Source organism: Candidatus Ichthyocystis hellenicum (assembly GCF_001460935.1).
Taxonomy (GTDB): Bacteria; Pseudomonadota; Gammaproteobacteria; order Burkholderiales; family 2013Ark19i; genus Ichthyocystis; species Ichthyocystis hellenicum.
Map to the genome: position 1 here is coordinate 1 of NZ_LN906597.1, position 57,671 is coordinate 57,671.

A 57,671-nucleotide genomic window follows, 5' to 3' on the forward strand; every position below is an offset into this window, starting at 1 on the left:
TATTAGTGATGAAGTTGCCCGATTACATTTACGGCACATTAACATACGCTGCTTGTTTAAAAACATACTCTCATTTGGAGAAAAAAATCTTATCTCAAGCGGAATTGATGTTAGATCCGGACTTGATAAAGTTGGAACTAACCCGGAAGAAGTGCTCTCAATGATACATGGCTTAGAAGAGTTCCATATCATTAAACGCATTAACCGCAGTAGTATCGATTATGTCACCGATAATGCAAATGCCGCGAGGATTGAAAGAAGATATACTGAGATCAAAGAAGTAGCACTAGGTATATGCGAAAAAATTAAGAACGCCAGCCCTTTTGACATCGAATACAGGAACAAACTTGGTAATTTCTCAGAACTTGTTAGAACTAATGATGCCGCCTATCACACCTGCCCAGATATGATCGGCAGCACTAACCACGACATTTATCATAATAGAAGCCTAAACTCGATGGCAGCAGATAAAACAGTTATAATTATAATAGTTTTAGCTTCTATTTGCGCTTTATTCTTTTTTCTCATACTAGGCACTAGAAGATTCAAAACATTTAGGAACCGCTCTAAAATTAGTAAACGTAAACTAGTAGGCAGACCCAAATTTAAGGCCTAATACAGACGGGTAGGAAAACAAAAAACAGCTTATATTTAAATAATGTTTTGATAGAACAGCACAGAAGACAAAGATGTACCAAACAACACCACATCAGTGCAAGTATTAGAATAAACCGTGGTCAACAAAATCTAATGATATGAAAAAATTACCATAAATATCATACATCAAGCACCGAAAAATTTAATTAATAATAAGTAACTATTATTAATTTTTGAAGATAAAATTCAGCATATCTTTTTAATTATGTAGAGTACTATCTCTGCAATAGTTACGATATTATATTGTTTGAATTCAATCATATAATAAAATTATTAGGGAGAAAATACCGTGTCAGACAGCATCACAACTTCTACGTACTGTAATAAAAACATCAACGACGATGAATCACAAAATGGCACGGGAGAAATGTCACAAGCAAACATAGTAACTACAAGTAGAACATCTTCATTGGTAAAAAGCAGCCGTTCTACCTTATCGTTATGCAGAAGCGCCCTAAAAACATCGTTAATTTTTTCTGTACTAAGCCAAGCAACTGCTTATATCATCAAACCAGCTGATATTATTAGTACCAGACTGACTAGATTATTAGTACGGTATATGAACATACAATGCTTGATAAGAAACATACTCTCACTTGGAGAAATAAATCTTATCTCAAGCGGAATTGATGTTAGATCTGGACTTGAGCAAGTTGGAACTACTCCAGAAGAAATTCTGTCAAAAATACACAACTTAGAAGAGTACCGAATCACTAAACGCATTAATCGCACTAGTATGGATGATATCGTCGATAATGCAAATATTGATAGAATTGAATACAGATATAATAGGATTAAAGAAGTAGCACTAGGTATATGTGACAGAATTAAAAATTCCAGCCCTTTTAATATCGAATCCAGAAATAGACTTAGTAATTTCTCGGAACTTGTTAGAGCCAATGAGGACAAATATTACACTTGCCCAAATATAATCGTCGATAGCATTAACCGCAACATTTATGCCCATAGTTATGACCATAGAAGTATGAATTCAATGGCAACAGAAAGAACGGTTATAGTCATTATAGTTTTAGGTTGTCTCTGCGCTTTATTCTATTTTTTCATACTAGGAACTAGAAGGTTCAAAGCATCTAGGAATAGATCTAAGATTAATCAACATAGGCTAAGGGGCAAACCCAAGTTTGAGTGTTAATAAGGTAATAGGCAGGCACGTAAAAAATTGAAACATAGTAAAAAATCACAATTACAGATCACTGAGCATCGTGGACTATATCCAAAACAAACGTTGTGGTATAGGTGATAAATGACTATGCACAACCTCTGTTCAAATTCTTATAACCAAAAACAACTACCGATAATTACCACCTATTGTATTACAGGTCCTTCTTTAAAGTCCTTACATAAATCACTATCCATGATCAAAACAGCAAGAGTGCAAAAATCAATGAACTAACAAATTTGGTGAATTAACAACGTAACTACAGTACAATTACAGCCCAAACAGGAGATAAAGATGTATTAAATAACACCACACCAGTACAAGTATTATAATAAACCACAGTAAATAAAATATAATTATCTACAAAAATTACCATAAATATCATTTATTAATCTAAATATAGCACCGGAAAATTTAATTAATAATAGAAGTAAATATTATTAATTTCTAAAGATAAAATTTCGCATATATTTCTAGTTATATAGAGTACTATCCACGCAATAGTTACGATATTATATTGTTTGAATTCAAGCATATAATAAAATTATTAAGGAGAAACTACCGTGTCTAACAGCATCACAACTGCTAAGCATTATAATAATAACAGCACCAATGATGGATGCCAAACTGAATCAGATGTAGAAGAAAAAGAAATGTCCACAGTAACTACAAGTAGAACATCCTCAACTTCATTGCTAAAAAGTAACAATTCTAGATTCTCATTATTCAAAAACACCCTGAAAGCATCAATAATTTTTTCTGTAATAGGTCAAACATCTAATTGTGTCATCAGGTCAGCTGATGCTATTACAACTAGATTGGCTAGATTATCTTTACGGTATATGAACCTACGCTGCTTGATGAGAAACATACTTGCATTTGGAGAAAAAAATCTTATTTCAGGAGGAATTAATGTTAGATCTGAGCTTGAGAAAATTGGAACTACTCCAGAAGGATTTATGTCAATAGAACACAGAGAACACAGATTAGAAAACTACGAAATAGTTAATCGCGTTAATCGCAGTTGTACAGATGATGCTCGTGATTTGCTTAATGTCGGAAGAATAGAACATAGATATAATACGATTAGAGAAGTAACACTAAATATATGTGAAAAAATTAAGAATACTAGCCCATTTGATGCCGAATCCAGACATAGACTTAGTAATTTCTCAGAACTTGTTAGAACCAATGATGCCTCCTATCACACCTGCCCAAATATGATCGGCGGCAATAACCGTGACATTTATTCCGATAGAAGCCTAAACTCAATGGAAACAGAAAGAACAGTTATAATCATAATAGTTTTGGGTTCTCTTTTCGCTTTATTATATTTTTTCATACTACTAGTAACCAGAAAATTAAAAACGTCCAGAAAGCGCTCTAGAGCAATAAATGCTAATGATGTGTAATCAAGTAACAAATAAAACTACAAGCATCAACACATAGAGTAAGTATAATTTGCCACATGGCAAAAAATAGCTTTTATGTATAACAGAAATGAATACGCGCACCCTTCTAATCAAATACCTAGCAATTAAACTAAGTTTAAGTCAAATCTATTATCCTTTTCAATTATTTTATCAATCTACTAAAAACAAGAGGGTACTGTTGTTAAATAATAGCATAACCGTATACTTGCTCTAATAACGAATCATAAATAATTCAATTTTATAAATATCTAAATGCAAAAAATTCCACTAGTATGAGATAATAATTTAAATAAACTACTTAAAAAACTAATCAATCATATAAAAATATTATCTATTTATAAAAGTAAATTTACGTATATATTTCTAATTATGTAGAGTAGCATCGGTGATGATGGTCGATCAGTTGTGCATTAATATTATTGATATTAAAACGTATAACAATACTTTCAGGAGATAATGTTGTGTCAAAACGGCATTGTAGAGTTTAAATGTTATAACAAGCTAGAAACCAGCAACAGTGACGAATTCCAGGATGAATCAGAAGAAGATATTGGTAATATATCAGCAGTCTAGATGACTACAAACGCGATATCGTCAATCTCAAGAAGAACAAGTTCCGGCTTAAGCTACTACCCCTGCCATGCAAGATCATCCTACAAAAACACCCTAAAAATATCCATCTTTTTATCTATACTAGGACAAGTTACTCCATATGTTTTAAAACCGATCGATACTATTAATATTGAACGGATTAAATTATTAGTAAAGACTGCAAACATACGATGCTTGCTAGAAAAAGCATTTAATTTTGGAGAAAATAATTTGATTTTAAACGGAGTTGACCTAAGATCCGAACTTAAACAGGTTAATATGACTCCAGAATATATTATGTCAATAACAAACGGCTGGGGTAAACACTACATCGATAATTACCATAACCGCACCAACATGGACAACAACAGCCTTATCAGAAAATATATATCAGTGATTAGTCTTGATTACTCCAAGATAGAAAAATTAATATTAGATGCAAGTGAAAGAATTGCAAATATCACCTCCTTCGATACACAATCTAGACAACAGATTGGTAGACTTACAGAACTTGTTAGACTCAATAACACCGCCTACCAACCTTGCCATAGTATTGTTATCAAAGGTTACCACGAAGAACAAATCTATTCACTGGATACGGAATGGTATATTAAAGTCGTCATTATTTTAATGTCTTTCTTTGCTTTGTTGTACTTTTTTGCAATGATATTTAGGAGAACAAAAGGATGTAGGGGAATGCGCCGCTTATTCAATAACATGCGTAGCCGCGCAACCAGGTCAACTCTGACACTACTGGGAACGGCAAGAGAACATTTATGCAAACGAGGCAACACCCACTACGTACCCTTAAATGAAATCAATACGGATCCGGAAAACTCATTTGATGAAGAACCTTTCTTTCAAGATCTTCCATAATTTTCGCTTCATGGTCTTCCTCATGATCAAAACCGTAAGCGTGCAAAAACCCATGTACCAACAAATGAGCATAGTGATGGTGAAGTACCTTGCCTTGTAAAATAGACTCCTTCCAAACAACAGGAACACACAAAATAATGTCGGCATTATAATGACCACTCTCCTGATACCCAAACGTCAAGACATTTGTAGGATAATCCTTCCCGCGAAACGACAAATTTAACTCTCGTCCCTCATCTTCATCAACAAACCGTGCCACAACAACATTCAAAACATAACCTACTCGGTCATAAACAAACATCGAAGTATTACGTAAAAAAGTCCTAACTTGGCCATAACTAATATGCGGCGGATAAAAATTACTGCACCACTGATAAGTCAAGACCGTATTCTTCATACCACCGAGACAATTTCACCACGGAAGCTATGCGACAATGCCTCCAGTAAACGCACAACAACAAACTTACCCCTAACATCTGGTGGTGCGGAAAAATTTACAATCCTGTTGTTAGAAGTTCTACCGGTCAAAACTTCTGGATCCTTCTTCGATTCCCCACTAACCAGAACAACCTGCTCCGTACCAAGCATAGCCTGACTTATAAAACAAGCCTTCTCATTCAAAAGGGACTGAAGACGATGCAATCTATCTAATTTTTCCTTTTGCGTCACAGAGTCTGGAAGAGAAGCTGCTGGTGTACCAGGTCTACGACTGTACACAAAAGAAAACGACGAATCAAAATTCAACTGATCAACCAAGTTCATAGTTCCCAAAAAGTCCTCCTCAGTTTCACCAGGAAAACCCACTATGAAGTCAGATGAAATTGATATGTCCGGACGAACATTCCTGACACGCCGAATTATAGATTTGTACTCCAAAACAGTGTAGCCCCTCTTCATAGCTGCCAACACACGGTCCGACCCTGACTGCACTGGCAAGTGCAAATGAGAAACCAACTTTGGCAAGCAAGCATAACTGTCAATAAGACGAGTAGTCATTTCACGTGGATGAGAAGTTGTATATCTAACACGTCCCAACTCTGGAATTGCGTGAATGTACGAGAGAAGCATAGCAAAGTCCACGTCTTCCCCATCATCAGTAACAGTACGATAAGCATTCACATTCTGCCCCAACAGAGTCACTTCACGAACTCCATCTTCCACCAACTGAGCCACCTCAGCCAAAACATCATCAAAAGGACGAGATAACTCTTCACCACGCGTATACGGTACAATGCAAAAACTACAATACTTTGAACATCCCTCCATAATGGATACGAAGGAGGAAACACCATCAGCCCTCGGTTTAGGAAGAGCATCAAATTTCTCAATCTGCGGAAAAGAAATATCAACCTGAGGAACACCTGAGCGTTTCCTCTCTTCGATCAACTGAGGAACACGATGCAAAGTCTGGGGACCAAATACCAAATCTACAAAACGTGCACGATCAAGTATAGAAGCACCTTCCTGGGAAGCAACACAACCACCAACGCCAATCATAACATCGGGATTATTCTCCTTAAGACTACGAACTCGACCAAGGTCATTAAAAACTTTTTCCTGAGCCTTTTCTCTAACAGAGCAAGTATTAAACAAGATCAAATCCGCATCCTCAGGAACATCGGTCTTGACGTAACCTGACTCACTGAGAACATCAAACATCTTATCGGCATCATAGGTATTCATTTGGCACCCAAAGCTCTTAATGAACACCTTTTTTTGCTTCATATAGTCACCCACTAAGTAGCTGAAGAACCCCTACGACGCATCAACCAACGCCTACAATGAACTGGAGATCGCCCAGATTTCTTCCTATCAAAGTAATAATTCAAGCGCTTCTCTAGCTTTGTCAAAAACCCACAAACATCAGAACGAGACATTTCCAAAGACTGTCCTCGCCTAAGATCAGTAGGTAACCACAAATCACCGTATCTAACACGAATAAGACGAGTTACTACAATATTAAGCGATTCGAAAATACGACGTACCTCTCGGTTACGACCTTCGGAAAGAATAACACGGTACCAATGATTACAAGATACATGAGCATCGCTATCATCAGAATCAGTTCCTTCTTGCTGAGGATGGGCATCAATAACTGTACGAAAACGAGCCAAACCGTCACCCAACTCAACACCCTTCAACAAACATTGAACCTGGTCCTCTGTTAGTACACAATTAATCCTAACTGCGTACTCACGCTCTATCTCATAACGAGGATGCATCAAGTGATTAGCTAGATCACCGGAAGTAGTAAACATCAACAAACCACTGGTATTAAAATCCAATCTACCAACTGGAACCCACGAGCCCTCTTCCAATTCTGGCAAATTGTCAAATACAGAAGGACGGGAATCAGGATCATCACGACTAACTATCTGCCCCTCTGGTTTGTAGTACAACAATATTCTCGGAATAGCAACGGCATGATCAACCTTAACCACCTTACCATTAATTGACACCACATCGGTAGTAAAAACCTTCTGTCCGATCTCAGCCAAAGAACCATTAACAGTCACAGCACCATCAATTATGAGCTGCTCCATATCCCTACGAGAACCAACACCGGCATTAGCTAGAATTTTATGAAGACGCTGCGGAGTATCTGCAGAAGGTAATAAAGAAACCCTATTTTTATTAAACTCTCCAGAACCAGAACGCGGATACCTCCTGGGTGCAGTACGAGCCCTAGAAAAATTTCTTCTATCTTGATCACCAACCTCAACCTCAGAAACATTACCAACATCAAAAAACTCATCAGTTTCTGAATGATCAGGCGTTCGTTGATAAAAATTCTTCTTGTCACGACGAATATAATTGCGTCGAAAAGCGTGACCAGCTCTACCAGTCTCATGCCTACGGTACTCACCACCGCGGTTTCCATTCTGAGAGTTGCGATCACCGGAAAAATCATCACAAGAATTACCGCCCCTCGGCAAAACGGACTCTTTAGCAGCAACCCGAGAAGGATGAAATCCATGATTAGTACGTCGATTATCGTCTACAGGTCTAGAATTGTACCAATTACCAGATTGATTACGACGATTGTCATGACGAGAATGAGATACATTCTGTGAATCGGAGAAAGCGTCCTTGGTTTGCGGAGTCCTACCCTGAAAATTTCTACCTTGGTAATTATCTCTGCCGCCATGGTGATTATCAGTAGTAGAAGAACGACGGCTATGCCCGTAATTTCCTGGCCTGAAATTACCATCCCTGGAACTACCGCCTCTGAAATTACCGTCCCTTACGCCGCTGCCTCTAAAATTGCCGTCCCTAGAGCTGCTGCCGCCTCTGAAATTACCATCCCTGACGTTACCATCCCTAAAATTACTATCCCTGACGTTACCATCCCTAAAATTACCATCCCTGACATTGCCGTCCCTAAAATTACTATCCCTGACGTTGCCATCCCTAAAATTACCATCCCTGACGTTACCGTCCCTAAAATTACCAGCTCTGAAATTACCGTCCCTGAAATTTTGATTTTGCAAACGACCAGAACGAGCAGCTACATCAGAACGGAAACGCGGATCGTATCCTCCTCTACCAGAATTGGAGGTGGAATTCGCAGAAACTCCCAAAGTATGCAAAGTCATCACATCAGGACGATAGTTATCGTGATAGTTTCCAGAATCCTGGGGCCCAGGAACACGATCAACATTATTAGCTCTCTGTGTTCTCGAGGAGTGGCTAAATTTTCTCTTTTGTCGGTAAATCATCAATTGATTCCAATACAGGTCCAAATGTCTGCAATGCTGGCAAATCAGCCAAGCACCGCAATCCAAAATCATCTAAAAATTGAACAGTAGTCGTATACAGCGCCGGTCGCCCAATAGAATCACGACGACCCTTTATCACAATCCATCCACGATCCTCCAAGGTTCTAATGATATGAAGAGAAACCGAAACCCCCCTAATTTCCTCAATATCACCTCTAGTTACCGGTTGCTTGTAAGCAACAATAGCAAGAGTCTCCATAACTGCCCTCGAATATCGAGGAGGCTTAACCTGCCTCAAACGATCCAAATGATGCTGAACCCTCGTAGAAGTTAGGAAACGCCAACCCCCAGCCGTCTCCACCAGCTCAACACCTCGACCGCTGTAGCGAGTGCTAATAGCGTTTAAAACAGATCTCAATTCATCTTTTGCTATGTTTTCATCAAACAAAAACGATATAGAATCAATTGACAAAGGCTCTGGAGAGGAAAAAAGCGCCGCTTCAACAATCATATCCACATACTGAGCATCATAATTACAAATCTCAGCAGAAGAACTCAAATCAGCACTACGGCTACCAATCCCCTTGGTACAGACTATATCTGGCATTTCGCAATCTTGTGAAGGGGAATCGTTATCACTTTGATTATTTTTATTCATCGATGGCCTCTACCATATGCATATCATGTCATCTTTCTCCTAACATAGAGAGGCGCCAAAGGCTCCTGCTGAATTATATCCACCTCCTTTAGCTTCGCTAATTCCAGAATTGCCAAAAAATAAACTATTCGGTAACAAACAGGCATACTTTGACTACACAGATCTTGAAAAACGAAAAACTGGGAAAATTTCACGTTATCTCTCAAAACATCCATGAATTCTGCCACAACCAAGACTTCCCGAACAACACAGTGCGGTTGCACAAACGATTTAAACTGAATCAACCTTCGCCAACAATCAATTAAATAAGAAATATCAGGAACTGGGAAGACAGTTGGAGTTGCAAAACGGATCTCAACGACCACCGCGTGACAATCACGCCCCACTACGGTTCTTTCTGATAAATACGTCGACGCCCCAACAATTTGCTCATACGCGATTAATCTCCTAACCAACTCATTCCTAGGATCTTCCTCCGCATATTCAGCTTCATCATCATTATCTGCACCTTTTTTACTTGGTAATAGGGAACGAGACTTAATATCAATCAGCAAGGCAGCCATAAGTAGGTACTCAGCAGCCAAATATAAACTTCGCTGTTTAATTTCATCCACGTAGGATAAATACTGCTCTGTAAGAAGAGACATGGGAATATCGAGGATATTTATCCTTGACTGGTTAATCAAATGCCATAATAAATCCAACGGCCCAGAAAAATTATCCAGATGCACTTCCAAAGCTTCTGGAGGAATGTACAATGCCTCTGGAACAGCCAATTTTTCACCATACACCCAAACCTCTTGATCTGAACCCCTAGCATTCAAGAAGCAAACCTTCCAAAGTAAACCAATTAAGAAAATGTTTTAGTCGACAGACCTATAGAGCTGCGCACGTCACGCATAGTCTCTTGAGCCATATGGCGGGCCCTATCACATCCGTCTGACAGGATACCACGCACCAACCCTGGGTCCTTAAGAAAAGGTTCGGCCCTCTCCCTAATAGACTCCTGTTCTTTAACCATTTTATCTACCAGAGCCTTCTTGCAGTCAACACACCCTATTTTGGCAGACCTACATCCACTCTCAACCCAAGACTGTACTTCCGACACGGAATAAATCTTATGAAACTTATATACCGCACACCGATCTGGATCTCCGGGGTCACTGCGACGCACACGATTAGGATCCGTAGGCATTTTCTGTATTTTGCTGGACAAAACAGCAGCGTCCTCACGAAAAGAGATAGTATTACTATAAGACTTAGACATCTTCTGTCCGTCTGTGCCTACCAGACGAGAATTTTCGGTTAAAATTTCCTCAGGCTCATGAAGAACTTCACGCGAATAACCGTCCAAATACCCATACAACCGTTCTCGGTCAGACGCAGTAAGGTTCTGCTGCTCCATAACCAGAGCACGAGCACGCTCCAAAGCCTCTCTGTCGCCTTTCTCTTGATATCTATCCCTTAGACTCATGTACAAAGAGTATGGTTTCCTACCCATTTTTTTAGCTGCTTCGCAGGAGTTTTCCACGAAATCAACTTCGGAACCATATAAACGATTGAAACGCCTAACAACCTCACGAGCAAACTCAACGTGGGGAACCTGATCATCCCCAACCGGAACATAGTGGCAACGGTACAACAAAATATCAGCAGCCATCAGCAGAGGATACCCCAAAAAACCGTAAGTAGCCAAATCAAAATGTGATAGTTTCTCCTGTTGCTCGCGATAGGTAGGAACACGTTCCAACCAACCTAAGGGGGTAATCATAGCCAACAATAGGTAAAGCTCTGCATGCTCCGGAACATGAGATTGAACAAACAAAATTGAGCGTTGGGGATCAATACCCGCAGCTAACCAATCTATGACCATATTATACGTGTTTTGGTCAATATCGCCAGTACGGTTATAATGCGTAGTGAGTCCGTGATAATCTGCAACAAAAAACAGGCATTCATAGCGTTGCTGGAGCTTGATCCAATTTTTCAATACACCGTGGTAGTGTCCAATATGAAGACGACCAGTGGGCCTCATTCCAGATATAACTCTATCAAAATGCATACTCATCCAGATCTTCCCAAAAAAATTACGTGAAAAACCCACAAAAGAGCCTCATAGAACGGAGCAATCCAAAAATAAATCACATTTACACCAACCAAATACCCTATAATTATGATAAATAAAACGGCAAAAGCTCCCCAAGATTCAGTCTTGCTGTACACAGTTGCCCAACGAGGAGGTAAAAGTGCATGAACGAATCTACCACCGTCAAATGGAAGAATAGGTATAAGATTAAACGCTAAAAACACTGCATTTACCTGTATGCCCGCAATAGATACTTGAACCCAAAAATTTCTTCCATCCACAACAGAAGAAATTAGGTGCATAACAATTGACCAGATAAATGCCATTAGAAGATTAGCCAATGGTCCAGCAAGAGCAACCAAAGCTAGAGCGTAACGACCGCCCTTAAGCTTAGAACGATTCACGGGAATAGGTTTTGCCCAACCAAACCAAAGAGGAAAGTTAGCCATAGAATTAAGAAGAATATAAAAAACGATAGGAAAAATAACGGTACCGAGAGGATCAATATGATGCAGCGGATTAAAACTCAGCCTACCTTGACGCCGAGCAGTATCATCACCAAACTTGCAAGCCGCATAGGCATGAGCAATTTCATGCCCCGTCAAGGCTAAAACAACCGGCAAAAAAATAACAGAAATGGCACCCAAGGCCTCAGAAATAGATGCCCGCACTACCCACCACCAGATTCATGAACATTCCTTATTTGTAAAAATGACCACCCTAACTTCAACCAAATAGTACCAAATTATAATCTGATCCTGAAAACACTATATCTATAAAGTAAAAAAATAACAGTGCATAGTCAATAATTGGACAAACATAAGTAGAAATAAAAACTACAGTTAATCCCCAACAAACCATCTGTAAACACCAAAATGCATGAATCACATGAATATGGTAGTAGAAATTAGCATCAGCATCGATCACATCAACAACAAACTCTACATGATAAAAATCTTTTGTCTTTTGTTATAAATTCATCTACAAAAACCTTAACTAAAAGAAACAAAACTTTTAATGTCAAACACTATGATTTTCTTTTATAATGCTACCGATTATAGGTAAACCAGCATCATCAGCTGGATGCCGGTTAGTTAGAAAAGTTTGCTAATATTGATCTTGGGAGCGCAGTTGGATAAAACAGCACTGAAAAGAACTATTCTTTTCTCCAGTCATCAGGCTATCAATGCTCGCTTTGCTCCGTTTTCTGGCTGGGACATGCCTCTTAACTATGGATCTCAGATAGAAGAGCACCATGCGGTTCGTAATCGAGTTGGCATATTCGATGTTTCACACATGTGTTGCATCGATGTTAAGGGACGCGATGCTGAAATTTTCACTCGTCATGTTTTTTCCAACGATATCAGCACTATTAATGGCTATGGAAAAGCCATGTATGGGTGCCTCCTTAACGATAGCGGCGGAATCATAGATGATCTGATTGTATACAAATTGAGCCCAAATTGGATGCGAATGGTTGTAAATGCCGCCGGAAGAAAAACTGACATAGAGTGGCTCACAAAACAGAAGGAATGTTCTGGTTACGAATTTGAACTAATTCCGGCAGATGATCTTGCTATATTGTCTCTCCAGGGGCCGGAAAGTTTGTCGATTATCCCCAGAATGAGAAACAAATTTCTACGAGACAATGGATCCTCACTTGCTCCTTTTTCGTGCGCACTGGATGAAGATGAACAATTGTTTATAGCAAGAACTGGATATACAGGTGAAGATGGCTTCGAGATTATAGTTCCTAACCACCTCGCTGTTTCTCTTTGGGACGAATTACTCAGTCAAGGTGCCTCACCTTGTGGATTAGGCGCACGAGATACTCTGCGTATGGAATCTGGACTAAATCTTTACGGAAATGAAATGGACACAACGATTACACCTGGGGAGTGTGGGATTGGATGGACAGTTAATCTCAAAGATCAGAAACGCAATTTTGTAGGAAAAGATGCACTTGAAAAGCACAAACCTCGATTCAAGAGACTAGGAGTGGTTTTGCTCAGCCCTGGGGTACTGCGTCAAGGACAGGAATTTGCTGTAAAAAACGGGGCAAATAGCAAAGGAGACGGGATTCTTACCTCTGGTGGTTTTTCACCGACTATTAACAGAGGGATAGGCATTGCCCGTGTTTCAAAAAACCTTAAACCTGACCAATTGGCTGAAATAGTTATCCGAAACAAACCGGTTGAAGCTAAGCTCTGTTCGTTGCCATTTGTCCGCCAAGGTAAAATTTTAGTAGCAGTTTAGAGTACACTTATGGGAAGTTACTATGACTTACGATGAAATCAAAAAGTTGAGGTTTACCAAAACCCACGAGTGGGTAAGGCTAGGCGAAGAAAACAGAGCTTTTGTCGGAATATCCGAACACGCTCAGTCCGTTCTTGGGGACATTGTTTTTTTGTCTTTACCAGAGATGGGATCATCTGTATCCAAAGGCGAAGATTGTGCGGTAATTGAGTCGGTAAAATCAGCGTCAGATGTTTATACCCCCATTTCGGGAAAAATAACAGCCATAAACTCTCAGTTACTATCAGATCCTCAATCTGTAAATCGCAATGCTTATGACAGCTGGATTTTTGAGATTGAGTTATCAGATAAAAGTGAAATGGACGAATTACTTTCAATCGATGAATACGAAAAATTTATCGAAAGCACTGAACATTAGCCACCGACACTAGAACTCACTACCTGGGAAATATACATGCCGTTTATACCCCACAGCATCGATGACTTGGAAGAAATGATGCGAGTCATAAACATATCAGATACTGATGATCTGTTTGATGAAATACCTGAATCTATACCTAAGGCAAGATTAGAAGGGATTCCGGTTGGGATGACAGAACAGGAGCTTCTGTCTCATATGACAAATTGCTCGAATCAGCAAAAAAATGGTGTCTGCTTCCTAGGGGCTGGAGCGTATGACCACTACATACCTGCTAGCATTTGGTCCATAGTTAGCCGTGGTGAATTTTACTCTCCATACACACCATACCAGCCGGAGGCAAGCCAAGGAACTCTACAAATGTTGTTTGAGTTCCAATCAATGATATCTGAATTAACTGGGATGCCAGTATCAAACTCGAGCTTGTACGACGCCCCAACTGCCCTAGCTGAAGCCATATTAATGTCATGCCGTATAAATACCCAAAAAAACAAAAAAGTAATCGTTCCTAGAAACATTCATCCCCACTGTTTTGAAACCATAAAAACAATAACAGAGCCTCAGGGAATATCCTTTTCGATTCTAGAATACGACAGCACAACCGGAAGGGCAATAATAGACGATGACGCACCTTATGCACAAACACTAATCATTTCACAGCCTAATTTTCTGGGTTGCTTAGAAGACGTTGATGAACTAACTGACTGGGCTCATCAAAGAAACATGATTGTAATAGCATTGACGAATCCAATTTCCTTGGGATTGCTTAAAAACCCAGGACAATGGGGCAAAAGAGGAGCGGACATTGTAGTTGGGGAAGCACAACCTCTTGGCGTTCCTTTGTCATTTGGTGGTCCTTACATAGGATTTATTGCGTCTCGTGACGAATTCGTACGCCAACTGCCTGGACGCATCGTGGGATACACCATGGATTCTGAACAGAATCCATGTTATGTATTAACTCTTCAAGCACGTGAACAACATATACGACGAGGGAAGGCTACATCTAATATCTGCACTAACCAAGGGTTATTAGTAACTGCGGTAGTGCAGTACCTCAGCCTTCTTGGAGAAAAAGGAATACACCAAGTTGCCCTGTCCTGTCACCAGAGGAGCATTATGCTGCTCAATAAGATTTTGAGTATAAAAGATGTGGTCGCACCTTTCTCTGCGCCCTTTTTCAACGAATTCGTAATTTCTCTTCCTATAAGTGTAGAAGTTGTTTTAAAAATTATGAGCAAACACGGTATATTAGCTGGATACGACCTAAGCAAGTACTACCCAGAGATAAAAAATCCTTTACTAGTATGCGTTACAGAAAAAAGAACTATTGACGAGATCGATGATTATGCTACGACACTCCAAAGAATTATTGCAGGTGACATATGTTAATTTTTCAAAAAAGTAAGCAGCAATCCAACAGCAATCTGATGCCTCGCCTTTTTGAGCAGAAAACGCTTATACCAGATAATCTTCTTCGAAAAAATGCCATAGAGTTGCCAAAAGCTTCTGAGTTGGAAGTCGTAAGGCACTACACTCGCCTGTCGCGCAATAACTTTTGTATAGACACCCATTTCTATCCTTTGGGATCGTGCTCAATGAAGTACAACCCTAAAATTTGCCACACAACAGCAATGTTACCGGGGTTTATCGATAAGCATCCGTTAGACAGTAGCGATACCAACCAGGGCCTTTTGTCCTGCATGTGGTCACTTCAGGAGATGCTAGTTGATATAACAGGTATGAAATCGTCATGTCTTTCGCCTATGGCTGGAGCACAAGGTGAATTGGCGGGATTGCTTCTAATAAGGGCCTATCATAGAGATCGGGGGGAAGATAATCGATGTGAAATTATTGTCCCAGATGCTGCCCACGGAACTAATCCGGCGACAGCTAGTTTCTGTGGTTACAAAACGAAAGAGATCCCTACCTTAAAAAATGGTGACATAGATCTGGATGCGCTAAAAAAATGTCTGGGCCCGCAAACAGCTGGTCTGATGTTAACAAATCCGTCTACACTTGGGGTTTTTGAGCGCAAAATAGAAGAGATAAATCGCCTCGTACATGAGGTTGGAGCCTTGACATACTATGATGGTGCAAATTTAAATGCTATCCTTGGTCGCGCTCGTCCTGGTGACATGGGATTTGATGTAATGCATATGAATCTCCACAAAACCTTTGCTACACCTCATGGGGGAGGCGGTCCTGGATCAGGAGCCATAGCAGTGAATTCTAAGTTGCAGCCGTTTATCCCTATCCCAGTTGTCATGAAAGATGACAATGGTATGTTTTTTATGTCTGACTACAATCATACACCGAAAACCATAGGTCGATTGAACGGGTTTTCGGGAAATACAGGTGTGTTGTTACGCGCCTACTCATACATCAGACTGCTTGGACGGGATGGTCTTAGACGAGTTTCTGCCATAGCAACACTAAATGCCAACTATCTGATGGTCAAATTGGAAAAAGCTGGGTTCGTAATTCCTTTTCCTCATAGACGTGCTAGCCATGAATTCATTATTTCGTGTGCAGATCTGAAAAAAAATTATGGAGTAACTGCAATGGATGTTGCAAAGCGATTGCTGGATTACGATATTCATGCTCCAACAACTTACTTCCCGTTAATTGTACCTGAATGTTTGCTTATAGAACCAACTGAAACTGAATCTAAGGAAACCCTGGATAGATTTGTTGACGCAATGATTTCTATACGTCGTGAAGCCAAGGAAAAAACTGAGATGGTTAAATCTGCACCCCATAATCAGGTAATTAAAAGACCGGATGAGGTTGGTGCGGCGCAAAAGTTACTATTAACTTGGAGGAAACTCAAATTATACTTAGATAATTGACGTGTGTTTGCTGATGAAACATGATCACTGGTAGGATAATAGAGTTTTTAGGAGAAGTGGCCGAGTGGCCGAAGGCGCTCCCCTGCTAAGGGAGTATGCGAATAAAAATCGCATCGAGGGTTCGAATCCCTCCTTCTCCGCCAATATTTTGCTACATAAATCAACGCTTAAAGAGATGAGGTTTGTTCCAGGCATTTTCCACCAGGTATGAAAGAAAAAGTAAAACCGTACCGCACACCTAATGGAGGACCAAAAACAATAAGTAAGTAAATAAATTAAGAATGTCTTCATCCTAATTAATTAATGTTATGTAAATGACAAATGTCAGTTAAATATTTATTTGGCCACAAGTATCACATCAATTAGGCGTTTCAGAAAAACATTAACGGTTAAGTACTAGGAAACACAAAGCAATCAAACTAAATTACGTACCATTGTGACTGTTTCTTGTCCTCCATGAACTACAGAATCGCTAATAATACTGGGAAACAACGCAATACTTCTAAAAAATGATAAAAGCATAGATTGTCAAACAGTTACTTACTAATAAATTTAATGGTAAGTCGTACTCGACCCATTTCTCATCTTCATGAAGAACAATAATAATCACTGCAATAAATATTTAAAATCATATATATAAGTTTAAATTTGTGATTAATTACAAATTCTGATATTAAATGATACAATGATTTATGTGTAAGTCATTACGGCATTACGACAAAATAGTGCTCATATTCTTCGTAGTTGAGAACAGTGATGATTTCATTCCCATATCCTGCCATGGCAGGTGTTTTTAACATGTTTTTTATCAGGAATAATTTATCTATGGATAGAATCTTATTATCAAAAGCACCTTTTGAGGTAACAGCTAAGAGAGGAAATTCTGTTAATTCCAAGCGGCGGTGCTCCACTCTCTGCCGTATCATGAGTAGTATCATAGCATCATACCTGCTAATAAATACAGCTTATGCTATGGACACTAATAAATCTAACAATGCCGATGAACCTAACAAAGATGAAGAAAAACTTGAAGTAGTCTTCGATAGGACTGACAATCTACCAGGATATGGATATACGTTGGATGTAAGAGAAAATTCAGGAATAGAATACCCTCATAGGTGGAATCCTTTTTCTAAGGGCATGTGTAGTGGTAAGTCTCTGTCAAGATTAGCAAGCCTCACTGTATTAGGATCTGGAAACAGGCTCCCTGTATCTTATTCATATGAGATTTTCAACAGAGAATATGCTTACCTCACATCGTCATCTTCTTATGTTATGTATTTGCAAGCAGGATGTAATGGACTGCTATGGGGTGCAACTCCGGATAATAGAGCTGCATGTGTAAGCGTTGAAAGTCAAAGTTATGCCTTAGTTAAATTCACTACGCTCGATTCATTGACGGATCCAAGCCCCAAAGACTGCAACAAGTTTAGATACATCCCCATAAGAGAACGTTCATGCTCCGGAGTCCTAGAATCAGAAATGACACACTTTTCTTATTTTGAAACTAACGTGTGGAATATGCGTATATTTAAGCCTTCTTCAAGATTGAGACATGTATTGCACAGACGAAGAGTTTCTTCTCCTATGTTTAATCTTGTTCTAGATGGAGATGTGTTTGATTTTTCATCAAAAAATAAATCTATTGTTCAGCAAATTAGAAATCCACATACAGGACTTTTCTTAACTTCACTTGATACACCGGAGGAGTACGAGAAATCAATGAACAGGGAAGAAGGATTCCGCTGTTACGAATCACCGATGGTCTATTACGGAAGTTCAACCTTGGGTTACATGGGTGAAGTTTCCCATAAACCTTGCGACAAACAGAATGGTTGTAAGTGGTTCTCTTTATCATCTGATGCGTTCTCTCCAATGAAAGGTGAGATCTTGCCAGAGGATGTACTGTACTTACTTGTGAAAGATCAACCAAATGTTTTCTCAAAATTAGCAGGACAACCAATTACAGCTGAGGTAAGGAATGACGGACCAGTAGTTCTAGGCGATTCTGGTGATCCAAATTGGCATCTAGAACGTGGATCACGTATTCGCATTGGAGATTACTGTCTAACATCAACAAGCACACTAGAAGAAGTGCTGTTCGAACAGTGCGACCACGTTTCTCACCACCGGTACTATGTTCCTGTAGCCGTTTTATTCCCAGACCATGATAGAATTAACGAGAAGACATCGGCCTATAGATCATATGTATCTCCTTGTGTAAATATTGACAGTGAAGGAAAAATAAGTGCAATCAGCTCCACAAAAGGTGAGATATGCGCAATACCTTACGGAATATACCAAAAGGCTCAGTACAAGCCAAACGACAAGGCTAACTTTGATAAAAATAAATAGTACCTACTAGTCCGTAGCCCAGCTATAAAGCTGGGCTAGCTTTATGATTCTTCAACTAATAACCGCTCTATTACTTCAATAACTCTAGCTGAGTTTAGATGGGTAAGAGGACAAAAGTAGTCCACCAACCCTCCTCTGCGGTTTATTATGTACTTATGAAAATTCCACCATGGAGATGCAGCAAAACCCAGAACATCTCCTGCCCACCGATAAAATGGATGGGCATGATCTCCTACTACAACCTCCCTTACCACGGTTATGAATGAGTCACTACTTTCTTTAACACATGAAATTGATATTTCCTCATCTGAACGTGGTTCCTGTCTAAAAAAGCTATTACTAGGAACATTAACCATAACCAACCCTCTGTTATGATAAAGATCATGCACCTCTACCATATCCTTGTACTGATTGCTCAAAGCACACTGAGATGCAGTGTTAACTATTATAATTACCTTCCCAGCAAGATCTGACAAAAAAAAAGTAACCTTCTCACCCCCCGTTAAGACCTGAAAACCGAAATCATAAGCTGAGTGAATAAACATTTTCCTCCCACGAACAGACTCAAAGCAATTATTCTTTCGACATACCACAGGTTTATATCTTTGTCCGAACATTGTAGACCTTATTATAGTTAACCATTCTATAGGGGTAAATAAACTAAAAACAGTAAAAATCTGGCAAGTGATGAAACAATCGGCAGCTTATCCCAACGGGATTGCGGTTAATATTTAATATTTATGCCGTAAAGATATAAATATCACTACCGTTAATAAAACAATATAACAATAATATGTTTTTTAAGGCTATTTACTTATTTTCCTGATTACTTATTTTCCTGCTAAATATTATATGTACGTATACTGTATATAATGAAATAATGGGCAACACTACCATTGCCCCAATAAAAATAATGTTTAACGACTGATGGGCAGCTGCAGCCTGCCAAATAGTAATTTTATCAATAACCAGATACGGAAACATACTGTAAGCCAATCCCATAAATGCAAGAAAAAATATAAGCACGGTACCAAGAAATGGCATGATTGGATGCGTATTCTGATCATCGTGAGATAAACGCCTCAATTGAATATATATGAACAAAAATACGGAAACAGTAATAAATGGAATGGGAGCCAACAAAATAATGTTTGGAAAACTAAACCATTTACGAAACAAAGTAATACTAGCAGCTGGAGTAGCCAATGAAATCGCAAAAACACCTAAAGCAGTACCCCAAAGAGCATTCTTCGCCCAAAAAATAGCTCTTTTCTGGACATTTCCAGATGACTTTACGATTAGCCATGAAGCCCCAAGAAGAACATGCCCAGCAATCAAGCAAAAACCGGTTAAAAAAGAAAAAATAGTTGCAATAACGGAAGGATGGAGCCCAGTAACATACTGTCCCAACATAACACCTTGAGAGAATGAAACAACCACACTAGCTATATGAAAGCAATTATTCCAAATAGGTCTATACTTCTCCGCCGCCTTAATTCTAAATTCAAACGCAACTCCGCGTAGAATCAATCCTATTATCATTATAAATATGGGAACATATAAACTGCCTAGTATAATTCCTTGTGCCCAGGGAAAACAAACAGTGAGCAACGAAACTCCCAACACTAACCAAGTCTGATTAGCATCCCAATAGGGAGCAACTGTATCAATCAAAACACCTTTATCTTCATCTGCAACGTAGCGAGTCAATATTCCTATGCCTAAAACATATCCATCCAAAATAACGTACGCAAGAAGAGAAATACCCATCAATCCCATAGAAAAAACAGGCAATAAGTTATTCCATGACCACTGGCTAGAGATATCCATGTGCACAATCTCCTTTGGCTTTATTTTTTTTCTCTTCAGTAGCCGCAATATAAAAAATAGTAGATATATATGTCAGCAAAAGAACACCATATGTAACCAAATACAAAATAAAACTGAGCTTTATCTCTCCATGAGTTGGCAATTTAGCAACCGCATCAGCGGTCTTAAGCACCCCACTAACCAAAAACGGCTGTCTTCCAATCTCAGTTGTATACCAGCCAGACTCTACAGCAATCCATCCTGAAAAAGTAAATATCACCATAATATTTGCCAAACAATTACTGAAATATTTCCAGCCCTTTCTAGTTTTAAAAAGTGCCACCCACGATAAAATCAGCATTAATATAGAAATTCCAACCATAATTCTGAAAGAAAAGAATATGGGCAAAACTGGTGGATGATCTGGAAACTCAGACAGACCCCTCACCTCTCCATCCCAATGGTGAGTAAGATAAAGAGAGGCCAATTTAGGAATGGAGACCTCGTAATTTATAGTCTTCTCGTCTTCACTTGGAATTCCTAACAAAATAGCAGGAGCTCCTCTCTGAGTATGAAATATTCCTTCTATAGCAGCTATTTTTTGCGGCTGATACTTTAGAGTATTCAACCCATGTAGATCACCTACAACCATCTGTAAAGGAACACAAACAGCAGCCACTACTACAGATGAACGCAGCGCTAAGAATACAGAATGACACTCATCGCCTCTCAATTTCCTATACGCAGAGATACCCATAATAAAAAATGCAGTAGTTATAAAAGAAGCAATAAAAACATGAGAGAATCGGTATGGTAAAGAGGGGCTAAAAATAATTTTGTACCAATCTGTTGGCAATACCACATTGTTAACTATAGAAAAACCATCAGGAGTATGCATCCACGAGCTCAATGAAACTATCCAAAAAGCCGACAAAGTTGTACCCATAGCCACCAAAAAAGTAGCAAACGTATGCACGCGCTGCGATACTCGGTCTATACCAAAAATCATTACTCCCAAAAAAGTTGCTTCCAGGAAAAAAGCGGTCATAACCTCATAACTAAGCAACGGTCCCGCAACATTACCAACCTTTTCCATAAAACCGGGCCAATTGGTCCCAAACTGGAAGCTCATAGTAATACCGCTAACAACCCCCATACCAAAAGTTATAGCAAATACCTTCACCCAAAAACGATAGGCAGCATCCCATGCTCGCTCTTTAGTACAATTAAATCTGACCTTAAAAAACAACGTAAACCACGCCAAAGCAATAGTTATGGAAGGGAAAAGTATATGAAAAGTTATATTTGCAGCAAACTGGGCACGGCTAATAGCGGTTACATCCACATCACCTCCCTATAAACAATCTCGACTAACCCCGATCGAATATACACCCCTGTGCCCAATGCCACATAGTAAGAAATAACAACTGTTGAACGTGAATCACACAAAACACATCATTACCATGTCAATCACCAAAAACTAAACTGATTTAAATTACTTACCAGACATCTTAATTCCATATTTTTTAATAAGATAGCGAGTACAATCACTAGAATGATTATTGCTTAAGGATTTATCTTTTCCGCTCAAGGCAACCCAACCGGGAAAATCTCCTGGACTGTAACTAAGAGCAACTGAAACCTCTTTACCATCATCGGAAGTCCAATTGGGAACAATATAAAGCTTAGATTCTCTAAGGACTAAATACACACGTGACATAATTGAGTTAGCAGACTCAAAATCTATACGAGCACCAGAAACTGCATAGTAACCAAGCTGCGCCGGATATAAAACCAAAGACCTATTTACACGTTGGGATTCAACCGAGTAGTACAAAAATAAATTACGAAATTTTCTACCTTGGGAAGCAGAACTACTTTCATCAGGAAGCAGGAAAATATTTATCCATGCCGGCTGCCGAGGATCTTTATCAGTAGGAACAGGATAGGTTTGACGTATTTCCCAGAGCAAACTATCAGTTAATGGCATAGGATTATTGACAAAATCCCTCCTGAGAAAAACCCGAAGATCAGTTGACGAAGCAGTAAGATAGTAATTACGATCACGAAGATCCTTATTGTTACGAGGGTCAATAACAGAGAAAACAACTTTGCTACAATAATCACTAGGAGCACAAATTGCGGTCATTGAGCCCATAATGGAAGCTGCAAAAACAAAACCTCTTGCCATTTTAAAAAAAGCACTTTCACTCACGCCAACACCCATCTTTCTTTAAAAAATATTCACAAAAAACCGCCCTATAACAAACTAGGAGCACAAAAATCAAAGTATTATTGTTGTGAACCAAGACAATGCCCCAAAAAATATCTCCTCAATCTTTCGGGGCAAAATCGGCAATAATTTAAAGGTTACTAGAATTTTCTTTAAGGTAGGAAGAAACACCATCGCTGGTTGGAGACATTCCTTTCTGACCTTTAGCCCATCCAGCTGGACAAACCTCACCATGCTGTTCATGAAACTGAATTGCCTCGAATAATCTTATCACCTCATCAAAATTTCTTCCTAAAGGCAAATTATTGATGATTTGAGACTGAACAACACCTGATTTATCAATTAAAAAAGCACCTCTATAGGAAACACCAGACGGAGACTCAACCCCGTACGCACGGGAAATATCATGTCTAAGATCAGAAACTAAGGTAAATTTAACATGACCTATCCCCCCATCTTCCCTATCTCTGTTCCTCCATGCAGCATGAGCGAACTTAGAATCAATAGAAACACCTACCACCTCAACACCTAATTCCCTAAACTTGTCCATACGATTATCTACAGCAATTAATTCCGACGGACAAACAAAAGTAAAATCAAGTGGATAAAAGAACAACAAGGCATACCGCCCAGAAACTTCTTTATAAAAATTGTAACTCTCGACTATTTCCCCATTACCCAAGACGGCATCACTAGTAAAATCTGGAGCATAACAACCAACCAAAACAGACATGAATCCTCCCCTCACTCGTATGGACCAACATTACTACAAAATTACCAATTCAACAAAAAATCAAACTTAAACTATCAAAACTAACTAAAATTTTGAACCAAAAAACACACCATTGATGTCAATTTTTCAAAATTTCAAAACCAGAGCAATATTTTTCAACAAACAATCTCAAATAGTTATTTACATTTTTATCACTATGGCATACAGTATTATCGCTGGCCCGGGCGAAGTTGGTCGGTGCTTATCTGCCTTAAACGCAGTGGGGGGGTTTAATGCAAAGAAACAGCATCAACTGGCTTTGTCGGGTCGGTTTCCCCAGCCACTTCAATAATACCCATTTTTTCCGCAATTTGCACAGCATTCAGGGCTCCTCCCTTTAGGAGCTGGTCCCCTGCCACAAAAAAATCCAAACCGTTGGATTGAAAAGCGGCGGACTGACGTACACGGCCGACGTGTATGCGTGAATCTTGGGAGACTATGAGCGGAGTAGGATAGTCACTCACCCTATCGTACAGAACTATACTGGGAGCATTTCTCCATAACTTATACGCTTCAGCAACACTTATCTCCTCTTCAAACCAAACACTTACCGACAGGGCATGAACACGAAGAGTTGGAACCCGAACAGAAGTGCAAGATACCAAAAGATCAGGAACTTCAAAAATCTTTCTAAGCTCATCACGCATCTTCAGCTCTTCTCTAGAGTTACCATCTTCATCGAGCTCACCTATGCACGGAATAACATTCAACGGTAGGGGATGATCAAAAACACGATTACGCACAGACCTACCGGAAACATAGTCACCCATACCCATAAGCAACTCATCCATACCAGATAAACCGGCACCAGAAGCAGACTGATAGGTAGAAACAACAACTCTGAGAGCACGAAAAGAAACATGAAGAGGATACAGGGCCACGCCGAGTATGGTGCTGGAGCAGTTTGGACTAGAAATTATCCCTTTATAGTCCCTCAGCGATGTTGCATTAACCTCTGGAATAACCAATGGCACATCATCGTGATTACGCCAAGCATCGGAACAGTCGATTATGACCGAGCTAGATCGCCCCGGCAACGTTGCCAAAAATTCCCTGGCCAACAAAGAACCAGCCGCCCAAAAAACAACATCATGCCTCTTATGGCACATAGAGTCTAAAGAATTAACGGTTAGAAATGAACAGCCATATGGAACAGACAAACCAACAGACTGCCAGCTAGCATAGACATCAAGACACGACTTATCAACACCCCTCTGGTGCAAGAGATTAAGAATCTCTCTACCAATAACACCTGTCACACCAACAACGGCAACACTCGCGCTAGACATAAACCGCCCTAGGAAACAACAAGAAACTCCAAACTACAAAGATAATCTAAATTGAAGCTAATTTCTTGTTATTAGAAACAATTTTTTCCCGTATACGAGCAGAACGACCAGACAATGCCCTTAAGTAATAAAGCTTAGACTTCCTAACATCTCCACGACGAACAACCTTAATCGATGATATAGCAGGAGAATAAGTTTGAAACGTCCTTTCGACACCGAACCCAGACGAAATTTTGCGTACAACAAAAGAAGAATTAATTCCCCTGTTACGCTTAGCAATAACAACTCCTTCGTAATTCTGCACCCGCTTACGACCACCCTCAACAACGTAAACACTAACAGCAACACTGTCACCAGCTGAAAACTCAGGAATTGTCCTATTTAGTTTCAACAACTGTTCTTTTTCCAGAGACTCAATGATGTTCATCACTTTTCCTCGACAACTCTCATCAAAAAAATACAAACAACGGGAACTTAGACCTGACGGGAACTCTCAAACAAAAACTCACCTAGAAGTTTTTCTTCATACTCAGACAGACCTCGGCAACGAATCAAGTCTGGACGCTTCAGCCACGTCCTACCTAAAGACTGCTTTAGCCTCCAACGAGCAATACTTGAATGGTTTCCAGACAAAAGCACCTCAGGGACAGAAACCCCATCAAAAGCCACCGGCCTTGTGTACTGAGGCCAGTCTAGTAACCCCCCAGAGAACGATTCATGCCTAACGGAATCAGGATCACCAACAGATCCAGGCAATAAACGTATAACTGCGTCCAAGACTACCATAGCTGCTAAATCTCCACCAGTGAGAATATAGTCTCCTATAGAAACTTCGTCAGTCACATAATTATCAATAATTCTCTGATCAACACCCTCATAGCGTCCACAAACAAACACAATAGAAGACATACCACTGAGATGCAAACACAAATCTTGATCTAACACTTTTCCCTGAGGAGACATATACACAACAGGAACATCACAAGAACCTGCATCAGAGCAAGCTGCTCGCAGCGCCAACGACAACGGCTCTGGCATCAGTACCATGCCAGCCCCACCCCCGAAAGGACGATCATCAACACGCCTTCTGGGTTCTTTACCATAATCACGCAGATTATACAAAGAAACTTGGCAAATTCCGGATTTGCAAGCGCGGCCGGTAACACCATACTCAGAGAGCGCAGAAAACATCTCTGGAAAAACTGTCACGATACGATAGTGAGGAACAAAATCATCACTACCCATCAGGGTGCCAATCAACGACTATTACTGAACGAGAAAAATCTACGCTAGAAAAAAACGGATGCCGAGTCGGAATCAAAAATTGCCCCGAAGAGGAATTAACTTCTAAAAAATCATCTACAACACCACGAACAATACGTCCAACCGTACCCAGAACACAGCCCTGACGATTTTCAACAGACATATTTAATAAATCGACCCAGTAGTACTCTCCAGAAGATATAGGTGAAAAATCACACCTACGAATCATAAAATCAGCACCAACCCAATACTCAGCGGACGTGCGATCAGAAACTCCCTCCAGTAAAACACGCAAACGAGAGGAACAGGAGAAACAACTCAGAAAAGAAGCTTGAAAAAAATCAAGACCTTTCTCAAGCCTACAAGATAAACCAGGACGAAGGTGACTAATTACCTCACCGTAATCATAGAGCCAAAACCACCCACCTATGGAAAATGGACGAGCCACCCTGCCAACTGGAATCCAAGACGAATCAAGCTGATTTCTCTTTTCCACAACTCGATCTCTGATACTCACGACAAAGCCTAGCAACAGTAGACGAAGGCTGAGCACCATTGCCCTTCCAGTAACAGAGACGCTCCATGTTTATCCTTAGAGATCTGCCAGAACCATCACCCAAAGGATCATAAAAACCTATCTTTTCAACAAAGCGCCCATCTCGCTTGAAACGAGAATCAGCCACAACAACCCTGTAGAAGGGACGATTTTTAGAGCCCCCTCTGGCTAAACGAATCACAACCATACAAAACATCCCAGGTACGTAGTCAATCTGCCATTCTAATCCTACGCCAGAGTATCAGCAAGAAAAATTAATTGGTACAAATTAATTATTTCTCTACTGATTGACATCACCTTCATCTATCCAATGAACATCACTGTTGCAATCTATGACCTTTTTAATGGTTTTTATCATGGCATCTATGGCTTCCTTGCGCCTAAACCTCTTACGCCACATTAAAATCAACCTACGTGCAACAACATCATCTCCCTTTCGCAGCTGACACACTGATATCATATGATCGTCTCCAACATTCTGACAACGCACTGCCAAAGCAGGGAAAACACTGACACCAACCCCGGAAACTATCATGCAATACAAACTTCTCAAGGAATTTCCATCAATCAGACGATTCATCATCATTCCCGGCCAAAAAATACGATGAATAGCTGGACAAAGCTGCAAAATATGATCCCTTAGGCAACAAGAGTTGCCAGTTAACAACACTTTCTCCGATTCCAGCTCTTCGACATCTACAGATTCTCTACCAGAAAAGCGATGATCTTTGGGCATAACAAACATTAAAGGCTCATCATAAAGTGGTCTGAGTTCGACAAACCCCCTGCTATTAGCTGGTTGAGAACAAATTACCGCATCAATCTCGCCTTGGCGAAGCATATCAACAAGACGAGAAGAACTATTCTCTACTATTACCAAAGGCATCGTCGGCAATAACTGCCTCAACAATAGGGTCAAATTTAATAACAAATATGGAATAGCAGTATGAACAATACCCAATCTAAGTGGCCCCTTAAGCGGATCGCGCCCCTCTTTTACCAGATGCTTGATAGTCTCCACTTCTTCTAAGACCCTGCTAGCTTGCTCGATCACACACTCACCTATAGCAGTCAATGTAACCTCATTTGATCCTCTCTCGAATAGCTTAACGCCAAGCTCTTCCTCCATTTTCTTGATAGCAATAGATAGAGTAGGTTGGCTGACAAAACAAGTTTGAGCTGCATTACCGAAGTGCCTTTCACGTGCTAAAGCAACAACATACCGCAGTTCTGTCAGGGTCATAGGCATCACCATTCTTTTTATTTTGTGCTGCAAATCAATCTTCCGCATAATTCTATAGCAAAAGAACCAGCAATTTATTTCACATTACAACCAAAGCAACTTTCTTATATAAATAACCCGAATCTTTTCGATGACTTTCAATGGTAAACAATATCATCTACAATACTCGCATTCTATTGTATTGCGCAGATTAGGCATCAAAAATGAATGACATACTCGTTCTGTTTCATTCCAATTACGGCAATACAAGGTCTCTGGCAGAACTAATTGCACAGGGGATAAATTCCGTAACCCCAATGACGGCAAGAATTAGGACAGTACCTGAGAATGATGGTAAAAACTTAAATGACAAGTACCCCTTGGTCTCCATGGAAGATTTTGCCGAATGCTTGGGACTTGCTCTAGGCAGTCCAACAAGATTTGGAAATATGTCCGCTCCCATGAAAAGCTGTATAGATCAAACATCGCCTTTATGGATCAAAGGAACGCTAGTAGGAAAGCCTGTGATAGTCTTCACATCAACATCCTCCCTTCACGGAGGGCAAGAGAGCACCTTATTGTCAATGATGTTACCGCTACTTCACCATGGCATGATTATTCTCGGTATTCCATCGACAGAGGATGAACTTTCAAGTACATCCTCTGGTGGAACACCATACGGAGTAAGTCACTATGCTGGAGCCACTAGCAGAAACCCAATAACCACGGAGGAAAGAAATCTGTGCTTGTCGCAAGGAAAAAGATTGGCGAAGATAACCAAAAAACTCTTTTTGGATTAACAAAACCTAGCAGCTACTCTTTTTGCTTGGTCAGTGCAACCTTATTGGCTGTTCATTGTATACTGTGGGAATCTGTGATAGCACCTATACGCCCGCACCATTTTTGGCTCTCTCTGAAGAGCGTGCCGGTAATTTTGGCTCTGTTTTTTTTAAGAAAACGGTCAGTTCGCTCCTTCCAAGCAACAACACTACTAGTATGGCTATACGTATTCGAAGGGTTAAGTCGGTTATTTTCCGACGTATCACCCATTAGCAAGATGTGCGCAATAGCAGAAATTTTCCTATCTTTATCCATTTTCGTGTTTTGTATAGCCGTCATCAGGCTCCCGGAGTAATTTTTGGTCAATATCTGTCGATACTCCTAATAATGAATCACGAACCTTGTTTATCTTATCTCTCCATTCGGCAGCTTTTTCAAACTCTAATCTCTTAGCACAAGCCGTCATTTCCTTCTCATACTTTTTTATTACTTGCGCAGCATCAGCTGCTAGAAAAACAGGAGTTTCCTTTGTATCTTCGTTAGAAAATCTATTAATAAAGCTAACAATATCCTTTTTAATTCCGACAGGAATAATTCCATTCTCAACATTGAATCTCTCTTGCATAAATCTGCGACGTGAGGTTTCTTCAAGGGTTTTGTTGATAGAGTCCGTTAAACGATCAGCATATAAAATAGCTCGACCATTGATATTACGAGCCGCCCTGCCAATAGTTTGGATCAACGATCTAGTTGAACGCAAAAAACCCTCTTTATCGGCATCTAAAATTGCTACTAATGAAACTTCTGGAACATCCAGTCCCTCTCGCAACAGATTAATCCCTACCAATACATCAAATTTGCCTAAACGCAAATTGCGAATAATCTCTGCCCTCTCAACAGTATTAATATCGGAGTGTAAGTATTGAACACTGATATCACGCTCACTTAAATACTGACTGAAGTGTTCAGCCATTCTCTTGGTAAGAGTAGTAACAAAAACTCGCTCCTTTTTCGTAACTCTGTCTTGTATCTCATTATACAGATCATCAACCTGGGTCAAAGCAGGACGAACCTCAACGATGGGATCAAGTAACCCCGTAGGACGAACAAGCTGCTCTACGAATCGTTGATGCTTAGTTAATTCGTATTCAGCTGGCGTCGCAGACACAAAAATAATAGACTGCTCAAATTCTTCGAATTCAGAAAATTTGAGCGGACGATTATCTCGTGCAGAAGGTAGTCTAAAACCGAACTCAATTAGATTATCTTTACGTGCACGATCCCCGAGATACATCCCCCTCAGCTGTGGAACAGTAATGTGCGACTCATCAATAACTATAAGAGCATCTTCGGGCAAGTAATCAATTAAGGTTGGAGGAGGCTCTCCAGGCTTTCGTCCTGAAAGATGACGAGAGTAATTCTCTATCCCCTTACAAAAACCAACTTCATTGAGCATTTCTAAATCAAAACGGGTACGCTTTTCAATACGATCAGCCTCTACCAGACGTTGAGCATCCTGAAAATACTGTATTCGCTCACCAAGCTCACTATTAATTGAACGTATAGCACTTAAAACTGTATCCCGAGGAGTAACGTAGTGATTTGCCGGATACACAGAAAAAAATGTCACCCTCTTTTTAACCTCTCCAGTAAGACCATCGAATATGGTCAAACGCTCCACTTGTTGATCAAAAAACTCTATTCTCAAAGCATGCTCTTCATGTTCGGCTGGAAAAACCTCTATAACATCTCCACGAACACGAAAGTGCCCTCGGAAAAAATCATAATCACTGCGGACGTACTGCATAGAAACTAATTTTTCGATAACATACTTGGATGAAATATTTTGATTGACACGTAACGTCATAATCATCCGATGATATTCTTTAGGATCACCAATGCCATATATAGCAGAAACTGTGGCAACGATAATAACATCACGCCGTTCCAGTAAACTCTTAGTAGCCGACAGCCTCATTTGATCAATGTGACGATTGATGGATGAATCTTTTTCTATATATAAATCACTCGACGGAACATAAGCCTCAGGCTGGTAGTAATCGTAATAGGAAACAAAATACTCGACGGCATTATCAGGAAAAAACGAAGCCATTTCTGAGTAAAACTGAGACGCCAAAGTCTTGTTTGGAGTCAAAACAAGCGTTGGGCGCTGCGACTCAGCTATCACATGAGCAATAGTATAGGTCTTACCAGAACCAGTTACACCAATTAAAGTCTGATATCTAAACCCTTGACGCAGGCCATCCGTCAACCCTTCAATAGCAAACGGTTGGTCCCCAGCAGGTGGAAATGGTGCCGCCAACTTGAAGTTAGACACAGAAAAACCCCATATACTACCCCTACTCTCAGCAGAAGTGGTACACCTAAGTAAAGAAAATAAAACCTACACTTGCTAAAGTACCGTTATACATCTGTCTTTATCAAAAACAACACCAATATTTTCTTCTTACACGCTAGAAACTCGTCCTATTTTAATTTAAATCATCATCAACTGCGCTATCAATTTTACCCTCCGCAATACCATCAACACTACCAGAAACACTATCTTTTTCAATATCATTATAGTCAGATTTACTGGAAACATAACCACCACCGTGATCAACCATTCTGGGAGGTGTAGAACCACTTACATTAGATTCATCATGCAACGTATCCGCCATATTTGTCGCAGCAAAAACACCACAAGAAAGCGACAACAACAAAATCAACATGGACCTCTTCATAATCTCTCCTTCTGCGTACTAAAAAACTTCGCATACCCTATGAATAAAACACACACACCATCATCTCAACTAGTACTAGCTTAAGAAATAATACATTACCCCAAACACTCAAACTGATATAGTATAACCCTTTGGACTTTGGCTAAAATAGATGTTAGGAACCTTATGGACGACATCAATCTTTCCCCTGTTGCTAGACGAACGAAAGGTTCTTCTACATTTGCGATGACTTTACGTGCAAACAAGTTACGGGAAGAAGGTAAGGAAATAATTGCACTCAACGTAGGTGAGCCGGACTTTGATACCCCTGATCATATCAGAGAGGCAGCTTGCTTAGCCTTGAAAACAAAAAAGTCTGCAACCAGATATGCTCCTGTTAAAGGAATGCCATCACTAAGATCATCTGTTGCTGAAAAATTAAAGCGTGACAATAACCTGTCCTTTTCCACTGACCAAATCATAATTTCATCGGGAGCAAAACAAGCCATTTTCAATGGCATAGGTACTATTGTAGCGGAAGGAGATGAAGTAATAATTCCGGCACCCTATTGGGTATCCTATGCTGACATGGTAGTAATGTCCGGCGCAGTCCCTGTACCAGTAGTTGCAGGACAGGACCAAGGTTTCAAGATTACACCATCTCAACTTGAGCAATCAATTTCTCCTCGTTCAAAATTAATGCTTATAAATTCTCCCTCTAACCCTACTGGAGCCATGTACAGTGAGAGGGAACTTTTCGATCTCATGCAAGTTGTACTAAAGCATCCAAACATAGTAGTAATTTCTGACGAGATTTACGAACACATAACTATTGGAGACCAAAAGCATTTTTCCCCCCTCCAAGTAGCACCGGATTTAGCCAACAGATTTATACTCATAAACGGCGTATCAAAAGCATATGCTATGACTGGGTGGCGCATTGGATTTGCTGCCGGACCTAGAAAAATTATCGATGCCATGGCCAACATACAGTCTCAACAATCTGGGAGCGTGTGTTCTGTTAGCCAATTGGCAGCCGAAACTGCCCTGAACGGACCACAAGACTGTGTTCATAGAATGCGTGATGCATTTGCTAAAAGGCATCAACTAGTTTTGTCAAGGTTTGCAAATATTGAAGGTTTTCGCTGCTCTCCGGCTCAAGGTGGTTTTTATCTGTTCATAGATGTAACCGATGCCGTTAATAATCTTTATAAAAGAGAAAAAATCTCTTCCCCGAACGACGTAGCTTTCTGCGATTACCTTCTCGAAGAGGCTGGAGTCGCATTGATGCCAGGCACTTTCTCTGGATTCGGAGGTCACATAAGATTGTCTTTTGCGGCATCCACCGAAGTTCTTAACGAAGCTGCTGATCGAATTGCGCTGGCCGTTGCTAAAGATTAAATAGGAAAGACACTTATGTGTTGGCATAAAGCCTACCGTCTCTCAAGACCTTTAATTAAATTTATTGATCCTGAGACAGCTCATGATCTGTCCTTAAAGGTCTTATCAACATTCTGCAAGGATTCGGCAACACCTCCTGAGATCTATCCTCTAAAAAGGAACCGCATTGTTTTCAGAAATCGCATCGGTTTGGCTGCTGGCTTTGACAAAAACGGTAAGCACATAGATTCCTTGTCCTCGTTGGGATTTGGTTTTATAGAAGTAGGAACCGTAACACCTAAACCAGAACCTGGAAACACCAGACCTCGGCTTTTCAGGTCTTTTTCTGAGCGAGCCATAATCAATCGCATGGGATTTAACAATGATGGAATCGATGTCCTGTCACGCCGACTTAAGAATAGTAATTACAGAAAGTCTGGCGGTGTTTTAGGTGTTAACATAGGCAAAAACGTGTTAACTACGCAAGAAAACTCCCATGAAGATTACCTGACCTGCATTGAGAAAGTGTACTCTCTATGTGATTATATAGCCATAAATATTTCATCCCCAAATACGGCAGGTCTTCGTGAACTACAACAACACCAATTACTCAAAAAATTGATATCCAAAATAAAAATTAAGCAACAAGAAATGAGAGAAAAAACCGGGCAACACACTCCAATTTTTGTAAAATTCTCTCCGGATTTATCCCAATTAAATATTTCTAAAGTATGTGAAGTACTATCTGAGGAAGAAGTAGAAGGAATTATCCTCACCAACACAACTACGGAACGACCTATCAACGATGAGCATCTACAAAAAGAAAAAGGAGGATTAAGTGGATCACCTTTGATGAGTCAATCCACGAAAGTACTGAAAGAGTTTTCTAGCAGACTAAGCGGCAGCGATATAACCATAATTGGGGTTGGCGGAATATGCTCTGCAAAGGACGCACAAGAAAAGTTTGATAACGGCGCCCACCTAATACAACTCTACTCTGGGTTGATTTTTGAGGGTCCAAACTTGATTAACCGTTGCATATCAGATACGTTACCGCAATCAGGGAGCTAACCTCTCCACAACCCAAGAGTTACCCACTCCGTCTCTGGTATACAAAATACGGTCGTTCAGCCTGAAAGGCTGCCCCTGCCAAAACTCGATCCTTTGTGCAAACAACTGGTACCCACCCCAAAATTTTGGTCTACTCAAAGGTTCACCTGCGTCAGCTTTTTCTTTCAGTAACTGCCAACAATCAGTCAACCACTGCCGACTGGGAATAGTCTTGCTTTGTGGAGAAACAATAGCACTAATTTTGCTATCAATTGACCTTGAAGAAAAGTATAAATCAGAGAGATAAGCGGAGATCTTTGAAACCTCGCCTTCAACCCGAACCTGCCTACAAAGTACCGGCCAATAAAAAACCAATGCAGCACGGGGACATTGTTCAAGCTGCTGGCCCTTACTACTATTGTAATTTGAAAAAAATACGAAATTTCCCTCAGAACACCCCTTAAGCAGCACAATACGAGCCTGCGGATAGCCTTCATCACTAACTGTTGCTAAAGTCATAGCACAAGCATTCAGCGGGTCCTCTTTCTGAGCCAAATCAAACCACCGATGAAAAAAATCCACAGGATCACCCGGAGCATCAGAGCAATCTGGCAAAATATCACCATGATACTCCTTATAATGAGCCTTAAAATCGTCTGCCATTACCACAAAACCCCAGAAAAATGTTGCGATCTCATCGAACAAAACCTTTTATGCCAAGATTACATGGATTACCTTCAAAAAAACATACTAAAATAACATCCTAATGTATCTAGCCCCAATAACTGGAGAGAATCTATGATTGATTCGCTTTGCAATGCGTTACTTCAAAATGACTCTGACCCTGATGAATTGAGAGAGTGGATAGATGCTTTGCGTGCGGTCGTAGTACATATGGGACCAGAACGGGCTCAAAACATCCTGACAAAGCTAACGGAATACGCGCAACAACGTAATATTCATCTAATTAACACACAAACACCGTACAAAAATACCATCACAACAGACGAATCTGTACCCTATCCTGGTGACTTAGAACTTGAAGTCACCATAACTCAAGCAATAAGATGGAATGCCGCGATGATAGTTGCTCGAGCCAATCACATGGATAGCACTATAGGTGGGCATATATCAACATTTGCATCCTCGTGCTTACTTTACGAAGTAGGATTTCACCATTTCTGGAGGGCACCTCACAACGGTTCACGTGGTGATGCTGTGTATATTCAGGGTCACTCTAGCCCCGGAATTTACGCTCGCGCCTTCCTGGAAGGAAGAATATCAGAATCTCAAATTAAACTGTTCCGGCAAGATACGGCGGGCGGTATACCATCTTATCCTCACCCCTACTTAATGCCTAATTTTTGGCAATACCCTACCGTTTCCATGGGATTAGGACCCCTATGCGCAATTCACCACGCACGATTTAACCGCTATTTATCATCTAGAGACTTACTCTTGGAAGACAATAGCCACATTTGGGCGTTTTTGGGTGACGGAGAAATGGATGAACCTGAATCCACAGCCGCACTAGCCATGGCAGCGCGGAACCAACTTGACAACATCACATTCGTTATTAACTGTAACCTGCAACGATTAGATGGACCTGTACGTGGCAATAGTAAAATTATTCAAGAACTTGAATCAATATTTCACGGTGCCGGATGGAACGTAATTAAGGTCATCTGGGGATCAGAATGGGATGAACTCTTTGATAAACCGTCTATAGAAACAGAATTAACCCAGATCATGATGGAATGCGTGGATGGTGATTATCAAACCTTTAACTCCAAGGATGCTGCATACTTTAAGGAAAATTTTTTCGGTCGCCACCCCAAACTTAAAGAGTTCGTGGAAAATTGGCCTCTGGACAAGATATCTAAACTAGGACTAGGAGGTCACGACCATTCTAAAATATACAATGCATACCGTCGTGCTCTTAACACACGCGGAAAGCCCTCGGTAATACTAGCCAAAACAATCAAAGGATATGACCTCGGCGTAGCTGGAGAGGCACAAAATACAGCACACAATCAGAAGAAAATCTCAGTAGAACATCTTAAAATGTTGCGTGACAAATGGAACGTTCCATTATCTGACGCTGAGGTTGAAGAACATGCTTTCTATAAATTAGATCCAAAATCAGAACCTCACAGATACTTAGTACAAAAGAGGAAAGATCTTCACGGATTTCTTCCACAACGAATTACCGAAGTACCTTCCATCAAAGCACCTGACTTATCTGTGTTCAAATCTTTATGCCAAAGCTCGGGGGAAAGAGTTTTATCTACTACCATGGTGTTTGTGCGTATGTTAGGAATCTTGCTAAGACAAAAGGAAATAGCAAAATTTTTGGTACCGATCGTACCAGACGAAGCAAGAACATTTGGCATGGAAGGACTGTACCGACAAATCGGCATATGGTCTCACAAAGAACAAAATTATACCCCTCCAGATGCGGAACAACTTATGTGGTACCGAGAAGATAAAAAAGGACAACTCATAGAGGAAGGAATCAACGAGGCTGGGGCTATTGCAACATGGATAGCAGCTGGAAATAGCTATGCCCAACACGGAATACCAATGATACCGATGTACATATTCTACTCCATGTTCGGCATGCAACGCACAGGAGATCTCTTGTGGATGGCTGGCGACATACTGGTGAGAGGATTTCTCCTAGGAGCCACATCCGGGAGAACAACGCTCAATGGAGAAGGATTACAACACGAAGACGGCCATAGCCACGTTATAGCAACTACTCTTCCAAATTGCAAAAGCTACGACCCTACGTTCTCATACGAATTATGCACAATAATTCAACATGGAATCAAAGAAATGTACGAAGAGCAAAATAACGTTCACTACTACATAACGCTTATGAACGAAAACTACTCTCATCCAGAAATGCCAGAAGGCAGCGCACAAGACATAATAAAGGGAATGTACTTATTTTCACCTCCGGAGAAGATAAGTACGGATCTTTGCGTTCAATTAATTGGCTGCGGATCAATATTTACTGAGATTATAGCAGCTAAAGAGATTATGAAAAATGATTGGGGTATAGATGCAGTTCTTTGGAGTGCTCCATCTCTAACAGAATTAGCTCGTGATGGTCAGGAGTGCCTAAGATGGAATTTCCTGCACCCAGATAAGCCAAACAGAGTACCATTTGTCACAGAAAAGTTATCTCAATATTCTGCTCCAGTTCTAACTGCAACAGACTATATGCGTTCTTATGCTGAGCAAATAAGAGCGTTCGTACCTAACAAGTACATAACTCTTGGAACGGACGGATATGGGAGATCAGGCACTCGTGCACAACTTCGTAATTTTTTTGAAGTAAGTCGCTATTGGATTACTATATACTCGTTATCGTTGTTGCACCTGGAGAATAAAATTGATGCTAGTACAATATCTGATGCTTGTGAAAAATATGGTCTTTTCATTGATGATATTGCTCCTTGGCTCCGCTAGAAGATCACAGAAAGGGTTAAACCATGTCACAAACAAAGGACATTATAATTCCTCCAGTTGGGGATCAAAAAGATCTTCCAGTGATAGAGTTACTAGTAACAGCTGGAGACTACATAGTTGAAAATCAGTCCATTATGGTATTGGAATCTGATAAAGCTACAATAGAAGTTCCTTCACCCGTAAGCGGTATCATAGAAAACATCAGTATATCGGTGGGAGATAAAGTCTCTGCTGGTAGTTGCATTGGCAGTGTAAGAAGCTCTACGGACGACAAAAAATCTAGTGACACACCAAACAAAAATCACTCAAGCGCTACCACCAATAACACACCTCCAACTACTATAATGACACCTACACACACCAGCTCTGTTAACCTACCCCACTTACCGTACGCTTCCCCTGCGGTAAGAAAGTTTGCCAGGGAACACAATGTCGATCTGATTAAGGTTAATGGAACAGGAAAACATGGGCGCATAGTCAAAGAAGATGTAAAAAGTCACATTGGCTTGGCGTCAAGCGACGAAAAAACAACATCATCATCACAAGAATGTCCTGGAGACATACGCATAGAAAGATCAAGAATACAACAGCTGTCTGCTGATTTTTTATCAAAAAATTGGACTACAATCCCGCATGTGACAACCTGCGAAGATGCAGATATCACAGAACTAGAAGAATTTCGTAAACATCTAAATCAAAAAAACAAAAACGAAAACATTAAACTTACTTTGATGTCTTTTCTGGTAAAAATATGCGCTGCAGGATTGAAAAAGTTTCCAAAGATGAATTCATCTTTGGATGGAAATGATCTAATAATTAAGAAGGATTACAACATAGGATTCGTGGTAGATACCCCCCACGGGCTGATAGTGCCTGTAATAAAAAACGCAGATCGATACGGTATAATAGAAATAAGCAAAGAGATTGTGCGCCTCTCAGAAAAAGCACGAGACGGGAGAATGGCAACATCTGACATGGAGGGGGGAACTTTTTCCATTTCTTCATTGGGTGGAATTGGAGGGACCTACTTCACCCCCATAATTCGTGCACCTGAAGTTGCAATGCTAGGTGTGTGCAGATCAAGCATAAAAGCAGTTTGGAATGGCCATGAATTCCAACCGAGACTTATTTTGCCCCTTTCGCTATCATGGGATCATAGAGTTGTTGACGGAGTACTGGCAGCTAAGTTCAACCTATTCATTAAGGAAGTTCTAGAGGACCTTAGAATACTAAATGTATGAAGCATCTTTTTGTACATAAACAACAAATCCTAACAAAAACTTGATAAAAAAGAACATTCGTAGCATCATTGCAACGATGCCTGGCGCAACTACGTAGGTTGTAACACGCAGCATTTGATTATTGATTTTTAGTGGGTATACTCCTCATTATTAACTCGGAGGTAACGGTATGAAATTTTCTCGTAAAGCGCTTCTGATTTGCTTAGGTGCTTTCGCTGCAGCTCAAGCGCAGGCAATGACGCAAAGCAGTGCCGGTGGAGACACCAATTCTTTTTACGTTGGTGGTAGCTATGTTAGGGCTATGTACAACGTAGACGAGCAAGAACAGAACAAGTTTGCAATGGCAAATCTTCCTACCGGCGCAACTGCTACGGCTAGTTTCCAGAATGAAGATAATGGCTATGAAATTCACGCTGGCTACATGTTTATTCCTAACTTCGGTGTTGAGCTTGGGTATGCTGATTTTGGTAAGTTTGTCCAAACCCTTGACGTTACCGACGACACCACCAATACGCCTGTCAAGTCTAAGACTACTTACAGCTTTGCTACTACTGCCTTTACGGCTAGCTTGGTTGGCGCTTACCAGCTCGAGGGTGGTTTATCGGTTTTCGGTCGCTTGTCTGGAATGTACACCACTACCAAGCCTTCATTTGAGACTAATGGGATGAAAGGTAAGGGTATTGACTCTTCTGTTTACACCAAGAGTGAATACAACAAGTTTGTTCCTGGCGCTGGAATCGGAGCTGCGTTTAATATTAATGATCAATTCCGCATCCGTGCTGAAGGTGATTACTGGTATCAACCTGCGGACAATACCATGATAGCTGTTAAAGATCTTAAAAATATTGTTGTTGGTGCTGACGTCTCTTTCTATTAAGAGCGCGAGTGTGAGCACTACGTTGAAAATGGGCCCAAATGGGTCCATTTTTGTTCATTATAAATAACTAAACTTTATATATATAGATTATATGTTATGATCCGCCTTGTACAACTTCGCACCAATACTAATGTCTCTTCTTGATAACAATCAGCCTGAGCTTACTAATTTCATACAAAAAATTATTGATAGCGACATAAAAGATGGATTAAGTAAAGTATTAACTCGCTTCCCACCGGAACCAAACGGTTACCTACACATAGGTCACGCAAAGTCCATACATCTTAACTTTTCACTAGCAAAATTATATGGGGGGATTTGCAACCTGCGATTCGATGACACTAACCCTAGCAAAGAAAGCGAGGAATTCATTGAATCCATAAAGGAAACTATCAAATGGCTAGGATATGATTGCACTGACTACACATTCTACGCCTCTAGTTATTTCGAAAAAATGTATGAGTACGCTGAGTACTTCATAGAAAAAGAATTAGCCTACGTAGACGCACAATCCCACGAAAACATTAGAAGTCAAAGAGGAACTTTAACTCAACCGGGTAAAGAAAGCCCGTCTCGCTACCAATCTGCTGATATTAACTTATCTCAATTCCGAGAAATGAGAGCAGGAAAATTTCCAGATGGATCACGTGTACTTCGTCTAAAAATTGACATGTCATCAACAAATATGAACATGAGAGATCCAGTAATATACCGAATCAAGCATAAATCACATCACCAGGTTGGTGATAGTTGGTGCATTTACCCACTATATGATTATGCTCACTGCATATCTGATGCTATCGAAGGAATCACCCACTCTCTGTGCACTCTGGAGTTTCAAGATCATCGCCCCCTGTATGATTGGATTCTTACAAAGCTTAAAAATGCAGGATACTTCCGTAAGCTACCACGACAAATAGAATTTTCACGACTCAATGTAACTCACACAGTAACGTCAAAAAGAAAATTACAAAGTTTAGTTGAACAAAAAATAGTAGATGGCTGGGACGACCCCAGAATGCCAACACTATCAGGACTAAGGAGACGAGGATTCACACCTGAGTCCATAAATAACTTTTGCCGGAAAATCGGAGTAACTAAAGTCGATAGTTGGGTAGAATACACATACCTAGAGGAGTGCTTACGGGAACACTTAAACATAACAGCACAAAGAAGGATGGCGGTTATTAACCCGATCAAGGTAGTTATAACAAACTATCCGAAAAATACCGAGGATGAGATATGCTATGCAGATAATCACCCTTTGGATAAATCACTAGGACAACGTAAAATTTTTTTCGGACGTGAACTTTATATCGATAACTCCGATTTTATGATTGATCCGCCACCAAAATTTTTCCGGCTTAGCGTGGGAAAAATGGTGCGACTTAGGTATTCTTATATTATCATATGTGACGAAGTAGTATGTAATGAAGATGGTCAGCCAAGTACCCTACTGTGCCGTTATTTGGAGGATACAAAATCTGGTAACAGTGAACCTAATACGGGTGCAATAAAAGTCAAAGGAAACATTCACTGGCTCAACGTAAGTAATTCCCTTGCAGCTGAGGTACGTATTTATGATCATATATTTTCCGAAGAAAGACTGGTTGATGATTTGGAAAATTTACTAATTAACAAAGATTCTGCCAGTTTTCATCAGTGCTTTGTCGAACCAGCACTAGTTGATAGTAACCCGGAAGAAAAGTTTCAATTCGAGCGCCTTGGTTACTTTGTTGCGGACAGACATGATCACATCACTCGCGAGAAATTGTGCTTCAATAGGATAGCATCGCTTAAGTCATCAAAAAGTAGCAAATTTTAGTTCGTATTTGTTGATAGAGCACAAAGTACCGAAGTACTATAAGATGATTATTGTTTGTACATTGAAATGTCGTGAGGTTTATAATGTCGGAGAAGGTCCCTCAGTTAACTTTCAGATCTGTGATCCTTGGTGTTGTATTGGCAATTATCATGGCAAGCGCCAATGCATACCTAGGTTTGTTTGCTGGACAAACAGTGGCAGCATCAATTCCAGCATCTGTAATTTCTATGGCGGTACTACGACTGTTTAAAAATAGTAGCACCTTGGAAAATAACATAGTACAGACTGCTGCATCTGCTGGTGAAGCAATTGCAGGAGGGGCTATATTCACTATTCCAGCTCTAGTTCTAATGGGACACTGGAAAGACTTTCACTACTGGTGGGTCGTTGCCATATGTGGAATGGGTGGGATACTGGGAGTAGCATTTTCAACTCCTCTGCGTAGGATTTTAGTTGTAGAAGAGAAGTTGCCATTTCCAGAAGGACTAGCAACAGCTGAAGTTCTAAAGTCTGGAGATAAAAGCGGAAGATCTGTCAAGGTGTTACTTATCACCTCAGTAGTTGGAGCCGTTTCAAAATTTTGTGAGAGTGGATTACGTCTTTGGTCAGGAGCCGCTCAAATATCACACCTTTTTGGTAATTATCTTTTTTTCTTTGGCTTAGATGTTTCTCCAGCCTTGATGGGGGTTGGTTTTATCATTGAACTAAACATTTGTTTAAACATTTTTCTTGGCGGAGCATTCACTTGGCTTCTTGCAATACCATTTTATTATAGCCATTACATCAACGGCCACCTTGGCATCCTAGGCCTGAGCGCTGACGCTTCCCCAATTTCTATAGCTACTACAATATGGTCACAAAAAATGCGCTTCTTGGGAGTAGGAGGAATGGTGGTTGGGGGAATATGGACTGTAATTTCCCTAGTACCTCCAATTTATAGGGGAATCGCCAGCTCTAGGAAAATTCGTAAAGATAACAAAGATGCTCAAGTAGCTATTCCTGAATCAGCCCGTGATCTTTCTATGAAGTGGGTCATCATAGCAGTTGTGTTGTCCTTGATTCCTATATTCGTAATTTACGTCAACATTGTTCACTCGTTCTTTGTTGCGGCAGTAATGACTGTAATCATGGTAGTAACTGGCTTTTTATTTTGCTGTGTCGCTGGATACATGTCAGGAGTCATTGGATCAAGCAATAGTCCCGTTTCTGGAGTAACTCTCTCTACTTTGCTCATGTCATCTTTTTTGCTGCTATCACTTCTAGGACCAAGCAGTAAAGAAGGCCCGATAGCTGCCATAATGATTGCTGCTGTTGTTTGCTGTGCTGCAAGTATTGCTGGAGATAATCTACAGGATCTAAAGGCAGGCTACGTTCTTGGTGCTACACCGTGGAAACAGCAAATCATGATTTCTGTTGGTGCATTATCGTCTGTGTTTGTAATTGCTCCTGTTCTTAACCTACTACTTCATGCCTATGGAATTGGATCGCCATCATTGGAACACACAGATGCTCTCCCAGCACCACAAGCGGTACTTATGATGTCTGTAACAACAGGTATTTTTGGAAAAGGATTGCCGTGGATGATAATAGTCATTGGCGGATTTATTGCAATAGTAGTTGGGATAATTGGAATAATTCTGAAGAAGAAAAATTCCCGCTGGAGTGCAAGCATTCTCGCCGTGTCAGTAGGATTATATCTGCCACTCGAAGTCTGTGCCCCAACCCTCATCGGTGGATTAATCAATGAATTTCTCTACAGAAGGATGAAAAAGAGAAATATAGATGTATCGAGTGGAATCAAATTGGGGTTACTTGTATCGGCAGGATTCGTTACCGGTGAAGCACTGGTAGGAATACTGACAGCCATTCCTATAGTTATATTTGGTGATCGCAACATCTTGGCCGTTGCCAGGGCTCCTTTTGGTGGCTGGCCAGGTGCATTGGCTCTGGTAGCTGTTGGATACATCTTGTGGTATTACTCATCCAGGGCCCACCTGTATGGAGATGATCAAGTAGCAGAAGAATCATAGCCGCTGGTAACATCTGCCCAGCAATTTGGAGTCTCGTATAGACGTATCCTGTTGAGGTGAAGCGTGTTCCCATACCTGCTCTGATAAACATTGCGCAGACGGCGAAAAGCAAAGGCCGCCATATTCTCCACCGTCGGCGGCTGATCTAGGACGAAAGTTCGGTGATTAGGGATTTTTTTAAGCATTTCTAAAATAAAATCGTCTTTATAAACGATAAATGCGTGGTCCCACTCATCAATAAGGGACTCACAAGCTAGCTTTTGTATGGCCTGAAAATCGACAACCATTCCATTATCAGAAAAAGACTCACCAGACACTAAAGACCCAGCGATAGTAATCTCCAATCCATACCTATGACCATGTATATTTGAGCATAGTCCATGGTGATGGGGAATACGATGCCCAGCATCAAACTCTATACGTCTCGTTATCTCAAAAACGGGAGACAAACAGTCCTTTTCCTTCATGCAATCCCCAAAACTTTATGCAACTGTAAACTGACACGCCACTTAGGATTAAGCTTACAATGAGAAACTGCCAATCTAGTATTTTCCTCCAGATCTGGGCCATACATAGGCTGAACAAAAAAGTAATCGAAACCCAAGGTCTCATAGTAGAAAAAATCTTGACCACATTGAGGAACAACAACCTTCAACTCATTTCCACGCAAAAGATTAAGAGGAGCACAAGACTTCGGACTAACACAAATCCAGTCAAAAACACACTCTGGAACAATAGTGCCATTTGTCTCAACTGCTACAACAGCCTGCTCCTCATGCAAAGAATCAATCAATTCCTGATCAACTTGCAAAAGAGGCTCACCTCCAGTCAAAACTACAAAAAAGTTCCGCTTAGCATCTGAGTCCGGCCAAAATGAAGAAATGTGAAGAGCCAACTCACGACCAGAAGAGAACCTTCCACCGCCATCTCCATAAGGTAAAACAAAGTCGGTATCACAAAATTGACAAATCGCTTCTTTTCTATTCTTTTCCTTCCCAGACCACAAGTTACACCCAACAAATCTGCAAAACACGGCTGGCCTACCTGCATGAAAGCCTTCCCCTTGAAGAGTATAGAATATCTCCTTTACTTGGTATCCCATGTATCTACATACGAGCAATAGTGGCTGCGGAAAATCAAGGTTACCATAATAACGAACTGGCGTTACAGCAAAATTTTGTAATATATCACCTCTAAAAGGTGGTGAAGTTCAACCAGAAATAATGGATAATAGTCAACTTAGCTGCTGTAGCTCAGTTGGTAGAGCAACTGATTCGTAATCAGTAGGTCGGAGGTTCGACTCCTCTCAGCAGCATTTATGCTCGTAATAATTTACACGAAGCAATTGCTATGATTGCGACACAGAGGAGGATACTTCCTTGCCCAAAGAAAAATCTCAGCAACCACCTCTAGACCAGATGCTAAATGATCTCGAGAATTTAGTAGTTGAACTAGAAGAGGGAAAATTATCGCTTGAACAGTCAATGGCTGCTTTCACTAAGGGGTGTGATATAGTTCGCCAGTGTCAAAACGTCTTAAATGAAACAGAGAAAGCTATCAAGGTCCTAGACGAACAAATGCAGTCCTTGCGGATCATGGACAACAACGAGCTAGAATCGTGAGCGGCAGCTACCATGATTGGGCTCAGTATGTATGCTCACAAGTTTATAACCACCTGATTAGTGAAGTTAGAAAAAAAATATCTGATGATGATAACCAGTTGGCTAAGGCTATCCTTTATGCTACCAGCAATCCTGGAAGAGCGCTCAGACCTCAGTTGGTGTTTGCTGCAAGAAATGCGGTAGGAGAGCTACCAAATGAAGAACAGCCACTGGCACTGGCAATTGCTGGATCAGTGGAACTCATTCACATTATGTCTCTCATATATGATGACTTGCCCTGCATGGACAATAGCCCCACTAGAAGGGGACATCCTTCTGTTCATAAGATCTATGGTGAAAATATAGCTATACTAGCAGCTGACAGTCTAAAAAGCTTAGCTTTTGAGCAGCTATCTACCATAGATTCGCTATCATATCCTGGAATACTGCTTAGACTATTATCATACCTAAGCCAAGCCTCTGGTTATTCTGGTATTTGTCTTGGTCAAGCCATTGATCTAGTAAATGATAAAAATTATAGAAATGAAAGCTCTGTATTGGATATGTATTTCCTTAAAACTGGCAAATTAATTGTTGCTTCTATTTTTATGGGAGCTTGGTCAAATCCGCATATGTCAGAAGAACTATTGGAACCACTATCAAGGTTTGCTAAAAATCTTGGAGTTTCATTTCAAATAATTAATGATCTTAGAGATAATTTATTTGTTAATGAGACCGGAAAAATTCCACACCAGGATTTAGAACAAGATAAGAACACCCTACTCTCTTACCATGGCCCACAGGTATGTGCTAGAATCGCCCTGGATCTGTTGGAAAAATCTAGAGTTGACGCTGAGCTTTTGCCTGGAGACAGCTCCAGATTTTGCCAAATATTGGCTTGGGTTGTGCAGCAAATACCGATTGGTTTTCGTTCTGGTACCTGTAGAAAAACCAAATCCTTACACGAAACATAAGTTTCTCTTGGGAATAGAAGCAGTGATGAGCTCTCAAATATTTGAAAAAATGCCTGATGTCATGGATAAGATCGACAGTCGTCGTTTAGACATTCAGCGTGTTGGGGTTAGGTCTGTTCGTCGACCTATAAGCTTCGAAGATAGAAAGGGAATCATTGTTCCAACGATTGGTAACTTTGGGACCTATGTCAGACTGGATAACAGGAAACGTGGCACTCACATGTCGCGTTTTATTCAATTGCTCGAGGAAATTGAAGAACCTTTGAGCGTAGAGTCTTTCATCCCTTTAGTAAAATCTATGATCAAGCGCCTTGAATCAGTTGAGGGAGTTATTACTGTTGATTTTCCATTTTTTCTAGTAAAGAAAGCCCCCATAACTGCTATTGCCGGTCACATGGACTACGATGTCGGATTAACCGGATTCGTCAACAAGCAAGGTTCCCGCGTACAACTCACGCTGCGCGTTCCTGTTAGCACATTGTGTCCTTGCTCCAGGGAAATATCTGAGTATGGAGCACACAATCAGAGATCTTCGGTCAGGCTCACCATTCAGACTAACTTGCATATTTGGATTACTGATTTAATCGAGCTTATAGAAAAGAGTGCCTCTTGCGACCTATTTAGCGTATTGAAAAGGCCTGATGAAAAATTTGTGACAGAGTATGCTTATGATAACCCCAAGTTTGTAGAGGATATAGTAAGAGACATAGCCCGAATATTGACAAGAGATCCGCGCATTTTATTTTTTGAAGTTGAATCAGAAAACTTTGAGTCCATACACAACCACTCCGCCTACGCTTACCTAAGGCACGGGATACCATTCAAACCACTAGAAGAAAGCTTTACACCCCATAATCACTAAGTAAGGTCTCTGACAGCAGAAAGAACCTCCTCAGCGTGACCTTCTACTTTTACTTTTCTCCATTCACGGACAAGAATGTATTTAGTATCAATTATAAATGTTGACCTCTCTATGCCCCTTACCTTTTTTCCATACATATTTTTCTCCTTCATAACAGAAAACAAGTCACACAAAACCTCATCCGAATCTGATATGAGAGTAAATGGTAAACTGTACTTATCAATAAATTTATTGTGGGAAGAAACACTATCTCTTGATACACCCAAAAGATAACAACGCTGCTGCCACTTCTTACCCCAACAATCTCTAAAATCACAGGCCTCTTGAGTACACCCCGGTGTATTATCACGTGGATAAAAATATAAAACCAAAGGTTTATCAATAAACTCGGATAAATGACAAAGATCACCAGTATGTGACATAGCAGAAAAATTAGGAACTTTTTGACCAACTTTCATGTACAACCTCAACAGCAACTATGATAATAAAAACAGAAAAATTATCACCAACTCGATAACAGATAAACACACATACAAGCCAGCAACAACACAAATACCAACGCGAACAAAAATATACTAACAAGTATCCTACGCATCTGCCAACCACAAAACAAGGATCCCAAAAAACAATAAAAAATAACTATCCACTAACTGTATGATACGACTTAATGAGACAATGAATACAAGATTTTTATTGTCCTGCATAACAAACATAACTCTGGGAAGGAATTGTTTATGAGCTCTGCTGTAGTAATGGCATATGGGGACATTGGATCAAGATGTATAAAAACACTGATTGAATACAACATAAAAATAAAATTTGTTGTTACCAAAGAAGAGCCATCTTATGCCGGGTGGTTCAATAATATTGTTGATGAATCATCTTTATACAATATTTCAGTTTGTAATTACGCGCCGCACAAAAATGAGTCTTTAATAGAAAAAATTGCAACTATATCTCCTGACTACTTGTTTATCATAAACTTCCCAGAGGTTTTACCAACCGAACTTTTTAGTATGGTACGAATTTCTTCATATCATTTACATTTTTCATTACTTCCATACTACAAGGGACACCACCCTATTCAGTGGAGCATAATAAACGGAGAAAAACAAACTGGAGTTACGTTAAGCCTCACCACTGGCAAAATTAACGAGTTCAGTATTATTAATCAAATTCCTATACCTATATTGAGTCACGATACTAGCTCTGACATTGAGAAAAAACTTACTGTATCAGGAGAGATAATATTATTTCAAACCATGCCTCACATACTTAAAAATTCGGTAGTTAGCCACCCTATAACTAAAGATTATGGCAGTCACTTCCGTCCGCTTGGTACTAAAGATAGACAATTTCACTGGCATTGGGATGCTTTACGCATACACAACCTCATTCGTGCTTTTTCCCCTCCGCATGAAGGCGCATTTTTTGACCTAGAAAATAAATTGTTTTGGGTACAGCAGAGCAGATTAACAAATCAGCATGGGAAACCAGGAAATTACATTTACACTGACAACCGACTTATTATATTTGCTGGAGATGGAAGGGGAATAGAAATAATATCTCTAGCATGTGAAGAGGGAACATTACCTATAGAAGAATGGGTATGTGCACACCCAAATCAGTGTTTATTCAAGAGTTGATTCACATGTTTACACCATCAAGAAATGAGTCTCGCCTTTTTTTCTTTAACACTTGGTCAAAGATGTTAGCCCAAAAACCACTTTTGGGATTAGAGGAAAAAGCATCACACATAATAGCACTTCACCCGGAGTATCACAGAATACTAAGTCATCCTCATATGTATTTAGAATACGAATTTGTACCTGAATCTGGAATGGCTAACCCCTTTTTACACTTGTCATTACATTTAACTATCGCGGAACAAATTGACACTAACCAGCCACATGGAATTAGTAATTTGTTTAGCAAGTTACATAAAAAAAACACAGATGAACACACCGCAAGACATGCCATACTGGAAATATTGGAAGACGAACTATGGAACGCAGTAAATAACCAAAAAACATTTGACCACCAACAATACCTACAACGTATTTCATCACTTTTGTAGTATCAGGATAAATTTCCTACTCAATGGTTACGTGACCCATAGGATGCTTTAGCCAAACGGTCGTTAATATCGTCCCACGCTGGATCATGGGGAGGATCTTCAACGATGATATTACTAACAAATTTTTCTAAAAACCTCAGCCTTTCATACAATCTACATCCGTACGACAAAGCCAAATCAGGCATTCTAGTCCAGTAAATACCGTCCAAATCATCTGGCATAAAAACAGTCCTAGCTAAAACACCAACATTTCCCTCCTTACGAAGCACATCGAGAAGATCATGAAAATTACCTTTATCAACCAGAGATAGCGGAACTACAGGAGCATAATGCCCTGGCAAAGTACCAGAAGTTTCGTATTTGTGAACTATGCCTCTTTCAACACGTACACCACAAACCTCTTCCATAGCATCAGAGCGTATACGTCCCTTCCTTAAAAGACGAGGAACCTTTCCAGAACAATCAACTATGGTTGATTCCAAGCCATAACAACAAAAACCACCATCTAAAATACCTGCAATTGAATATCCAAAATCGTCAAACACATGAGAAGGCATAGTTGAACTTACATGACCAAAAGTATTAGCAGAAGGAGCAACCACACCAAAACAACCATTTTCTTTGAGTTTATCCAGCAAAAGCGCAGTAGATGCATGCTGAGGAACACGAACGGCCACTGTTTCCCGTCCTGCAACTACGGAAGATAAAACTGATTCTTTCTTTTTCAAAACGATTGTCAATGGCCCAGGCCAATATGCTTTGCAAAGAGATTCAACATAATCGTTCTCAATAATAGCCCATCGAAAAACATCTTCAAAAGAACGAACATGAACAATCAAAGGATGGGATAAAGACCTACCCTTAATAGAAAAAACCTTTCGTACTGCTAAATCATTACTAGCATCAGCCGCCAGACCGTACACTGTCTCTGTAGGAATAGCAACCAATTCGCCACCCAGCAAAAGCCTAACAGCCTGCTCGATTGTAAGCAAATTCATTTATCGCCTCGGTAATAGAACCATTGATAGAACTTAAGAGCTTCTTCAACAAAATCATCCTGTTTCCCAACCCAGGTCACATGCCCCATTTTTCTACCTGGCCTAACCTCAGTCTTACCATATAGGTACAACCTACCTCTTTGATTCATCACATATGGCCATTGAATAGGATCATCAAATAACCACCCATCCCCCAGCAAATTAACCATCATCGAATCACTAAGCTGCCGCGGTTGGAAAATGTCCAAGCCGCATAGAATTCTCTGCTGACAATCAAACTGTGAGTATGAAGTAGCATCCATAGTGTAATGACCGGTATTATGGGGTCTTGGAGCCATTTCATTTACATACAACTCACCTTGATCGTAAAAAAACTCAACGGCTAAAACACCACAATATGAAAGTTTCTCAACAATAAGTGCCGCAATAGAATAAATCTGATCAAACACATCTTTATAGTCATAGCAGGCAGTAGAACAATGAACCAAAATACCATTTTTGTGAAAATTCTTAGTTATTGGAAAGAAGACCACCTGACCATTATGCGAACGACCAACTACTATAGAAAACTCTGCCATTCCTGACGACAATCTTTTTTCCAAAACACATGGAACACCCAATAACCTCCAAGATTCAAGTAATTTACTATGATCAGAAATAGGTAATTGACCGCGACCATCATAGCCCATCTGAGCAGTTTTCAAAATTGCCGGAAACAAATTTTTGGGCGCTAACTCACAATCAGATTCTGAGCAAATATTAAAGTAATCTACAACGGGAAATCCGTTGGTTTTAAGAAACGATTTTTCCAAAACTCTGTTAGCACAAATCTCAACAGCATCAGCAGATGGAGATATAAGTATCTTTGTCGCCAAAGACGATAGAAGATCTACCGGTACATTTTCGAATTCAACCGTCGCTGCTTTACATAAACCAGAAAAATCATGATAAGCATCAGAATTATCATAAGGAAGACAAATATGAACATCGGCACATGCACGAGCAGGACAACTAATATCTGGATCCCAAACAACTGTTCTATACCCTTGCCGACGAGCAGAACACAAAAAGAAAAGGCCCAACTGGCCACCACCAAGTACGCCAACAGTATCAGGCGGAAATATCATTGGATAGCCTCAGATTAAATCACCACTGGGATTAGAATTATCAATCACACTTTGCCGTTGACGCTCGCGAAAATCAAGCAAACTAACGCGCAAATTACTGCTACCTAAACTCAGAATAGAAACAGCAAACAAAGCAGCATTAATCGCACCTGATTTGCCAATGGAAAAAGTAGCAACAGGAGCACCACTTGGCATCTGAACAATAGAGTACAAAGAATCAACTCCTTGCAATGGAGAAGAAGAAATCGGAACACCCAAAACAGGCAATACCGTTTTTGCTGCCAACATACCCGGAAGATGCGCAGCACCTCCAGCACCAGCAATTATTACCCTAACTCCCCTATCGTACGCAGAATCAGCGAAATCAAATACTTCATTTGGAGTACGGTGCGCAGATATAATACGAGCCTCACATGAAACACCAAATTCATCCAAAGTAGAAACAGAAAAACGCATCACATCCCAATCAGACTGTGATCCCATTAGAACCGCCACAGAAAATTCCTCGCTCATGTAACCTCCTTTTGGGAAACTAATACAGCCTTGAGGGTATTTTTCAACAACATGGCAATAGTCATAGGACCAACACCTCCAGGAACTGGAGTAATATGCGAAGCTTTGTGTGAGCAGGCTTCAAAATCTACGTCTCCAACAATTTTACCATCTTCCCTACGATGAATACCTACATCTACAACAACTGCCCCATCGGCAATACAATCGTCCCTTATCAGTAACGGACACCCAGTTGCAGAAATCAATACATCAGCTGCGCGAGTTACAGATGGCAAGTCACGCGTCAATGAATTACAGACTGTAACAGTTGCCCCTCTGCTTAATAGCATCAAAGCAGTAGGTTTTCCTACAATATTTGAAGCTCCCACAACTACACACCTCCGCCCAGACAGTGGAATATTGTAGTAATCCAACAAATACAAAATCCCCAGTGGGGTACACGGCAAGAACTCAGGAAAACCAATACTGCTTCGACCAACATTGTACGGATGGAAACCATCAACATCCTTACTAGGCAAAATAGACTCAATCACCACTCTATCCTGAATAGACTTAGGAAGCGGCAATTGCACCAAAATACCATGAACTGAATCATCATGATTCAGTTCATTTATTACATCGAGCAAACTACTCTGGGAAAGAGTTTCCGGAAAGGATAAAAATCTCGAATTAAAACCCACCTTCTCGCAAGCACTTATCTTACGGCGCACGTAGATCTGTGAAGCCGGACAATCTCCTACCAAAACAACAGCCAACCCAGGCTTACAGGAAAGACAAGACACCTCTTCGGATATTTCTTTGCAGAGCAAATCTGACACATACCGGCCATCCATAATCTGGCCACACTGCAACCCGCCTAACTTTGATTCCAAACCAGGACCCCTCCCTCAGGAGAAACTCAACACTTGCATAGAACTATCGAAATAATTTACCTAACAGTTGTTATAAAAAACAACTATCTGCGCGAAGATGGCAAAGTATCAGCACAAATACCCAGGGCCACCTCAGCAGCAAGACCAACTGATTCGCATAATGTAGGATGAGGATGTATAGTACGAGCCAAATCAACTGCCTCTGCCCCCATCTCAATGGCTAAACACAATTCACCCAACAAATCTCCCGCGTGCACACCTACCACACCAGCACCAATTATGCGTTTTGTTTTCTTGTCAAAAATCAACTTAGTCATACCATCCGTACGTTGTTGACTAATAGCACGGCCAGAAGATGCCCACGGAAAAGAGCCAAGCTCAATCTCACGACCATCATGACGACAGCGAGCCTCAGTAAGACCAGTCCAAGCTATCTCTGGATCAGAATAGACCACAAAAGGAACCTGATAAGCATCAAATGAAACCGGATTACCCAAAATCGACTCTGAAACAACATGAGCCTGATGAGTAGATTTATGGGCTAACATAGGCTCACCAACGATATCACCAATTGCGTAGATGTTCCCGTAGCTAGTACGCATCTGATCATCGACAACAATATAACCTTTTTGATCACAAACTAGATTAGGCAAATTTAGGTGCTCCGCAGAGACCCTACGCCCGACACAAACCAGAACAATATCATATGTATGAGAAAAACCACCCTGCGGGCCTTCAAAATTAACCAACACACCCTCAGAAGATACACTGGCACCTTTAACCTTAGATTGCAAAAACACATCAGAAAAACGTCGTTGATTAGTACTCCACCACACCTTCCTCAGATCATCGTCTAACATATTCAACAAATTGTCCTGTGACTCAACTATAGAAACTCTTGATCCCAAAGCACTATAAACGGTCGCCATCTCAAGACCTATGCCCCCCCCACCTATGATTAACATCTTATTGGGAATAGTTGATAAGGACAGAGCATCAGTAGAGTACCAAATACGGGGATCATCAGGAAAAAATGGCAATTTCACCGGCTCAGACCCAGTGGCAATCAACGCAAATTTAAAAGCATACCGTAACGTAGCACCGTCCTTATGAATAATGACATGATTATCATCACAAAATTTAGCATCACCTTGGATGAAAGTAACATTCCTAGCTACTGCCATCTTAGCAAGACCGCTGCTTAATTTTTCAACAACATCGTCTTTCCAGTGCCTCAATTTTTCCAAATCAATTGAAGGATCACCCCACGAAACCCCAAATGACTCCGCTTCTTTCGCCTCTTCCAAACAACGTGCAACATGCAATAAAGCCTTTGATGGAATGCAACCTACATTCAAGCAAACCCCACCTAAAGTTGGTCTCCTGTCAACTAACAAAACCCGCAACCCCTCGTCAGCGGCACGAAAAGCAGCACAATATCCTCCAGGACCAGCACCAATAACCAAAAGGTCAAAAACATCATCCTTAGCATCTTGAACCAAATTGACCGAAATATTCCTCTGAGTAGCAACAAACGAATCTTTTTCCTGATGTTGGTCAGCAAACTCTTGATCTGAAAAAATAGTAACAACAGTCTGACCAATGGATACCTCATCTCCAACAGAAACAAGATATTTATCGATACAACCCGAAGATGGAGATGGTACCTCGACAGCTGCTTTATCTATTTCCAAAACCAACAACGTATCACCCGATTTTACCCTATCACCAGGTGATAACAAACATTCAATAACACAAGCCTTAGAAGGACCACTTAGATCAGGAACTACCACATTGAGGGATTTCTTCATTAGAACCTCATAACAATTAGCATAACCAGGTAAAATAACTCCCCAAGAGGCATATCATTGATGATCAAACTCCATTCCCACTAAGGTAATAATCATGAAATAATTCGGAATGGTCCATATTTTAGGACTAGCTACTCTCGGGAAAAATCTGTGTCACATAATTTATCACTTCTTATAGAAACTGTCTTGGTAGACAACGTTATACTAAGTCAAATACTGGGATTGTGCCCATTTCTTGGCCTGTCTAAAAAGTGGGACAGTGCAGTTGGAATGGGAGCAGCCACAAGCTTCGTGCTAACAATTGGCTGTGGCACTTCTTACATGATAGATCATTATCTCCTCATCCCATATCATGTTGAATTCTTGCGCACCCTATCGTTCATAGTAGTAATAGCGGGTGTAGTACAACTCACAGAACAAATAATTCAAGTCGTTAGCCCAATTTTACATCGAGTTCTTGGAATATATTTGCCATTAATAACGACAAACTGCGCAGTGCTTGGAATACCTCTGCTTAACAGTGGGACTAATCACAATTTGGTTGAATCCCTAATATTCGGATTTGGTAATTCAATAGGATTCACCTTGGTACTTCTTATATTCAGTAGTATGAGAGAAAGAATAGAGGCTGCGGATGTACCAAACATTTTTCGTGGTAACTCCATAGCACTCATGACCGCTGGGCTACTGGGAATTGCATTTAGCGGATTTGCAGGACTGGTGAAAATAACATGACCATTATCACCTCAATCCTGATAATGGCAGGACTGGTAGGAGTGCTATCAGCGTTACTAATGCTAACCCAGTTGGCAATAAAAAAGAAGGACAATTCCCTTGTTGACGAAATTGATGATATTTTACCCCAAACTCAGTGTGGTCAGTGCGGCTACCCCGGTTGCAGACCCTATGCAGAAGCCATCGCAGCCGGAAAAGCAGATATAAATCAATGCCCACCTGGTGGCGACGATGGTATTAGAAAGTTAGCCGAGTTACTAAACAAAGATGTAAAGAAACTCAATGAATCGCATGGTCAGAACAAACCCAAATCTGTGGCTGTTATCGATGAATTTACGTGCATCGGCTGCACACTTTGCATACAAGCATGCCCTGTTGATGCTATAGTAGGAGCCGCAAAACAGAATCACACCGTTATCAAAGAGTATTGCACCGGTTGCGAGCTATGCATCGCCCCATGCCCTGTGGATTGCATTGAAATGATCTCAACAGAAGATAGCTTGGGTCAATGGAAGCGCAAGTACCCGATAGTGCCAATATATTCGAGGAAGTGATGAGATATGAGACCACCGTTCGACTTTTTCGGGGGGCTGTTTCTCCTTGACCACAAACTTGAGTCAAATTGTCAGCCTATTTCAGATCTTCCTCCGGTGCAAAAATTTATAATCCCATTGCAGCAACACGTCGGTGCTCCATGCCGACCAATTGTACGCGAAGGACAAGTCGTAAAAAGAGAAGATTTAATCGGCTACTCAGGAAAAGATTTATCGGTTGGAGTACATGCCAGCACGTCTGGAACCATAAAATCTATCGAGAAGCACATCATTGCTCATCACTCCAATTTACCCGCACTATGCATAATCATTGACAGTGATGGAAAAGACGATAGCGCCGACCCACAGCCTTTGGCATGGAAAAATCGCCCGCTACACGAAGTACGTAGCCACCTTCAACGTATGGGTATAGTAGGACTGGGTGGTGGTATTTTCCCCTCTCACATAAAAATGAAATCTAAAATTCATACCCTCATAATTAACGGAGCTGAATGTGAACCATACATAACGTGCGATGATTTACTGATGCGAGAAAAAGCCGTTGAAATTATACTAGGAGCTCATATCGTTGCTCAGTTACTGGAGGCAAAAACACTGATTTTGGGAATAGAGGACAACAAACAAGAAGCCATCAAAAAATTAAAGCAAGCACAAGATGAGCTGTCATCATCAGTTAAAATCATCATCACCCCGACTAAATACCCTACCGGAGGAGCAAAACAGCTAATAAAATGCCTGACAAATGTAGAAATACCACATGGAAAACACACCACTGACTACGGATTCCAATGCTTCAATGTTGCCACTTTGCTGGCCATTTACAACGCCCTAGTCAATGGTAGACCACTAACAGAACGCATAGTCACACTTTCAGGAAACGTGTCCCACGGAAAAAATTACCGCGTACGGCTGGGAACACCCATACAAGAACTATTGAAATACCATGACGATACATTAAACTGCCAAAATGTAATAATTGGCGGTCCACTGATGGGATTTTACGTAAATGATCTAAGCAGTCCCGTCGTAAAATCAACCAACTGTATTCTAATACCAGCACAGGACTGGAATGAACCGCAAAAAGAAATGCCATGCATCAGATGCGGTGCGTGCGCGCCAGTATGCCCAGCAAAACTACAACCACACGAATTATACTGGTTCACAAAGGGACATCTGTTAGAAAAAGCTCAGGAGTATCATCTGTTTGACTGCATTGAATGCGGCTGCTGCAGCTACGTTTGCCCCAGCAACATACCACTTGTACAATACTACCAATATGCTAAGGATGAGATAAAATCGCAGCAGATTGAAAAAAATCTAGCCACTGATTCAAAGGAACGCTTCGAATCGCGTAAACAACGCCAACAACTTCTAGAGGAAAATAAGATCAAGAGACTTTCCGAACAAAACAAAATTCGTTCACAAGCATCCGACGAGGAAAAAAGAGCGATCATAATTGAGGCTGCCAAGAAAAGAAAAGAGAAAATAGCCAATCGCGAAAAATCTCGTAACAATCCGCCACAAACATCTTCTTAGGACAAAAGCTAATGTTTTCTCCGTTCATTAGAACCAATCGCTCAGTATCAGGTATTATGATAGAAGTACTGCTGGCACTTATCCCAAGTGTACTTCTCTACTATTACCTATTCGGTCCAGCCATATTCATCAGCATATCCATCTGTACAATGAGTTGTTTGATAGCAGAGCTTATAAGTTTAACATTACGCACTAGACCAATCCTTCCTTTCCTAAAAGATGGATCATCATTGGTCACAGCCTGGCTTATCGCCCTTTCGTTTCCTACTATATCTCCTTGGTGGCTACTGGTGATAGCCAGCGTAGTAGCAATTATCATCACCAAACACATTTACGGAGGATTGGGACATAATATTTTCAATCCTGCAGTAATGGCATACGCGGTATGCCTGCTGTGCTACCC

The 57,671-nt window shown here is 40.5% G+C and carries 57 protein-coding genes and 2 tRNA genes (1 of these 59 running past the window's edge); 29 read left to right on the forward strand and 30 right to left on the reverse strand.

Features of this window, described 5'->3' with window-relative positions; genetic code table 11:
• The 4 genes from Arg41_RS00005 to Arg41_RS00020 form a co-directional block, all read left to right on the forward strand.
• Positions 1-616 (forward strand): hypothetical protein (locus tag Arg41_RS00005; protein WP_157722182.1); only part of this gene is annotated, 616 nt, incomplete at its 5' end.
• 330 nt (positions 617-946) lie between these two features.
• Positions 947-1,810, forward strand: coding sequence for a hypothetical protein (locus tag Arg41_RS00010; protein WP_092342354.1), 864 nt, complete (start codon positions 947-949; stop codon positions 1,808-1,810).
• Between the two features lie 590 nt (positions 1,811-2,400).
• Complete coding sequence (locus Arg41_RS00015; protein ID WP_092490397.1) at positions 2,401-3,249, forward strand: hypothetical protein; 849 nt, start codon at positions 2,401-2,403, stop codon at positions 3,247-3,249.
• Positions 3,250-3,843: 594 nt separating this feature from the next.
• Positions 3,844-4,737 carry a hypothetical protein gene (locus Arg41_RS00020; protein WP_092490398.1) on the forward strand — a complete coding sequence of 298 codons (894 nt, stop codon included), beginning with the start codon at positions 3,844-3,846 and terminating at the stop codon, positions 4,735-4,737.
• Here Arg41_RS00020 and ybeY read toward each other — a convergent pair.
• The 7 genes from ybeY to Arg41_RS00055 are packed head-to-tail and all read right to left on the reverse strand — an operon-like array spanning position 4,679 to position 11,871.
• Entirely contained in the window at positions 4,679-5,134 is a 456-nt protein-coding gene (ybeY, locus tag Arg41_RS00025; RefSeq protein ID WP_242641349.1) for an rRNA maturation RNase YbeY, read from the reverse strand. The genes Arg41_RS00020 and ybeY overlap by 59 nt on opposite strands.
• Positions 5,131-6,462, reverse strand: coding sequence for a tRNA (N6-isopentenyl adenosine(37)-C2)-methylthiotransferase MiaB (gene miaB / locus Arg41_RS00030; protein ID WP_092342532.1), 1,332 nt, complete (start codon positions 6,460-6,462; stop codon positions 5,131-5,133). The genes ybeY and miaB overlap by 4 nt, the downstream gene beginning before the upstream one ends.
• A gap of 11 nt (positions 6,463-6,473) precedes the next feature.
• The gene (locus Arg41_RS00035) at positions 6,474-8,456 is read right to left on the reverse strand and encodes a pseudouridine synthase (RefSeq protein WP_242641350.1); all 1,983 of its coding nucleotides are present in this window, start codon (positions 8,454-8,456) and stop codon (positions 6,474-6,476) included.
• Positions 8,428-9,114 (reverse strand): SMC-Scp complex subunit ScpB, encoded by a 687-nt coding sequence (gene scpB / locus Arg41_RS00040; RefSeq protein WP_242641351.1) that lies wholly within the window; start codon positions 9,112-9,114, stop codon positions 8,428-8,430. Before scpB ends, Arg41_RS00035 begins: the two co-directional genes overlap by 29 nt.
• Positions 9,115-9,137: 23 nt before the next feature.
• Positions 9,138-9,938: a segregation and condensation protein A gene (locus Arg41_RS00045; protein ID WP_092487000.1), complete on the reverse strand. Its 801-nt coding sequence runs from the start codon at positions 9,936-9,938 to the stop codon at positions 9,138-9,140.
• A 26-nt stretch (positions 9,939-9,964) separates the two neighbouring features.
• The gene (locus tag Arg41_RS00050) at positions 9,965-11,176 is read right to left on the reverse strand and encodes a tryptophan--tRNA ligase (protein WP_092342538.1); all 1,212 of its coding nucleotides are present in this window, start codon (positions 11,174-11,176) and stop codon (positions 9,965-9,967) included.
• Positions 11,177-11,178: 2 nt separating this feature from the next.
• Positions 11,179-11,871 (reverse strand): site-2 protease family protein, encoded by a 693-nt coding sequence (locus tag Arg41_RS00055; protein ID WP_092342362.1) that lies wholly within the window; start codon positions 11,869-11,871, stop codon positions 11,179-11,181.
• A gap of 460 nt (positions 11,872-12,331) precedes the next feature.
• Between Arg41_RS00055 and gcvT the strand changes: the two genes are divergently transcribed.
• The 5 genes from gcvT (at position 12,332) to Arg41_RS00080 (ending at position 16,869) form a co-directional block, all read left to right on the forward strand.
• Positions 12,332-13,456 (forward strand): glycine cleavage system aminomethyltransferase GcvT, encoded by a 1,125-nt coding sequence (gcvT, locus tag Arg41_RS00060; protein ID WP_157722183.1) that lies wholly within the window; start codon positions 12,332-12,334, stop codon positions 13,454-13,456.
• Positions 13,457-13,478: 22 nt separating this feature from the next.
• Positions 13,479-13,874: a glycine cleavage system protein GcvH gene (gene gcvH, locus Arg41_RS00065; RefSeq protein WP_092342366.1), complete on the forward strand. Its 396-nt coding sequence runs from the start codon at positions 13,479-13,481 to the stop codon at positions 13,872-13,874.
• 36 nt (positions 13,875-13,910) lie between these two features.
• Positions 13,911-15,266, forward strand: coding sequence for an aminomethyl-transferring glycine dehydrogenase subunit GcvPA (gcvPA, locus tag Arg41_RS00070; RefSeq protein WP_092342369.1), 1,356 nt, complete (start codon positions 13,911-13,913; stop codon positions 15,264-15,266).
• Entirely contained in the window at positions 15,260-16,726 is a 1,467-nt protein-coding gene (gcvPB, locus tag Arg41_RS00075) for an aminomethyl-transferring glycine dehydrogenase subunit GcvPB (protein WP_092490399.1), read from the forward strand. Before gcvPA ends, gcvPB begins: the two co-directional genes overlap by 7 nt.
• Positions 16,727-16,776: 50 nt before the next feature.
• Positions 16,777-16,869 (forward strand) — tRNA-Ser (locus Arg41_RS00080).
• A 561-nt stretch (positions 16,870-17,430) separates the two neighbouring features.
• On the opposite strand, the gene Arg41_RS08090 is transcribed toward Arg41_RS00080, so the two are convergent.
• Positions 17,431-17,652 carry a hypothetical protein gene (locus Arg41_RS08090; RefSeq protein ID WP_172792630.1) on the reverse strand — a complete coding sequence of 74 codons (222 nt, stop codon included), beginning with the start codon at positions 17,650-17,652 and terminating at the stop codon, positions 17,431-17,433.
• On the opposite strand from Arg41_RS08090, the gene Arg41_RS00090 reads away from it, so the two are divergent.
• Complete coding sequence (locus Arg41_RS00090; protein WP_092342375.1) at positions 17,651-19,081, forward strand: hypothetical protein; 1,431 nt, start codon at positions 17,651-17,653, stop codon at positions 19,079-19,081. The two genes, Arg41_RS08090 and Arg41_RS00090, sit on opposite strands and share 2 nt — an antisense overlap.
• A 41-nt stretch (positions 19,082-19,122) precedes the next feature.
• On the opposite strand, the gene Arg41_RS00095 is transcribed toward Arg41_RS00090, so the two are convergent.
• From Arg41_RS00095 to Arg41_RS00145, 11 genes are all read right to left on the reverse strand, one after another.
• On the reverse strand, positions 19,123-19,698 hold the full coding sequence (locus tag Arg41_RS00095) for a hypothetical protein (protein WP_092342377.1): 576 nt from the start codon (positions 19,696-19,698) through the stop codon (positions 19,123-19,125).
• A gap of 193 nt (positions 19,699-19,891) precedes the next feature.
• Positions 19,892-20,911, reverse strand: a complete 1,020-nt coding sequence (locus Arg41_RS00100) for a cytochrome d ubiquinol oxidase subunit II (protein ID WP_092342380.1) — start codon at positions 20,909-20,911, stop codon at positions 19,892-19,894.
• A complete protein-coding gene (locus tag Arg41_RS00105) occupies positions 20,898-22,235 on the reverse strand; it encodes a cytochrome ubiquinol oxidase subunit I (protein WP_092342382.1) in 1,338 nt (445 codons plus the stop codon). Before Arg41_RS00105 ends, Arg41_RS00100 begins: the two co-directional genes overlap by 14 nt.
• Positions 22,236-22,385: 150 nt before the next feature.
• On the reverse strand, positions 22,386-23,105 hold the full coding sequence (locus Arg41_RS00110; RefSeq protein WP_139057329.1) for a hypothetical protein: 720 nt from the start codon (positions 23,103-23,105) through the stop codon (positions 22,386-22,388).
• A gap of 148 nt (positions 23,106-23,253) precedes the next feature.
• Positions 23,254-23,856: a peroxiredoxin gene (locus tag Arg41_RS00115; protein WP_092342386.1), complete on the reverse strand. Its 603-nt coding sequence runs from the start codon at positions 23,854-23,856 to the stop codon at positions 23,254-23,256.
• 269 nt (positions 23,857-24,125) lie between these two features.
• Entirely contained in the window at positions 24,126-25,184 is a 1,059-nt protein-coding gene (locus Arg41_RS00120) for an aspartate-semialdehyde dehydrogenase (RefSeq protein ID WP_092342389.1), read from the reverse strand.
• A 46-nt stretch (positions 25,185-25,230) separates the two neighbouring features.
• Positions 25,231-25,611, reverse strand: a complete 381-nt coding sequence (gene rplS / locus Arg41_RS00125) for a 50S ribosomal protein L19 (RefSeq protein WP_092342391.1) — start codon at positions 25,609-25,611, stop codon at positions 25,231-25,233.
• Positions 25,612-25,658: 47 nt separating this feature from the next.
• Positions 25,659-26,444 (reverse strand): tRNA (guanosine(37)-N1)-methyltransferase TrmD, encoded by a 786-nt coding sequence (gene trmD, locus Arg41_RS00130; RefSeq protein ID WP_242641352.1) that lies wholly within the window; start codon positions 26,442-26,444, stop codon positions 25,659-25,661.
• Entirely contained in the window at positions 26,422-26,964 is a 543-nt protein-coding gene (gene rimM, locus Arg41_RS00135; RefSeq protein WP_172792631.1) for a ribosome maturation factor RimM, read from the reverse strand. Before rimM ends, trmD begins: the two co-directional genes overlap by 23 nt.
• A complete protein-coding gene (gene rpsP / locus Arg41_RS00140; protein ID WP_092342397.1) occupies positions 26,921-27,190 on the reverse strand; it encodes a 30S ribosomal protein S16 in 270 nt (89 codons plus the stop codon). Before rpsP ends, rimM begins: the two co-directional genes overlap by 44 nt.
• Before the next feature lie 93 nt (positions 27,191-27,283).
• A complete protein-coding gene (locus tag Arg41_RS00145) occupies positions 27,284-28,294 on the reverse strand; it encodes a LysR substrate-binding domain-containing protein (RefSeq protein ID WP_092342399.1) in 1,011 nt (336 codons plus the stop codon).
• Positions 28,295-28,449: 155 nt separating this feature from the next.
• Between Arg41_RS00145 and wrbA the strand changes: the two genes are divergently transcribed.
• Positions 28,450-29,025, forward strand: a complete 576-nt coding sequence (wrbA, locus tag Arg41_RS00150) for an NAD(P)H:quinone oxidoreductase (RefSeq protein ID WP_092342402.1) — start codon at positions 28,450-28,452, stop codon at positions 29,023-29,025.
• Between the two features lie 74 nt (positions 29,026-29,099).
• On the forward strand, positions 29,100-29,360 hold the full coding sequence (locus Arg41_RS08480) for a DUF2069 domain-containing protein (protein WP_420885854.1): 261 nt from the start codon (positions 29,100-29,102) through the stop codon (positions 29,358-29,360).
• On the opposite strand, the gene uvrB is transcribed toward Arg41_RS08480, so the two are convergent.
• Positions 29,313-31,343 (reverse strand): excinuclease ABC subunit UvrB, encoded by a 2,031-nt coding sequence (gene uvrB, locus Arg41_RS00160; protein WP_242641354.1) that lies wholly within the window; start codon positions 31,341-31,343, stop codon positions 29,313-29,315. The genes Arg41_RS08480 and uvrB overlap by 48 nt on opposite strands.
• Before the next feature lie 154 nt (positions 31,344-31,497).
• Positions 31,498-31,749, reverse strand: coding sequence for a hypothetical protein (locus tag Arg41_RS00165; RefSeq protein ID WP_092342408.1), 252 nt, complete (start codon positions 31,747-31,749; stop codon positions 31,498-31,500).
• A gap of 165 nt (positions 31,750-31,914) precedes the next feature.
• Between Arg41_RS00165 and Arg41_RS00170 the strand changes: the two genes are divergently transcribed.
• Entirely contained in the window at positions 31,915-33,129 is a 1,215-nt protein-coding gene (locus tag Arg41_RS00170; RefSeq protein WP_092342410.1) for a pyridoxal phosphate-dependent aminotransferase, read from the forward strand.
• A 15-nt stretch (positions 33,130-33,144) separates the two neighbouring features.
• Complete coding sequence (locus Arg41_RS00175; RefSeq protein ID WP_092342412.1) at positions 33,145-34,179, forward strand: quinone-dependent dihydroorotate dehydrogenase; 1,035 nt, start codon at positions 33,145-33,147, stop codon at positions 34,177-34,179.
• On the opposite strand, the gene pdxH is transcribed toward Arg41_RS00175, so the two are convergent.
• Entirely contained in the window at positions 34,168-34,821 is a 654-nt protein-coding gene (gene pdxH / locus Arg41_RS00180; protein ID WP_092342414.1) for a pyridoxamine 5'-phosphate oxidase, read from the reverse strand. The genes Arg41_RS00175 and pdxH overlap by 12 nt on opposite strands.
• A 135-nt stretch (positions 34,822-34,956) precedes the next feature.
• Here pdxH and aceE point away from each other — a divergent pair, with 135 nt between their 5' ends.
• The 5 genes from aceE to Arg41_RS00205 all read left to right on the forward strand — a co-directional run bounded on the left by aceE (position 34,957) and on the right by Arg41_RS00205 (position 43,608).
• Entirely contained in the window at positions 34,957-37,635 is a 2,679-nt protein-coding gene (aceE, locus tag Arg41_RS00185) for a pyruvate dehydrogenase (acetyl-transferring), homodimeric type (protein ID WP_092342416.1), read from the forward strand.
• Positions 37,636-37,658: 23 nt separating this feature from the next.
• Complete coding sequence (locus Arg41_RS00190; protein ID WP_092342418.1) at positions 37,659-38,876, forward strand: 2-oxo acid dehydrogenase subunit E2; 1,218 nt, start codon at positions 37,659-37,661, stop codon at positions 38,874-38,876.
• Between the two features lie 169 nt (positions 38,877-39,045).
• On the forward strand, positions 39,046-39,753 hold the full coding sequence (locus Arg41_RS00195; RefSeq protein ID WP_092342420.1) for an outer membrane beta-barrel protein: 708 nt from the start codon (positions 39,046-39,048) through the stop codon (positions 39,751-39,753).
• A gap of 130 nt (positions 39,754-39,883) precedes the next feature.
• Positions 39,884-41,578 carry a glutamine--tRNA ligase/YqeY domain fusion protein gene (locus Arg41_RS00200; RefSeq protein WP_092342422.1) on the forward strand — a complete coding sequence of 565 codons (1,695 nt, stop codon included), beginning with the start codon at positions 39,884-39,886 and terminating at the stop codon, positions 41,576-41,578.
• An 83-nt stretch (positions 41,579-41,661) separates the two neighbouring features.
• On the forward strand, positions 41,662-43,608 hold the full coding sequence (locus Arg41_RS00205) for an OPT family oligopeptide transporter (protein WP_092342424.1): 1,947 nt from the start codon (positions 41,662-41,664) through the stop codon (positions 43,606-43,608).
• On the opposite strand, the gene Arg41_RS00210 is transcribed toward Arg41_RS00205, so the two are convergent.
• Positions 43,587-44,075 carry a 6-pyruvoyl trahydropterin synthase family protein gene (locus tag Arg41_RS00210; protein ID WP_092486387.1) on the reverse strand — a complete coding sequence of 163 codons (489 nt, stop codon included), beginning with the start codon at positions 44,073-44,075 and terminating at the stop codon, positions 43,587-43,589. The two genes, Arg41_RS00205 and Arg41_RS00210, sit on opposite strands and share 22 nt — an antisense overlap.
• Positions 44,072-44,710, reverse strand: a complete 639-nt coding sequence (gene queE, locus Arg41_RS00215; RefSeq protein WP_092342428.1) for a 7-carboxy-7-deazaguanine synthase — start codon at positions 44,708-44,710, stop codon at positions 44,072-44,074. The genes Arg41_RS00210 and queE overlap by 4 nt, the downstream gene beginning before the upstream one ends.
• A gap of 140 nt (positions 44,711-44,850) precedes the next feature.
• On the opposite strand from queE, the gene Arg41_RS00220 reads away from it, so the two are divergent.
• The 4 genes from Arg41_RS00220 (at position 44,851) to folE2 (ending at position 47,045) form a co-directional block, all read left to right on the forward strand.
• A tRNA-Thr gene (locus tag Arg41_RS00220) sits at positions 44,851-44,923 on the forward strand.
• Positions 44,924-45,026: 103 nt separating this feature from the next.
• Complete coding sequence (gene xseB / locus Arg41_RS00225) at positions 45,027-45,230, forward strand: exodeoxyribonuclease VII small subunit (RefSeq protein ID WP_157722187.1); 204 nt, start codon at positions 45,027-45,029, stop codon at positions 45,228-45,230.
• Positions 45,227-46,183 (forward strand): polyprenyl synthetase family protein, encoded by a 957-nt coding sequence (locus Arg41_RS00230; RefSeq protein ID WP_157722188.1) that lies wholly within the window; start codon positions 45,227-45,229, stop codon positions 46,181-46,183. The genes xseB and Arg41_RS00230 overlap by 4 nt, the downstream gene beginning before the upstream one ends.
• A gap of 25 nt (positions 46,184-46,208) precedes the next feature.
• A complete protein-coding gene (gene folE2, locus Arg41_RS00235) occupies positions 46,209-47,045 on the forward strand; it encodes a GTP cyclohydrolase FolE2 (protein ID WP_092342434.1) in 837 nt (278 codons plus the stop codon).
• Here folE2 and Arg41_RS00240 read toward each other — a convergent pair.
• The gene (locus Arg41_RS00240; RefSeq protein WP_157722189.1) at positions 47,042-47,503 is read right to left on the reverse strand and encodes a peroxiredoxin; all 462 of its coding nucleotides are present in this window, start codon (positions 47,501-47,503) and stop codon (positions 47,042-47,044) included. The two genes, folE2 and Arg41_RS00240, sit on opposite strands and share 4 nt — an antisense overlap.
• A gap of 276 nt (positions 47,504-47,779) precedes the next feature.
• Between Arg41_RS00240 and Arg41_RS00245 the strand changes: the two genes are divergently transcribed.
• Positions 47,780-48,691: a formyltransferase family protein gene (locus Arg41_RS00245; protein ID WP_092342436.1), complete on the forward strand. Its 912-nt coding sequence runs from the start codon at positions 47,780-47,782 to the stop codon at positions 48,689-48,691.
• Between the two features lie 5 nt (positions 48,692-48,696).
• Positions 48,697-49,122: a DUF1841 family protein gene (locus Arg41_RS00250; RefSeq protein ID WP_157722190.1), complete on the forward strand. Its 426-nt coding sequence runs from the start codon at positions 48,697-48,699 to the stop codon at positions 49,120-49,122.
• A gap of 20 nt (positions 49,123-49,142) precedes the next feature.
• Here the strand turns inward: Arg41_RS00250 and Arg41_RS00255 are convergent, their stop codons facing one another.
• From Arg41_RS00255 to lpdA, 5 genes are all read right to left on the reverse strand, one after another.
• Positions 49,143-50,120, reverse strand: coding sequence for an L-threonylcarbamoyladenylate synthase (locus Arg41_RS00255; RefSeq protein ID WP_092486384.1), 978 nt, complete (start codon positions 50,118-50,120; stop codon positions 49,143-49,145).
• Complete coding sequence (locus tag Arg41_RS00260) at positions 50,117-51,247, reverse strand: 5-(carboxyamino)imidazole ribonucleotide synthase (protein WP_092342442.1); 1,131 nt, start codon at positions 51,245-51,247, stop codon at positions 50,117-50,119. The genes Arg41_RS00255 and Arg41_RS00260 overlap by 4 nt, the downstream gene beginning before the upstream one ends.
• Before the next feature lie 9 nt (positions 51,248-51,256).
• On the reverse strand, positions 51,257-51,760 hold the full coding sequence (purE, locus tag Arg41_RS00265) for a 5-(carboxyamino)imidazole ribonucleotide mutase (protein ID WP_092342444.1): 504 nt from the start codon (positions 51,758-51,760) through the stop codon (positions 51,257-51,259).
• Entirely contained in the window at positions 51,757-52,593 is an 837-nt protein-coding gene (locus Arg41_RS00270; RefSeq protein WP_092342542.1) for a bifunctional 5,10-methylenetetrahydrofolate dehydrogenase/5,10-methenyltetrahydrofolate cyclohydrolase, read from the reverse strand. The genes purE and Arg41_RS00270 overlap by 4 nt, the downstream gene beginning before the upstream one ends.
• Before the next feature lie 122 nt (positions 52,594-52,715).
• Positions 52,716-54,443: a dihydrolipoyl dehydrogenase gene (gene lpdA / locus Arg41_RS00275; protein ID WP_092342446.1), complete on the reverse strand. Its 1,728-nt coding sequence runs from the start codon at positions 54,441-54,443 to the stop codon at positions 52,716-52,718.
• A gap of 150 nt (positions 54,444-54,593) precedes the next feature.
• Here lpdA and rsxA point away from each other — a divergent pair, with 150 nt between their 5' ends.
• The 4 genes in view from rsxA to Arg41_RS00295 are tightly spaced (at most 11 nt apart) and all read left to right on the forward strand, a layout consistent with a single transcriptional unit that may run on beyond the window.
• Positions 54,594-55,178 (forward strand): electron transport complex subunit RsxA, encoded by a 585-nt coding sequence (rsxA, locus tag Arg41_RS00280; RefSeq protein WP_092342448.1) that lies wholly within the window; start codon positions 54,594-54,596, stop codon positions 55,176-55,178.
• Positions 55,175-55,732, forward strand: a complete 558-nt coding sequence (rsxB, locus tag Arg41_RS00285) for an electron transport complex subunit RsxB (RefSeq protein WP_278183661.1) — start codon at positions 55,175-55,177, stop codon at positions 55,730-55,732. Before rsxA ends, rsxB begins: the two co-directional genes overlap by 4 nt.
• A gap of 6 nt (positions 55,733-55,738) precedes the next feature.
• Positions 55,739-57,268: an electron transport complex subunit RsxC gene (gene rsxC / locus Arg41_RS00290; protein WP_092342450.1), complete on the forward strand. Its 1,530-nt coding sequence runs from the start codon at positions 55,739-55,741 to the stop codon at positions 57,266-57,268.
• Positions 57,269-57,279: 11 nt separating this feature from the next.
• A protein-coding gene (locus Arg41_RS00295; protein ID WP_092342452.1) for an RnfABCDGE type electron transport complex subunit D crosses the window boundary here: on the forward strand, positions 57,280-57,671 show its 5' end (the start). 613 nt of this gene lie beyond the right edge of the window; 392 of the gene's 1,005 nt are visible here — the first part of the coding sequence; it begins with the start codon at positions 57,280-57,282; its stop codon lies beyond the right edge, outside the window.

What these genes read in the sequence shown, in the direction of transcription:
- Arg41_RS00120 (WP_092342389.1), bottom strand. Translation starts at nt 25,184, where the DNA reads ATGTCTAGCGCGAGTGTTGCCGTTGTTGGTGTGACAGGTGTTATTGGT.
- Arg41_RS00245 (WP_092342436.1), top strand. Translation starts at nt 47,780, where the DNA reads ATGAGCTCTGCTGTAGTAATGGCATATGGGGACATTGGATCAAGATGT.
- folE2 (WP_092342434.1), top strand. Translation starts at nt 46,209, where the DNA reads ATGAGCTCTCAAATATTTGAAAAAATGCCTGATGTCATGGATAAGATC.
- Arg41_RS00100 (WP_092342380.1), bottom strand. Translation starts at nt 20,911, where the DNA reads ATGGATATCTCTAGCCAGTGGTCATGGAATAACTTATTGCCTGTTTTT.
- Arg41_RS00205 (WP_092342424.1), top strand. Translation starts at nt 41,662, where the DNA reads ATGTCGGAGAAGGTCCCTCAGTTAACTTTCAGATCTGTGATCCTTGGT.
- purE (WP_092342444.1), bottom strand. Translation starts at nt 51,760, where the DNA reads ATGAGCGAGGAATTTTCTGTGGCGGTTCTAATGGGATCACAGTCTGAT.
- Arg41_RS00260 (WP_092342442.1), bottom strand. Translation starts at nt 51,247, where the DNA reads ATGATATTTCCGCCTGATACTGTTGGCGTACTTGGTGGTGGCCAGTTG.
- Arg41_RS00255 (WP_092486384.1), bottom strand. Translation starts at nt 50,120, where the DNA reads ATGAATTTGCTTACAATCGAGCAGGCTGTTAGGCTTTTGCTGGGTGGC.
- gcvH (WP_092342366.1), top strand. Translation starts at nt 13,479, where the DNA reads ATGACTTACGATGAAATCAAAAAGTTGAGGTTTACCAAAACCCACGAG.
- Arg41_RS00115 (WP_092342386.1), bottom strand. Translation starts at nt 23,856, where the DNA reads ATGTCTGTTTTGGTTGGTTGTTATGCTCCAGATTTTACTAGTGATGCC.
- rpsP (WP_092342397.1), bottom strand. Translation starts at nt 27,190, where the DNA reads ATGGTTGTGATTCGTTTAGCCAGAGGGGGCTCTAAAAATCGTCCCTTC.
- Arg41_RS00250 (WP_157722190.1), top strand. Translation starts at nt 48,697, where the DNA reads ATGTTTACACCATCAAGAAATGAGTCTCGCCTTTTTTTCTTTAACACT.
- queE (WP_092342428.1), bottom strand. Translation starts at nt 44,710, where the DNA reads ATGGGATACCAAGTAAAGGAGATATTCTATACTCTTCAAGGGGAAGGC.
- pdxH (WP_092342414.1), bottom strand. Translation starts at nt 34,821, where the DNA reads ATGGCAGACGATTTTAAGGCTCATTATAAGGAGTATCATGGTGATATT.
- Arg41_RS00170 (WP_092342410.1), top strand. Translation starts at nt 31,915, where the DNA reads ATGGACGACATCAATCTTTCCCCTGTTGCTAGACGAACGAAAGGTTCT.
- Arg41_RS08090 (WP_172792630.1), bottom strand. Translation starts at nt 17,652, where the DNA reads ATGATACGGCAGAGAGTGGAGCACCGCCGCTTGGAATTAACAGAATTT.
- rsxB (WP_278183661.1), top strand. Translation starts at nt 55,175, where the DNA reads ATGACCATTATCACCTCAATCCTGATAATGGCAGGACTGGTAGGAGTG.
- scpB (WP_242641351.1), bottom strand. Translation starts at nt 9,114, where the DNA reads ATGAATAAAAATAATCAAAGTGATAACGATTCCCCTTCACAAGATTGC.
- Arg41_RS00035 (WP_242641350.1), bottom strand. Translation starts at nt 8,456, where the DNA reads ATGATTTACCGACAAAAGAGAAAATTTAGCCACTCCTCGAGAACACAG.
- xseB (WP_157722187.1), top strand. Translation starts at nt 45,027, where the DNA reads ATGCTAAATGATCTCGAGAATTTAGTAGTTGAACTAGAAGAGGGAAAA.
- aceE (WP_092342416.1), top strand. Translation starts at nt 34,957, where the DNA reads ATGATTGATTCGCTTTGCAATGCGTTACTTCAAAATGACTCTGACCCT.
- lpdA (WP_092342446.1), bottom strand. Translation starts at nt 54,443, where the DNA reads ATGAAGAAATCCCTCAATGTGGTAGTTCCTGATCTAAGTGGTCCTTCT.
- gcvPB (WP_092490399.1), top strand. Translation starts at nt 15,260, where the DNA reads ATGTTAATTTTTCAAAAAAGTAAGCAGCAATCCAACAGCAATCTGATG.
- rplS (WP_092342391.1), bottom strand. Translation starts at nt 25,611, where the DNA reads ATGAACATCATTGAGTCTCTGGAAAAAGAACAGTTGTTGAAACTAAAT.
- ybeY (WP_242641349.1), bottom strand. Translation starts at nt 5,134, where the DNA reads ATGAAGAATACGGTCTTGACTTATCAGTGGTGCAGTAATTTTTATCCG.
- Arg41_RS00165 (WP_092342408.1), bottom strand. Translation starts at nt 31,749, where the DNA reads ATGAAGAGGTCCATGTTGATTTTGTTGTTGTCGCTTTCTTGTGGTGTT.
- Arg41_RS00190 (WP_092342418.1), top strand. Translation starts at nt 37,659, where the DNA reads ATGTCACAAACAAAGGACATTATAATTCCTCCAGTTGGGGATCAAAAA.
- Arg41_RS00090 (WP_092342375.1), top strand. Translation starts at nt 17,651, where the DNA reads ATGAGTAGTATCATAGCATCATACCTGCTAATAAATACAGCTTATGCT.
- Arg41_RS00175 (WP_092342412.1), top strand. Translation starts at nt 33,145, where the DNA reads ATGTGTTGGCATAAAGCCTACCGTCTCTCAAGACCTTTAATTAAATTT.
- Arg41_RS00095 (WP_092342377.1), bottom strand. Translation starts at nt 19,698, where the DNA reads ATGTTCGGACAAAGATATAAACCTGTGGTATGTCGAAAGAATAATTGC.
- Arg41_RS00145 (WP_092342399.1), bottom strand. Translation starts at nt 28,294, where the DNA reads ATGCGGAAGATTGATTTGCAGCACAAAATAAAAAGAATGGTGATGCCT.
- rsxC (WP_092342450.1), top strand. Translation starts at nt 55,739, where the DNA reads ATGAGACCACCGTTCGACTTTTTCGGGGGGCTGTTTCTCCTTGACCAC.
- Arg41_RS00210 (WP_092486387.1), bottom strand. Translation starts at nt 44,075, where the DNA reads ATGAAGGAAAAGGACTGTTTGTCTCCCGTTTTTGAGATAACGAGACGT.
- Arg41_RS00200 (WP_092342422.1), top strand. Translation starts at nt 39,884, where the DNA reads ATGTCTCTTCTTGATAACAATCAGCCTGAGCTTACTAATTTCATACAA.
- Arg41_RS00240 (WP_157722189.1), bottom strand. Translation starts at nt 47,503, where the DNA reads ATGAAAGTTGGTCAAAAAGTTCCTAATTTTTCTGCTATGTCACATACT.
- wrbA (WP_092342402.1), top strand. Translation starts at nt 28,450, where the DNA reads ATGAATGACATACTCGTTCTGTTTCATTCCAATTACGGCAATACAAGG.
- Arg41_RS00195 (WP_092342420.1), top strand. Translation starts at nt 39,046, where the DNA reads ATGAAATTTTCTCGTAAAGCGCTTCTGATTTGCTTAGGTGCTTTCGCT.
- miaB (WP_092342532.1), bottom strand. Translation starts at nt 6,462, where the DNA reads ATGAAGCAAAAAAAGGTGTTCATTAAGAGCTTTGGGTGCCAAATGAAT.
- gcvPA (WP_092342369.1), top strand. Translation starts at nt 13,911, where the DNA reads ATGCCGTTTATACCCCACAGCATCGATGACTTGGAAGAAATGATGCGA.
- Arg41_RS00270 (WP_092342542.1), bottom strand. Translation starts at nt 52,593, where the DNA reads ATGGATGGCCGGTATGTGTCAGATTTGCTCTGCAAAGAAATATCCGAA.
- Arg41_RS00050 (WP_092342538.1), bottom strand. Translation starts at nt 11,176, where the DNA reads ATGCATTTTGATAGAGTTATATCTGGAATGAGGCCCACTGGTCGTCTT.
- Arg41_RS00020 (WP_092490398.1), top strand. Translation starts at nt 3,844, where the DNA reads ATGACTACAAACGCGATATCGTCAATCTCAAGAAGAACAAGTTCCGGC.